Consider the following 57,671-nt stretch of genomic DNA (forward strand, 5'->3'; position numbering starts at 1 on the left):
CGGACGGATGTTGATGTTCCCGGTAGACTCTCTGCCGCAGCTGTCGAAAGGCAAAGGGAATAAGATCATTAATATCCCCTCTGCGGAAGCGGCGAAAGGCGATGATGGACTGGCGCACCTGTACGTGCTGCCGCCACAAAGCACTCTGACTATCCATGTCGGGAAGCGCAAAATCAAACTGCGCCCTGAAGAGTTACAAAAGGTGGTCGGCGAACGCGGACGCCGCGGCACATTAATGCGCGGCCTGCAGCGTATCGATCGCATTGAGATTGATTCGCCGCATCGTGTAAGTCATGGCGACAGCGAAGAGTAAGAGAGGGGCGCCCGTAGGCCGGACAAGGCATCTAAGCCGCCATCCGGCGCTCTGCCGTTGCCGGATGACGACGCAGTAGCGTCTTATCCGGCCTACGGTTTCAGATCGGATTAACATTAAAATTTCCCGTAAAACCGTTGTTTATTCGTGCATTGCGATTAACAATACGTTTTTCCAGAGAGCCACACTTACCAAAATCCTAACCTGAATTTCAGGTGACGTAGAATGCCGGGCTCTTAGGCCTTCAGAGGTTGTTATGCTATATATTTTTCGTCTTATTGTTACCGTTATTTACTCCATTCTGGTCTGTGTTTTCGGTTCTATTTACTGCCTTTTCAGCCCACGTAACCCAAAACACGTGGCGACGTTTGGACATATGTTCGGCCGTCTGGCCCCGCTGTTTGGCCTGAAAGTGGAGTGCCGCAAACCCGCCGACGCGGAAAATTATGGCAATGCTATCTATATTGCTAACCATCAGAATAATTATGATATGGTCACGGCGGCGAATATTGTGCAGCCGCCAACGGTGACGGTGGGGAAAAAAAGCCTGCTTTGGATCCCGTTTTTTGGGCAACTGTACTGGCTGACCGGTAATCTGCTGATTGACCGTAATAACCGCGCCAAAGCGCATAGCACCATTGCGGCAGTGGTTAACCATTTTAAAAAGCGCCGTATTTCTATCTGGATGTTCCCTGAAGGTACGCGTAGCCGGGGACGTGGTCTGCTGCCGTTTAAAACCGGCGCGTTTCATGCGGCTATCGCGGCTGGTGTGCCGATCATTCCTGTCTGCGTTTCCAACACCTCTAACAAAGTCAATCTAAACCGCCTGAACAACGGACTGGTTATTGTGGAAATGCTGCCGCCAGTCGACGTCAGCGAATATGGTAAAGATCAGGTTCGCGAGCTGGCGGCCCACTGCCGTGCGTTAATGGAGCAAAAAATCGCGGAACTTGATAAAGAGGTTGCGGAACGTGAAGCGACCGGTAAGGTTTAAGCAGCCTTACTCTGTTATTGTAGAAATCATTTTTTCAGGCACAACTCTTTAGCCTGTTTTACATGGAGCTTATATGTCATTCAGTCGGCGTCAGTTTCTTCAGGCATCGGGAATCGCACTATGTGCAGGCGCGATTCCCCTCAGGGCGAATGCTGCCGGTCAGCAACAGCCGTTGCCTGTTCCGCCGTTGCTGGAGTCCCGTCGCGGGCAGCCGTTGTTTATGACGCTACAGCGAGCGCACTGGTCCTTTACGCAAGGCACGCGCGCGCCGGTCTGGGGAGTGAACGGTCGTTATCTGGGGCCGACAATCCGCGTCTGGAAAGGCGATGACGTTAAACTCATCTATAGCAACCGCCTGGCGGAAAATGTCTCCATGACGGTTGCTGGTTTACTGGTGCCGGGGCCGCTGATGGGGGGCCCGGCGCGTATGATGTCGCCGAACGCGGACTGGGCTCCGGTGTTGCCGATTCGTCAGAGCGCCGCCACGCTGTGGTATCACGCTAACACGCCTAACCGCACCGCGCAGCAGGTGTATAACGGCCTGGCAGGAATGTGGCTGGTCGAAGACGACATCAGTAAAACGCTGCCCATTCCGAACCATTACGGCGTGGATGATTTTCCCGTCATTATCCAGGATAAACGGCTGGATAACTTTGGGACGCCGGAGTACAGCGAACCGGGAAGCGGTGGTTTTGTCGGCGATACGCTGCTGGTGAACGGCGCGCAAAGCCCCTATGTCGAAGTGTCCCGCGGCTGGGTGCGGTTACGGTTGTTGAACGCCTCGAACTCGCGGCGCTATCAGCTTCAGATGAGCGATGGCCGGGCGCTGCATGTGATTTCAGGCGATCAGGGCTTTTTACCTGCGCCGGTTTCCGTCAAACAGTTGTCACTGGCGCCCGGCGAGCGACGTGAAATCCTGGTTGATATGACCAACGGCGACGAAGTCTCGATCACCTGCGGGGAAGCGGCCAGCATAGTCGATCGGATTCGCGGTTTCTTTGAGCCTTCCAGTATTCTGGTTTCGACCCTGGTGCTGACGTTACGGCCAACCGGATTGCTGCCGCTGGTGACCGATAATCTGCCGATGCGTCTGTTGCCGACGGAGATCATGAGCGGCGCGCCTGTCCGCAGTCGGGACATCAGTCTTGGCGACGATCCGGGGATTAACGGCCAACTGTGGGATGTGAATCGCATTGATATTACCGCCCAACAAGGCACCTGGGAGCGCTGGACGGTACGCGCCGATATGCCGCAGTCGTTCCATATTGAGGGCGTCTCTTTCCTGATTCGTAACGTCAACGGCGCTATGCCGTTCCCGGAAGATAGAGGCTGGAAAGATACCGTCTGGGTGGATGGGCAAGTCGAACTGCTGGTCTATTACGGTCAGCCGTCCTGGCCGCACTTCCCGTTCTATTTCAACAGCCAGACGCTGGAAATGGCTGACCGCGGCTCGATTGGACAAATGCTGGTGAATCCGGCGTCGTAAAGGCATCCGAGTACGGGTCTGAATAGCGCAGACCCGTCAGGGTTTTCAGGAAGGAGCAAACAACGTGGGAAGCAGCAGACTCAACTGCGGGAAGTAGCAAATCATCGCCATGACCACAAAGAGTGCCAGAAACATCGGTAATAGCGGTTTGACGACTTTATCAATACTGATTTTGCCGATACTGCAACCGACGAACAAAATAGTGCCTACCGGGGGCGTACACAGTCCGATGGTTAAATTGAAAACCATAATAATGCCAAAATGGACAGGGTCGATTCCCAGATGTTGAGCAATGGGAAGGAAAATAGGCGTAAAGATCAGAATAGCCGGGGTAATATCCATAAACGTCCCGACGAGTAACAAAATGAGATTGATAATCAGCAAGATGACCCATTTATTTTCGGACACGCTGGTAATCATTTCATTAATCAGTTCAGGAACATCGGCATTGGTCATCGCCCATGACATTCCCATTGAGCAGCCGACCAGTAAGAGAACAATAGAGCTGGTTACTACCGAATCCAGCAGAATATCGCGCAACTTACTCACATTAATTTCTCGATAAATGGCCGCCAGCGCCAGGCTATAGATTACCGCGATCGCAGAGGCCTCTGTTGGCGTAAATACGCCGCCGATAATGCCGCCGATAATAATAAATATCAGCAACAGGCTGGGCAACGAATCGCGGAATACCGACAGAAACTGCCGCAGGTTGATGCGTTCGGCAACCGGGTAATGGTGGCGATGGGCATACAGCGCCGCTACCGTCATTAAAGCCAGCGCGGTTAAGATGCCGGGCAGGTAGCCCGCCAAAAACAGGGCGGCGACAGAGGTGCCGCCGCTAGCCAGCGAATAGACAATTAGCACATTGCTGGGCGGGATCATCAGGCCAATCGGCGCCGAAGCGACGTTGATCGCCGTAGAGAACGCCGGAGAGTAGCCTTCTTTTTCCTGTAATGGCGACATGATGCCGCCCACCGCGGCCGCAGAAGCGACAGCCGAGCCGGATATCGCGCCAAACAGGGTGTTCGCCAGAATATTGCAGTGCGCCAGCGAACCGGGAAGGCGGCCAACTAACGCCTGAGCCAGATTCACCAGGCGCCGGGCGATTCCCCCGGTATTCATGATATTGCCGGCTAACACAAAAAAGGGGATCGCCAGCAGCGTAAAGCCATCGAGACCGACGGTCATTTTTTGTGAAATAACCGAGATTGCGGCATCCGGGGGAAGGGCTATCAGGATTGAGAATAAGGATGACAGCCCGATAGCGAATGTAATAGGAACGCCGACCGCCAGCATAATGGCAAAGCTGCCAAATAAAACAATTATTGGGTAAATATATTCAAAGTCCATATATCCCTCGTTAGCGAAGATGGCGCTGATGATAATTATCAATAACGTTCACAATGGTGTAGTACACCAGGATGACGCCGCTAATCGGCATGACCCAATAGACTTTATCCATAGGCCATTTTAATACCGGGGACATTTGGCTGACGTGCGCCGCTTTTTCAACAATAATATCACCGCCGTACACCATAAAAATCAGCGCGAACACGGTAATAATCACCTGAATGATACTGTCGAGTACGAGGGCGGGCGTTCGGGAGAGTTTTTGCGCTAACAAATCGATAGCTAAATGTTTTTTTAATCCGGCGGTATAGACGCCGCCTAACAGAATCATCCACATAAAAAGAATCTGGGTGAATTCGTCTAGCGTGCTGCTTGGCGCGTTGAATATAAAGCGCGCCGCCACCTGCCAGGATACGCAGGCAACCATGACCGCCAGAATAATACAGCAGCACCCGGCCAGTATTTTGTTCAGTGCATTGGTGAGTATTCGCATATTACATCCTGTAAAGGGCAGGAGACCCCTGCCCGGCAGATTTACATATTCTCGATGTATTCCAGATCCTTCGCTGACTGAGCATCTTTCGCGCGGAACTCATCAAACAAGGGCTTAACACGCTGTTTGAACGCGGATTTATCAATATCAACAACGGTCGCGTTCATGGCCTTCATGCTCTCATAAGCCTCTTTTTCCGCGGCGGGCCAGATGACGTCTTTCATTTGCTGCATGGATTCATCTGCGGCTTTATATAACGCTTTCCGCTCTTTATCGCTCAATTTGTTAAGTACTTTGGTACTGATGACCAGGACATCCGGCACCATCGTGTGCTCGTCGCGGGAATAGAATTTCGCCACCTCCGCATGACGCATATCGGCATAAACCACGGGGTTGTTTTCGCCGCCATCGACCACGCCTTGCTGGAGCGCGGTATAGAGTTCGCCTTGCGCCATCGGCGTCGGCACACCGCCGAGCGCTTTCACCATCGCGATAGCGCTGGGGCTTTGCTGCACTCTGATTTTCATACCGGCTAAATCGTCGGGTTGAGTGATGGGCTTACTGGCGTAAAAACTGCGGGCACCGCCGTCGTACCAGGTTAAGCCGACGAAGCCTTTGCTTTCGGAGGACGCGAGAATGCGTTTCCCTAAGTCGCTTTTCAGTACGTTGTAGTAGTGATCGCGGTCGCGGAATAAAAACGGCAGGCTAAACACGCTATATTCCGGCGCAAAAGACTCCAGCGATGCCGCATTGACTTTCACCATTTGCAGAGCGCCGGAGTTCATCAATTCCAGCGATTCACGTTCGTTGCCCAGCGTGGCGTTGGGGTAAATACGAATATTTAATTCGCCGTCCGAATAGGCTTTCGCTTTATCGGCCAGATAGCTCATCGCTTTGTGAACGGCGTGGCTTTTATCCTGATTGTGGCTCAGTTTCAGCGTCGTTTTGGCGAGCGCTGGAAATGCCAGTAGCAAACAGCCGGCCAGTAATACCGCTGATGTTGTGAATGAACGTGTGTTTTTCATATCTGCTTCCTTATAGGTTGGGATTCCTGTGGTTATCGTTGATTAATTAATAACCTGCTGATACGTAAGGTATTGCGTTGGGGAAAGGCGTGGTGATGGTGTTCTTTATCCCCTGAATTCTGTCAGCCAATTTAATTTAATCAATAGACCAAAGAAAGAGATCTGGTTCACAGAAGAAAGTCGTGGTAAAAACAGTGTCGTGAGCAATTCAGCGAAGTTTTTTTATATATTGCTGATAATGTGATGTTTTTTTACTTTTTGTTGTTATGACGATACTGCGTTTTTAGACGTGGGTATAATTAATTGCATACCAATTTGAAGATATTCATAAGACCAATTTCAAACACCTCAGGCCAGGCCGTTGAAAGTTGTTTCTATTTCGCGCCAGCCCTGCATATAAGGCGATAATCTCCTTCATTTTCGCTATAGATACGGCTTATAATCCCCGACCTTTGATTATTTTTTTGCCAATCGTTTTGGAAGCAATATGAGCGCTATCTCCCTGATCCAACCGGATCGCGACCTTTTCTCCTGGCCGCAGTACTGGGCCGCCTGCTTTGGGCCGGCGCCGTTTTTGCCGATGTCACGTGACGAGATGGATCAACTTGGCTGGGATAGCTGCGACATTATTCTGGTAACCGGCGACGCTTACGTCGACCATCCGAGCTTCGGCATGGCGATTTGCGGTCGTATGCTGGAAGCGCAGGGCTTCCGCGTGGGGATCATCGCCCAGCCGGACTGGAACAGCAAAGACGACTTTATGCGTCTGGGAAAACCGAACCTGTTCTTCGGCGTCACCGCCGGCAACATGGACTCGATGATCAATCGCTACACCGCCGACCGTAAGCTGCGCCATGACGACGCCTACACCCCGGGCAACGTCGCGGGCAAACGCCCGGACCGCGCCACGCTGGTCTATACCCAGCGTTGCAAAGAAGCGTGGAAAGATGTCCCGGTGATCCTTGGCGGCATTGAGGCCAGTCTGCGCCGTACCGCGCATTACGACTACTGGTCTGATACTGTGCGTCGTTCAGTGTTAGTCGATTCCAAAGCCGACATGCTGATGTTTGGCAACGGCGAGCGTCCGCTGGTGGAAGTGGCGCATCGTCTGGCAATGGGCGAAACCATCGATCAGATTCGTGATGTGCGTAACACTGCGATTATGGTTAAAGAAGCGCTGCCAGGCTGGAGCGGCGTCGACTCCACTCGTCTGGACACGCCGGGTAAAATCGATCCAATTCCCCATCCCTATGGTGAGGATCTGCCGTGCGCGGATAACAAGCCGGTCGCGCCGAAAAAGCAGGAAGCTAAAGCGATTACCGTGCAGCCGCCGCGTCCGAAGCCGTGGGAAAAAACCTATATCCTGCTGCCATCCTTTGAAAAGGTGAAAGGCGACAAGGTGCTGTACGCCCATGCGTCGCGTATTCTGCATCACGAAACTAACCCTGGCTGCGCGCGGGCGCTGATGCAAAAACACGGCGACCGCTATGTCTGGATCAACCCGCCCGCCATACCGCTCTCCACTGAAGAGATGGATAGCGTGTTTGCGCTGCCGTATCAGCGTGTGCCGCACCCGGCTTACGGCAATGCCCGTATTCCGGCCTATGAGATGATCCGCTTTTCGATCAATATCATGCGCGGCTGCTTTGGCGGCTGCTCTTTCTGCTCGATCACTGAACATGAAGGGCGCATCATTCAGAGCCGCTCGGAAGACTCTATCATCAATGAGATCGAAGCGATCCGCGACACGGTGCCGGGGTTTACCGGCGTGATCTCCGATCTGGGCGGTCCTACCGCGAACATGTATATGCTGCGCTGTAAGTCGCCGCGTGCGGAGCAGACCTGTCGTCGCCTGTCATGCGTCTATCCGGATATCTGTCCGCATATGGATACTGACCATACGCCGACGATCAATCTTTATCGCCGCGCCCGTGAGCTGAAAGGCATTAAGAAAATCTTAATTGCCTCCGGCGTGCGCTACGACATCGCCGTAGAAGATCCTCGCTACATTAAAGAGCTGGCGAGCCATCATGTGGGCGGCTATCTGAAGATTGCGCCGGAGCATACTGAAGAAGGTCCGCTGTCGAAAATGATGAAGCCGGGTATGGGCAGCTACGATCGCTTTAAAGAGTTATTTGACCTTTACTCTAAACAGGCCGGAAAAGAGCAGTATCTGATCCCATATTTTATCTCCGCGCATCCGGGCACGCGGGACGAGGATATGGTGAATCTGGCGCTGTGGCTCAAGCGCCACCGCTTCCGTCTGGATCAGGTGCAGAACTTCTACCCGTCGCCGTTGGCAAATTCGACCACCATGTATTACACCGGCAAAAACCCGCTGGGTAAAATTGGTTATAAGAGTGAAGATGTGGTGGTGCCGAAGGGAGACAGGCAACGTCGCCTGCATAAGGCGCTGCTGCGTTATCACGATCCGGCGAACTGGCCGCTGATTCGCCAGGCGCTGGAAGCGATGGGGAAAAAGCATTTGATTGGCGGTCGCCGTGAGTGTCTGGTACCTGCGCCGACCATTGAAGAGATGCGCGAAGCGCGTCGCCAGAATCGCAACACGCGCCCGGCGTTGACCAAGCATACGCCGGTGGAACATCAGCGGCAGGGGCTTGCTGCGAATAAGAAGCGCGGGAAAGGCGCAGGGCGTTAATTACCTTTGAATCTGTTGCTTCTGGAAGCTAATGTTTCTGGAAGTAACAGACATCTAAATATATTGTGTCGGTCTTTAGTAATTGCTAAATTACGGGGAGCTTTATATTTTATTTAAATATTATTGATTGTATAAATTAATTATATATTACCTTAATGATTAAGGCATGATGCTTGTATACAGCCCCAGAGGAGGGGATATCATGGGTATGATTATTATTCCCTGTTTTATCGTAATTGCTATAATAGCTGTTGTTATATTCATAATGGCTATTAAAGCATGTAGTATGGAAAAACGTGAAGACAGGCAAATGACTCTTGCAGGGATAATTTTAATGGGTGTTATTGCCGCTATTCCTGGATGGTTTTTGTACGAAATATTTAGCCACGCGCCGTAATATTTAACCTACCAGGGTCGATATATTAAAATAGATAAGAAGTATATAATCTAAGGTATAATGCCTGATGGCGCTGCGCTTATCAGGTCTATGAATAGCACAGTTTTGTAGGCCGGATAAGGTGCTTACACCGCCATCCGGCAGAAGTGCTCCGTATTTATGCCTCACGAATTCTGGCCGCCAGCGCGGCCAGTTTTTCATCATCAGCCCGTTCATGATCGTGTGACGACAGATATCCTTCATACTGTTCGAAAAATTTATTCTGCCGCGATTCAATCGGTTTCCAGTGGGTTAAATCGCCAGTACCGTGCATGGGGCTTAATTTACTGTGCACATGGTCTACGCCGAAACCTTCGAAGAACATTCCCGTACGACTGACATCCGGGAAAGCCTTATCCAGTTTCTTAGCCACTTTTTGGGTCGCCAGCATCAGGTCCGCTAACGCCTGCGGCGGTAGATCGAACGCGTAGCTGGGGTAATGTTTTTTCGGGATCACTACGGTAAACCCATCGGTATTCGGAAAAATCGACAAAAAAGCCAGGTGATGCTCATCTTCCCAAACTTTATGACAAGGTGCTTTACCTTCAACTATTTGACAGAAAATGCAGGTCATTCCATTTCTCCGTTAACCGAGGGGCTTATCGATGAGTTAAGCGTTTAATACAACCCTAACACTTTCCACCATGCGAGGCCGACTGTCAAAAAGACCGCCTGATTAAAGAGACTGATAATAAATCCCGTTCGCCACCAGACGCCCGTCGGTACATAGCCGGCGCCAAAAAGAATGGGGCCGCGTGCGTGGGTATACTGCGTAAGAGAGCAGTACAGGCTGCTGGTAAACGCCAGCATAAGCGCCATCGGCGCTGCCGGTATATTCAGATGCAGACCGACACCCAGAAATACCGCATACAGCGCGGCGATTTGCGCGTTGCCGCTGGCGAAAAAATAGTGGGTATAAAAATAGGCTGCGTTAAGCAGCAGCAGGATGATTATCCAACTGGTTCCATGCATCGTACTGCCGATGCTGTCGCCAATCAGGTTGCCAAACCAACTGGTGAATCCTAGTTTCTTCAACTGGTTAGCCATCATCAGCAGCGCGGCAAACCAAATCAACGTATCCCAGGCGCCTTTTTCGCTTTTAACGTCTTCCCAGGTGAGCACGCCGCTCAGTAATAAAATCGAGAGACCGACAAAAGAGGCCGTCGTGGCATCCACGCCGAGCGAGCTGCCAAAAATCCATAGCACCAGCAACACGCCGACGGTCGCCAGCATGAGCCACTCGCCGCGCGTCATACTGCCCATTTGCGCCAGCTCTTTGCGCGCCAAATCCGGCGCATCCGGCGTATGTTTAATTTCCGGACGGGTCAGCCAGTAGACCAGCAGCGGGACGATAAGAAAAGAGACCAGGCAAGGCAGGAGCGCGGCGATAAACCAGCTTCCCCAGCTCAACGTAACGCCGGCGTTCGCCGCCAGTTTTACCGCCAGCAGGTTACCCGTATAACCGGTCATAAACAGTGCGGCGGTGACGTCGTTAACATTGCCAATACAGGTGATCAGAAAGGTGCCGATTTTGCTGCGAGACTCATCTTCCGGATGTGAATCAAAGCTGCGCGCCAGCGAGTCGGCGATCGGGTAAATCACGCCGCCGCAGCGCGCGGTGTTACTGGGCATCGCGGGGGAGAGGATCAGATCGGCAAACGCCAGACCATAAGCCAGACCCAACGTTCGTTTACCTAACAGACGGATCATTTGTAGGGCGATACGCCGACCCAGCCCGGTTTTGATAAACCCACGGGCAATCATAAAGGCGACGACGATAAGCCAGATCAGCGAACTGTTCAGCTCGCTCAAGGCCGTGGTAATCGCGCCGCTGGCCGTTTTGTCGCCGGCAGCATAGGCGAGCGCAAAGACGGTGATGCCAATAATACCGACCGCGCCAATAGGCAGCACTTTCGCCACGATAGAGGCGATCGTCGCGACAAAAATAATCGCGGAATGCCAGGCCGGCGCGCTTAACCCGGAAGGGGGCGTTAGCTGCCACAGTCCGGCGGCGATAACCAGAATAAGAATAAATGGGAGCCATTTGACGCCCTGAGATTTTTTTTCCGCCACAATCACACATCCATAAATATTTTATATACATTAAGTAAATTGATAATAATCATGAATAAATATTCACAAAATCAGAATAATTCTGCGCTTGTGTGTGGGGGAAATATACTGTTAAATGCGCGTAATTGTTTCTTAATATTTCGAAATGAAAAAAAGCCCGACGACATCGTCGGGCATGGCGTGCGATAAATCCGGCTTAACCGCCGAACTGATCCGGATCGGGGCCGAGGCGTTTTCCTTGATCCAGTTTTGCGATCTCGCCTAATTCATCTTTATCGAGACGGAAATCCCAGACAGCAAAGTTTTCCGCGATACGGGAAGGGGTGACGGATTTCGGAATGACGACCAGCCCGCAGTCCAGATGCCAGCGAATAACAATCTGGGCGGGCGTTTTGCCGTATTTATCCGCCAGTTCGCGAATCACTTTCTGATCGAATACGCCTTCGCCGCCCTGCGCCAGCGGGCTCCAGGACTCGGTCTGGATTTTATGCGTCGCATTCCACGCATGTAGCTGGCGCTGTTGCATCAAGGGGTGAAGCTCGATCTGGTTGATCACAGGGGTAACGCCGGTTTCATCGATCAGACGCTGGAGGTGATGGATCTGAAAGTTACAGACCCCGATACTCTTTACCAGCCCCTCTTTTTGCAGCGCGATCATGCCTTTCCAGGCGTCGACATAGTGATCGATAGCCGGTACGGGCCAGTGCATCAGATAGAGATCGAGATAATCAAGCTGCAGTTTTTTCAGACTCTCCTGCAGGGCTTCGCGGGGACGTTTTTGATCGTCATTCCACAACTTGGTGGTGATAAACAGCTCTTCCCGCGCCACACTCGCTGCTTTTAGCGCTTTGCCGACGCCTTCTTCATTCTGATATGCTGTGGCGGTATCAATCGATCGATAGCCCACCTCCAGCGCTTTATGAATCGCCGCGATCACCTCTTCATTGCTTGCTTTCCAGACTCCCAGCCCAAGTTGTGGCATTACGTTGCCATCCTGTAGCCTGATAATGGTTGGATTAGCCATGATGTGTTCCTCTTTTAATTGGCTCGCCGGAGTCGGGTCCGGCGAGACTAAGTGACTTAAGTCTGGACGAAATGGCCAAAAACGAAAGTCAGAGGCGAAAAAACCTTAGCGCGCCGCTTCATAAATCCGACGGCTGACATCCAGCGTAATATCCTGATTTTCACCTAAATTTGTGCATCCATGCGCCTCAAGTTTAGCCAGTAGCGCCGGAATAGTGCTGCCATCCAGACCGTAATCGGACAGACGGGTAGGCACGCCCATCTGTTCAAAGAAACGGCGGGTGGCGGCAATGGCGGCATCAATACGCTCGTCGTCGGAACCGTCGGTGATATTCCATACACGTTCAGCATATTGCAGGAGTTTTGCGCGTTTAACGTCTCGTTTTTCGTTCCATAGCGCAGGCAGAATGATAGCCAGCGTCTGGGCATGATCGAGACCGTGCATCGCGGTAAGCTCATGGCCCAGCATATGCGTCGCCCAGTCCTGCGGAACACCAGCGCCAATCAGGCCATTTAACGCCTGAGTAGCGGCCCACATCACGTTAGCGCGGACGTCATAGTTTTCAGGCTCTTGCAGCGCTTTGGGACCTTCTTCGATCAGTGTGAGTAAAATGCCTTCGGCGAAACGATCCTGAATTTTGCCGTTAACCGGGTAAGTGACGTACTGCTCAACGGTATGGACAAAAGCATCCACGACGCCGTTCGCAACCTGGCGTGGCGGCAATGTATAGGTGTAGACCGGATCCAGTACGGCAAACACCGGTTGCACGAACGAGGAGTGGAAGGCCTGTTTGTCGCCAGTGGTTTTACGGGAAATGACTGCGCCGGCGTTCGATTCTGAGCCGGTTGCCGGTAGGGTCAGCACAGATCCCATCGGGATTGCGCCACGAATCTCAGTACCGCCGGTTTCCAGAATGTGCCACGGATCGACGCCGTCCGTATACTGCGCCGCTGCGGCGATAAATTTGGTGCCGTCCAGTACGGAACCGCCGCCAACGGCCAGCAGGAAGGTAATATTTTCGTCGCGCACAAGCTGCACGGCCTTCATCAGCGTTTCATAGGACGGGTTCGGTTCAATACCGCCAAACTCCCGAACATCCAGTCCTTTTAACGCTTCCTGAACTTGCGCCAGTACGCCGGTCTTTTTCACGCTACCGCCGCCATAGGTAATCAGCACGCGGGCGTCCTGGGGGATTTGATCGCGAAGATCGACGATAGCGCCTTTACCAAACAGAATGCGGGTAGGGGTATGTAATTTGAAATTGTTCATTGCTCATTCCCTTATGTGGGTAAAAAGAGGGCAGGCGGCTGTCTGCCTGATGGTCATCATTGTGGTCTTGTGAGGGATGTCTCTCAATGCACATTTCTGCCAATGTTTTGCCTATTTCTCCAGAATGCTGGAGAAAATCGCTAAAAATGCGCACAATCCAGCGGAGTGGATTTGATGAAAAAATGGCGCGTTATGAATCGTGAAGCAATTTGCTTACAGTTGGCTGATAAAATTAATCATTTAAAAAATAATGATAAAATAATCAGCGAGCGGCTGGCGGGCATTCGTCTGTTGTATGGTGTTGAACCGGGGCCGCGCACGCCGGTCATGTATCAGCCTGGCATCATATTTCTCTTTTCCGGCCATAAAATTGGCTATATTAACAAGCGCAAGTTTCGTTATGACGCTAATGAATATCTCTTACTGACCGTGCCGCTCCCTTTTGAATGCGAGACCTGGGCGACGCCGGAGGTACCGCTGGCCGGTATTCGGCTCGATATTGATGTGCTGCAACTGCAAGAGTTGCTCATGGACATTGGCGAAGATGAGCGTTTCCAGTTGCCGATGGCGGCCAGTGGGATTAACTCCGCCACGCTGTCGGACGAGATTTTATGTGCGGTGGAAAGATTGCTGGATGTGATGGAGCGCCCGCTGGATGCGCGGATTCTGGGAAAACAGATTATTCGCGAAATTCTTTATCATGTGCTGATGGGGCCGCGCGGCGGGGCGCTGCTTGCACTGGTTAGTCGCCAGACGCACTTTAGCCTGATCAGTCGCGTACTTAAACAGATCGAAATGAAATACACCGAGAACCTGAATGTTGAGCAACTGGCGGCAGAAGCGAACATGAGCGTGTCGGCGTTTCACCATAATTTTAAGGCGGTCACCAGCACCTCGCCGTTGCAGTATTTAAAAAGCTACCGACTGCATAAAGCGCGGATGATGATGATTCACGACGGTATGAAGGCCAGCGCTGCGGCGATGCGGGTCGGCTATGAGAGCGCATCGCAGTTTAGCCGGGAGTTTAAACGTTATTTTGGCGTTACGCCGGGCGAAGATGCGGCAAGAATGCGGACAATGCAAGGGAGCTAAGTGGGGCATCCCGCCACGGGTCAACGAAGCGTAATCGGGCCATCCTGGCCGATTATGGATACGTCAGGCGTTACAGTATTTCTTTTTAATCACCACGACCAGCGTACCTAACAGCCCGGCGACCAGTAGCGCGACGGGAAGGATCATTAAAAATGTCATTACCTGGTCTTCATGGCGCTTAACAAACGGGATCATACTGAGCGCGTAGCCGAAGCTGGTCACGACAGTCACCCACAGCAGGCCGCTTAACCAGTTAAAAAACTGAAACCGGCGGTTGGACAGGCCGGAAATACCCGCCATTGTTGGCAGCAGAGTGCGGACAAACGCCAGAAAGCGCCCGGCAAGCAACGCTAACAAACCGTGGCGGTCAAACATGCAGGTGGCGCGCTGATGATATTTTGCCGGAAGCTGCGCCAGCCAGCCTTTGACGGTACGCGTATTACCAAGCCAGCGTCCCTGGATATAACTTAGCCAGCAGCCGAGACTGGCCGCGGTGGTGAGAATGCCAATCGTCGGCAAAAAATGCATCACATCCTGGGCGATCAACGCGCCTGCCAGTAGCAGCAGACTATCGCCAGGTAAGAATGACGCTGGCAGCAGACCGTTTTCTAAAAATAGCGTGGCGAACATGACAAAGTAGACGACGCTAACAACGTGTGGATTCGCCAGCGCGGCAAAATCATGTTGCCAGAGCGCAGCGATAATATCTTGAATGACAGCCATGAACTTTCCTGTGGAACAGCATTTATGCTTTTATTCGCCTATTGTACTCCTGAATCGTCCGGGATGCCTTGATCCCGGACGCAACAAACGCAGACTTTTCCACGGAAATTGTCTGCATATATGTCCATCCCCGGCAACTTTACACAATTCTGGCGAAGCCGGCGGCTAAATCAGCGATCAAATCATCAACACTCTCTAAACCAATATGCACCCGGACCAGCGTACCGGTAAAATCTACGCCGCCTGCAGGACGAATCGCGGCGATCTGTTCCGGCTGATTAGCAATAATCAGCGATTCGTAGCCTCCCCAGGAGTAGGCCATACTGAACAGCGAAAAGTTATCCAGATAGGCTGATAATTCTGCCTCGGTTAGCTTTTTATTGAGCACAAAGGAGAACAGACCGCTGCTGCCTGTAAAGTCTCGTTTCCAGAAGGCATGACCTTTGCTACCCGGCAGGGCCGGATGATTAACGCGCGCGACCTGAGGATGGTTCGCCAGCCACGCGGCGATTTTGAGGCTGCTTTCTTGATGCTGGCGCAGTCGGACGCCGAGCGTGCGCAGCCCGCGGCTGGTCATATAAGCCGTGTCGGCGTCGAGCATTTGCCCCATCAGATAGGCGTTTTCCCGCAATTGTTCCCAGCAGCGCGCATTTGCAACGGCAGTACCGACCATCGCATCAGAATGACCAATCAGATACTTAGTGCCCGCCTGGATAGAGATATCAATATCGAACTCCAGCGCTTTGAACAGAACGCCAGCCGCCCAGGTATTATCAATCATGATGACGGCTTCTGGCGCGACGCGTCTGACCGCACTGACAATGGTCGGAATATCATGTACTTCCATGGTAATAGAACCGGGGGATTCCAGAAAAACGACTTTCGTGTTCGGCTGAATATGTTGCGTGATATCAGCGCCGATGAGCGGGTCGAACCAGCTTGTCGTCACGCCCAGTTTGCCGAGAATTTTGCTGCAGAAATCCTGGCTGGGTTCATAGGCTGTGTTGGTCATCAGGATGTGGTCGCCCTGCTCAACGAATGCCAGAATGGTGTTGGCGACCGCCGCCGCGCCGCACGGGAAGAGCGCGCATCCGGCGCCGCCTTCCAGTTCACACATGGCTTCCTGGAGTGAAAAGTGGGTCAGCGTTCCCCGGCGTCCGTAAAATAATTCGCCGTTGGCGCGATTGCGGGTAGCGTGTTTTTTGGCCTCGACGGTGTCAAACACCAGTGAAGAAGCGCGTTGAATCACACTATTCACTGAGCCAAGCGTGTATTTTTTGCTGCGTCCTGCGTTTACCAGTTTGGTATCCAACTGTTTATCCGTCATGTTGCGTTTCCTGATTTTAACCGTCTGGATGTCTAAACTAGCATGAATATAACCATCTGCACCCTGGCGACGTGTGATACAGATGAAAATTTTGCCAAAATAAAAACAGGTGGCTTTTTTAATGCGTAAGCGCAAAGAAAAAGCAGTAAAGGTGCGGCAGTATGTAAATAGTAATGAGAACGACTATCAATTCGACGTTGTTTTGATATTATTATGCTCAGATTTTGTGATTTGCGTCCTGGAGATACAGAGTGGGTAATAATTTGATGCAGACGGATCTTTCCGTCTGGGGCATGTATCAGCACGCCGATATTGTCGTGAAGTGCGTGATGATTGGTTTGATTCTGGCGTCAGTCGTCACTTGGGCTATCTTCTTCAGTAAAAGCGTTGAATTTTTCACGCAAAAGCGCCGCTTAAAGCGCGAACAATTGCAATTAGCCGATGCGCGCTCCTTAGATCAGGCTTCCGATATTGCGGCAGGTTTCAGCGCAAAAAGCCTCAGCGCACAGCTCATCAATGAAGCGCAGAATGAACTGGAACTCTCTCAGGGCAGCGAAGATAACGAAGGGATTAAAGAACGTACCGGCTTCCGTCTGGAACGTCGCGTCGCGGCAGTTGGCCGCTACATGGGACGAGGCAACGGTTATCTGGCGACGATCGGCGCCATTTCCCCCTTCGTCGGGTTGTTTGGCACCGTATGGGGCATTATGAATAGCTTCATCGGTATTGCGCAAACGCAGACCACCAACCTGGCGGTGGTTGCTCCTGGTATTGCGGAAGCACTGCTGGCGACGGCGATTGGGCTGGTAGCCGCGATCCCGGCGGTCGTCATTTACAACATCTTCGCACGTCAGATAGGCAGTTACAAAGCGACGCTGGGCGACGTGGCGGCGCAGGTATTGCTGCTGCAAAGCCGCGATCTCGATCTGAATGCGAGCGCCAGTGCGCAGCCGGTACGCGCCGCGCAGAAATTACGGGTAGGGTAATGCGTCATGGCAATGCGTCTTAACGAGAACCTGGATGACAACGGCGAAATGCATGAAATCAACGTGACGCCGTTTATCGATGTCATGTTGGTTCTGCTGATTATCTTTATGGTGGCTGCGCCACTGGCGACGGTAGACGTCAAGGTGAATCTGCCCGCTTCTACCAGTACGCCACAGCCGCGTCCGGAAAAACCGGTTTATCTGTCGGTGAAAGCGGATAACACCATGTTTATCGGTAACGATCCGGTGACGGATGATACGATGATTGCCGAGCTAACGGCCCTGACGGAAGGGAAAAAGGATACTACGATTTTCTTCCGCGCGGATAAAACCGTAGAGTATGAAACTCTGATGAAAGTGATGGATATGCTGCATCAGGCGGGCTATCTCAAGATTGGTCTGGTCGGCGAAGAGACCGCGAAAGCGAAATAAGTATTCTGCTGATGCTTTAGGCCGGGTAAGGCGAAGTCGCCACCCGGCTTTTTTATTGCCTAAGATGGCGCCTTGCGTAACAGAAGTGCGCCATATTAATCGACTTCATGCGTTAGCCTAAATGCTCCCCGCCGCACACGCCGTGCACTTCTGCGGTAACGTAACTGGATTCCTGGCTTGCCAGATAGACATACACCGGCGCCAGCTCTGCCGGTTGGCCGGCCCGCTTCATTGGCGTCTGCTGGCCAAACTGCGGAATTTTATCCTGGGTTTGACCGCCGGAAATTTGCAGCGCTGTCCAGATAGGGCCAGGCGCAACAATATTCACGCGAATTCCTTTTTCCGCCACCTGTTTCGCCAGGCCACGGCTGTAATTGAGGATTGCCGCCTTGGTTGCCGCATAATCCAGCAGGTGCGGACTGGGCTGATACGCCTGGATAGACGACGTCGTGATAATACTGGCGCCTTTTGGCAGCAGCGGAATCGCTTCCTGGGTTATCCAGAACAGGGCAAAAACGTTAACGGCGAAGGTTTGCTGAAATTGCTCGCTGGTCAGATCTTTTATCTCCGGGATTGCCGTCTGTTTACCGGCCACCAGCGCCAGAATGTCCAGCCCGCCCAGCGCTTCACGCGCTTTATGGACCAGCGAACGGGCGAAAGATTCGTCGCTAAGATCGCCTGGCAATAACACCGCTTTACGGCCGCACTCCTCAATCAGCGCTTTAACCTGCTGGGCGTCCTCTTCTTCCGCTGGCAGATAGTTGATCGCGACATCTGCGCCTTCACGCGCGTAAGCGATAGCGGCAGCGCGCCCAATCCCGGAGTCGCCCCCTGTCACCAGCGCCTTACGATCTTTAAGGCGACCACTGCCGACATAACTTTTTTCACCACAGTCAGGAACAGGCGTCATTTTCGCCTGGACGCCGGGCGCCGGCTGTTTTTGCTTAGGATACTCGCCGGTGTAATACTGCGTGGTAGGGTCGTATAGATGAGACATTGAGCTTCTCCCTTCAGGTTGAACACCCTTTAAGCGTAGACACTTTTACTACCGTAAGAGAGAGAATCAGAACGATCCTTATGCTTCGCCCGTATTCACAACAGAGTTAACTAGCCATGAAGGTTATTTTTCTTGCCGTGCGACGGTGGTGACGTTGCGCGTCCGGTAGTCGCCATCGGAAAGCTTACGCATCAGACGTAAGGTTGCCGTCTCGCGAGCCAGCAGATGCTGCCAGTCACTTTCAAGACGAGACATAATTTTGTCTCGTAATTCAGGATGCTGCTCGATAATGGCATTGATGGTCGCGCCATAAATCTCCTCTTTGACCTGTAACGCATACATCTCCCGTCGGTTTTGCCACTTCAGGCGCACTAACGCCGCCGGTATGGATACCACCTCCTGCGTTACCTTTTCCAGGGTGGCATTTTTGCTGGCGATTAGCGCTGCAAGATTTTGCTTTAAGATAAATTCATCACTTTTATGGTTGTCTAAAGCCAAATAAACGTTATTGTCTTCAACTTCTTTCATCTTTATCTTCCAGTGAATAAAATAGCGGCATATTGGTTTCGCGAGTGATTAAATTAAGCCAAATGGCATTGCCTTTTTCATTTATCATTGCGGTTTTATCCGCCAGTATTTTACTTAGCGTTTGGGCATCAATATCGCCTTCTGCCTGTAGTGCGTTTATCAGGCGGGCAAACGTTTCAATTTTAGCCACGCAATACAGACGTTCTTTAATATGACGGTCGCGTTCTTCAAATAATACGTTTCTGTGTTGCCCGGCAGCGTTAGCGCTAATTAAAATATCGGGCTCGAAATCGCTGAGTTTTGTCTTTCCCTGAGGCAAATTTTTACTGTTTTCTGTGGCTTCAGGGGGCGGCGATGACAGGCGAAAATGAGAGGAAACCAGATGCTCAGGAAGCATGACTAAATATCCTTTACGATCAGTGGTATACTATTTTTAATAGTGTAGGTTTCGTTGACAATAACATGGTGTAATTTTAAAATCAAAAAAAATGGAGCCTGCTATGAACAGTATTTTTTATTCTGTTATTACATTGCTATTACTGACCGGCGCGATACTCTTCCTGATGTGGGAGGTTAATAAAAAACGTCCTGGTGGAAAAGTCGTAAATTTAAATCAAACTGAACCCATGACAAAGGAAGAGGGCGAAGATCATTTCTCAGTATTAATGAATTCGATAACGCCGGTATGGTACTGGCGCGTTAACCATGAATATATCGATTTCCTTCATGCAACGATAAAACGAATGACAATGACTGAGTTGAATGAAACGCCTGGATTATTTGACGCACAGCGTCGTTGCAGCGACCTTAACTCTGCCGTTTATAAGTATTACGACAATATTAAGAAGCGTTGTCTGAACGGAGAAAAGGTGCCGTATTCGGATTTGGACGTCCTTAATTTACGCCAGTGTTTTCGTGAGTTCAGTCTTGAAGCCTACCCGGCGTTGGTCGCGCTGGTATGGCCGGAATATCAGCGCCCACAGGTTAAACCGGATGAGATTTAACTGCATGTTGATCTGATGTTGCATGGTTGAGATATACTGTTGCTGGTTTTAGTTACCTGACAGGTCCCTATGGAACGCTTTCTTGAAAATGTAATGTATGCGTCTCGCTGGCTGCTCGCGCCGGTGTATTTTGGCCTCTCTTTGGCGCTGATCGCTTTAGCGCTAAAATTTTTCCAGGAAATTCTACACGTTCTACCGAACGTTTTTGCCCTGGCGGAGGCCGATCTGATTCTGGTGCTGTTATCGCTGGTTGATATGACGCTGGTCGGCGGATTGCTGGTAATGGTCATGTTCTCCGGGTATGAGAATTTTGTCTCTCAGCTGGATATCTCTGCGGGCAAGGAGAAGCTGAACTGGCTGGGGAAAATGGATGCGACTTCGCTAAAAAATAAGGTGGCGGCATCAATAGTCGCTATCTCTTCCATTCACCTGTTACGCGTGTTTATGGACGCGAAAAACGTCCCGGATAACAAATTAATGTGGTATGTCATCATCCATCTGACCTTTGTCCTGTCGGCATTCGTTATGGGCTATCTGGACAGATTGACGCGGCATAACCATTGAGCCGCCGTCAACGGCGGGGCAGTCGGGCAAAGGACGCTGAGCCCGGCTGTAAAACAGCGCTTCTTTAACGGTGGATAACCGTCTCCCTGCAGCCTTACGCAATATTTTTACTACATCTATTCATTTACTCAGTAATAAGACTAAAAGATTTTCTCTGCGTTCACAGATATATAACATCTGCGGGTACGTGAACGGCGATAACTGTAAAAAAATGGAGAATGCATTATATATTCTCCGCGCCTTGCCGATAACGAGAGTGCGTCATCGTCTGATGACTAATCTCTTATATTCAGCAAGGAAATTCATATGCGTTTGCTGCAAAACTTTACTATTCGTATGGTCATGCTGACGATACTGGGACTTTTTTGTCTACTCTGGTCGGGGGTGGGGTTATACAGCGTCCATGCTTTATCCGAAGTTTCGGAAGGAAATGATATTGACCGGCATCTTGTGCGGCAAATGACGGTGCTAAGCCAGGGTAACGATCAATATTTCCGCTTTGTTACCCGCCTTAGCCGCGCGATGGATGTAAAAATCGGCGGCGGCACGCCCGATTTTGCGCCCGCCCGACAGTCGCTCGAGAATATGCGTCAGAAGCTGGAGGAGATGAAAGCGCTATCGCCAGGGCCGATGAACCCTGATATCTCAAGGGAGGTCTTGTCCAACTGGCAGGCCTTGCTGGAGAAAGGCGTCGTTCCTCAAATGCAACTGGCGCAGCAAGGATCGCTGACCGCCTGGAGCGAACATGCCAGTACGGTCACGCCCGCACTCAGTCGCGCGTTCGGCGCCAGCGCGGAACGGTTTAGTCATGAAGCTGGCGCCATGCTGGATAACACACGTGTGATGGTCGATGGTAAAACCTATACCATCCGCATCCTGCTTATCACGGCGGTGATTCTGGGCATTGCTATCCTGATTTTTACCGATCGCTATCTGGTTGCAATGATGGTGAAACCGCTGGAGCGCATCCGTCAGCAATTTCAGCGCATCGCGCAAGGCGATCTTAGCCAGCCGATTGAAGCGTTGGGGCGTAACTGCGTAGGCCGGTTGGTGCCGCTACTGCGCGCGATGCAGGACAGTTTACGCGAAGCCGTGAGTACGATCCGCGCCGGAAGCGACAATATCTGGCGCGGCGCGACGGAAATTTCTACCGGTAATAACGATCTCTCTTCCCGAACGGAAGAACAGGCCGCTGCGCTGGAAGAGACGGCCGCCAGCATGGAACAGCTTACCGCAACGGTGAAAATGAACGCCGAACACGCTCGCCAGGCGAGTCAGCTTGCGGATGCCGCCTCGCTAACGGCAGGAAAAGGCGGTGAACTGGTTTCCGATGTGGTAGAAACAATGAACGGTATTTCCGCCAGTTCGCAGCAGATCGCCGAAATTACTACCGTGATTAATAGTATTGCTTTCCAGACCAATATTCTGGCCTTGAACGCAGCGGTAGAAGCGGCCAGAGCGGGCGAGCAGGGACGCGGCTTCGCAGTGGTCGCCGGTGAGGTACGTAACCTGGCCAGCCGCAGCGCGGGGGCGGCGAAAGAAATTGAAGCTTTAATTGGCGAATCGGTACGTCGCGTAGCGCAGGGCGCGCAGTTGGTCCAGGAGACCGGCGCGACGATGGACGCCATCCTGCGCGGCGTCACGGAAGTGACGACGATTATGAAACAGATCGCGTCCGCCTCCGAAGAACAGAGTAAAGGTATTTCTCAGGTTGGCGTGGCGATCACGCAAATGGATAGCGTTACGCAACAAAACGCCGCGCTGGTTGAGCAGGTTTCCGCGGCGGCGGCGGCGCTGGAACGGCAGACGGAGGATTTGCAACGCTCCGTACAGCAGTTCCGGCTTTCCGCTAGTGAGCCGCAACAATGCGTAACGGCGAAAGCGGCGCCTGGCGTTCAGAGAATGGCGTCGGCTCCCGCACAGTCTACTGATGAATGGGTTTCCTTCTGATGTGAAGCAAAAAAGCGCGTAATGCGCTGGCCTTCATTTAACCAGTCGCTATATAATTTATTATATAGCGACTAAGGAGGTCAGATGAATAATCATTTTGGGAAAGGGTTAATGGCCGGGTTGCACGCGCCTTATGCATATAGCGCGCATCATGCGGTGAATTTCTGTTCTGAGTATAAACGTGGCTTTGTATTGGGTTTTACACACCGTATGTTCGAAAAGACCGGCGATCGTCAACTTAGCGCGTGGGAGGCCGGAATTCTGACGCGTCGCTATGGTCTGGATAAAGAAATGGTGATGGATTTCTTTAAAGAGAATCATTCCGGGATGGCGGTTCGCTTCTTTATGGCCGGTTATCGACTCGAAGGTTGATCCAACAGGGGTATTATCTTGCTTTAATTAATTACACTATCGCCTCTTCCCTTCGTTTTACTGTTCCGTCGAAGTATTATGGCGCACATAACCATAAAAAAAGTGTGGTAAATGGCGTACCGATCGCAATAACTTCTTCGCGAACAGTGCAAAATAAAAGCCAGGTCTTCGTAACGGAATAACTATAAAATGACTGGAGATAATACTCTCATCACTTCTCACGGCATTAACCGTCGTGATTTCATGAAGCTTTGTGCAGCACTGGCCGCTACTATGGGGCTCAGTAGCAAAGCCGCCGCAGAAATGGCAGAATCGGTATCCAATCCACAGCGTCCGCCCGTTATCTGGATTGGCGCTCAGGAGTGTACCGGTTGTACCGAATCACTGCTTCGTGCTACACACCCAACCGTTGAAAACCTCGTTCTGGAGACTATCTCTCTGGAATACCACGAGGTGCTTTCCGCCGCATTCGGTCACCAGGTCGAAGAAAACAAACATAACGCTCTGGAGAAGTATAAAGGGCAATATGTTCTGGTGGTGGATGGTTCTATCCCACTAAAAGATAACGGTATCTACTGCATGGTTGCCGGCGAGCCGATCGTGGATCACATCCGCAAAGCCGCCGACGGCGCAGCCGCGATTATCGCTATCGGTTCCTGCTCGGCATGGGGCGGCGTTGCTGCGGCTGGCGTAAACCCAACCGGCGCTGTCAGTCTGCAGGAAGTCTTACCGGGCAAAACGGTTATCAATATTCCAGGTTGTCCGCCAAACCCGCATAACTTCCTGGCGACCGTCGCGCATATCATCACTTACGGCACGCCGCCGAAGCTAGATGCGAAAAATCGTCCAACCTTTGCCTATGGCCGTCTGATTCATGAGCATTGCGAACGTCGTCCACACTTCGACGCAGGCCGTTTTGCCAAAGAATTTGGCGACGAAGGCCACCGTCAGGGCTGGTGTCTCTACCATCTTGGCTGTAAAGGGCCGGAAACCTGGGGCAACTGTTCTACGTTACAGTTCTGTGACGTTGGCGGCGTCTGGCCAGTGGCGATCGGCCATCCTTGCTATGGCTGTAACGAAGAAGGTATCGGCTTCCATAAGGGCATTCACCAGCTTGCTCATGTCGAAAACCAAACTCCGCGTTCAGAGAAACCTGACGTCAATATGAAAGAAGGCGGCAATATCTCTGCGGGCGCTGTCGGTCTGCTTGGCGGCGTAGTCGGTCTGGTTGCCGGCGTCAGCGTGATGGCGGTACGTGAACTGGGGCGTCAGCAAAAGAAAGATAACGCTGACTCACGGGGAGAATAACCGTGAACAGACGTGACTTTATTAAAGCAGCCTCCGGTGGAGCATTGCTGTTGGGCGCCGCGCCGTCTGTCAGCCATGCGGCTGCAGAAAACCGTCCGCCGATTCCAGGTTCGCTGGGCATGCTGTATGACTCCACTCTGTGCGTGGGCTGTCAGGCCTGCGTCACAAAGTGTCAGGATATCAACTTCCCGGCGCGTAACCCGGAAGGGGAGCAGACCTGGTCGAACAACGACAAACTGTCGCCGTATACCAATAACATTATCCAGGTATGGCGTAGCGGCACGGGCGTGAACAAAGATCAGGAAGAGAACGGCTATGCCTACATCAAGAAACAGTGTATGCACTGCGTCGATCCTAACTGCGTTTCCGTTTGCCCGGTGTCGGCGCTGAAAAAAGATCCGAAAACCGGCATCGTCCACTATGACAAAGATGTCTGCACCGGCTGCCGTTACTGTATGGTTGCCTGCCCGTACAACGTACCTAAGTACGACTACAACAACCCGTTTGGCGCGCTTCACAAGTGTGAGTTGTGTAACCAGAAAGGCGTTGAGCGTCTGGATAAAGGCGGTTTGCCTGGGTGTGTGGAAGTTTGTCCGGCAGGGGCCGTCATTTTCGGTACTCGTGAAGAGCTGATGGCGGAAGCGAAAAAACGTCTGGCCCTCAAACCAGGCAGTGAATATCACTATCCGCGCCAGACGTTGAAAACGGACGACACCTATCTGCATACGGTGCCTAAATACTACCCACACCTCTACGGTGAAAAAGAGGGCGGTGGTACTCAGGTGCTGGTGCTGACAGGCGTTCCTTATGAAGATCTGGATCTGCCGAAGCTGGATGACCTTTCAACCGGAGCGCGCTCCGAGCATGTTCAACACACGCTTTATAAAGGCATGATACTACCCCTGGCTGCGCTGGCGGGCTTAACCGTGCTGGTTCGTCGTAATAGCAAAAACGACCATCACGATGGAGGAGACGATCATGAGTCATGATCCAAAACCGCTGGGCGGAAAAATCATCAGTAAACCGGTCATTATTTTTGGACCGTTAATCGTCCTGTGTATGCTCCTTATCGTGAAGCGTCTGGTCTTCGGGTTGGGCTCCGTTTCCGACCTGAACGGCGGTTTCCCGTGGGGCGTCTGGATTGCCTTTGACCTGTTGATCGGCACCGGCTTTGCCTGCGGCGGTTGGGCGTTGGCATGGGCGGTGTATGTCTTTAACCGTGGGCAATACCATCCGTTGGTGCGCCCGGCGTTGCTGGCAAGCTTGTTTGGTTACTCGCTGGGCGGCCTGTCGATCACTATCGACGTCGGTCGTTACTGGAACCTGCCGTACTTCTACATTCCAGGTCACTTCAACGTGAACTCGGTACTGTTTGAGACGGCGGTCTGTATGACCATCTACATCGGCGTGATGGCGCTGGAGTTTGCGCCTGCCCTGTTTGAACGTCTGGGCTGGAAAGTGTCGCTCAAGCGTCTGAATAAGGTGATGTTCTTTATTATCGCGCTGGGCGCGCTGCTGCCGACGATGCACCAGTCCTCAATGGGGTCATTGATGATCTCGGCGGGCTATAAAGTGCATCCGCTATGGCAAAGCTATGAAATGCTGCCGCTGTTCTCGGTTCTGACCGCGTTTATCATGGGCTTCTCCATTGTCATATTTGAGGGTTCGCTGGTTCAGGCAGGCCTGAAAGGAAACGGTCCGGATGAGAAAAATTTGTTTGTTAAGCTGACGAATACCATCAGCGTGCTGCTGGCGATTTTCGTCGTCCTGCGCTTTGGCGAACTGATTTATCGCGACAAGCTGTCCTATGCGTTTGCCGGCGATTTTTACTCCGCTATGTTCTGGATTGAAGTCGTCCTGATGGTCTTCCCGTTAGTGGTGCTGCGTGTGGCGAAACTGCGTAATGACTCTCGTATGCTGTACCTGTCGGCGCTAAGCGCGCTGTTGGGCTGCGCGACGTGGCGTCTGACCTATTCGCTGGTGGCATTCAACCCGGGTGGCGGCTACCACTACTTCCCAACCTGGGAAGAATTGTTGATTTCTATTGGTTTTGTGGCTATTGAGATTTGTGCATACATCGTACTCATTCGTCTACTGCCGATACTTCCTCCTTTAAAACAAAACGATCATAATCGTCATGAGGCGAGCAAAGCATGAGCCAGAGAATTACTATTGATCCGGTAACCCGTATTGAGGGTCATTTACGCATTGACTGCGAAATTGAGAACGGCGTCGTATCCAAAGCATGGGCGTCCGGCACCATGTGGCGCGGTATGGAAGAGATCGTGAAGAACCGCGATCCGCGCGATGCGTGGATGATTGTGCAGCGTATTTGCGGCGTTTGTACGACAACTCACGCGATCTCCTCCGTTCGTGCGGCAGAAAGCGCGCTGAATATTGATGTTCCCGTCAACGCGCAGTATATCCGTAATATTATTCTGGCGGCGCATACTACCCATGACCACATTGTCCATTTCTACCAGCTCTCTGCGCTGGACTGGGTGGACATTACCTCTGCGCTGAAAGCCGATCCGGAAAAAGCTTCTGCGATGCTGGATGGCGTGTCGAGCTGGCACCTGAACAGCGCGCAAGAGTTCACGAAAGTTCAGAACAAGATCAAGGATCTTGTCGCCAGCGGTCAGTTAGGTATTTTCGCCAATGGCTACTGGGGGCACCCGGCAATGCAGTTACCGCCGGAGGTCAACCTGATTGCGGTCGCCCACTATCTGCAGGCGCTGGAATGTCAGCGTGACGCTAACCGCGTGGTGGCGTTGCTGGGCGGTAAATCGCCGCATATCCAGAACCTGGCAGTCGGTGGGGTGGCGAACCCGATCAATCTCGACAGTATCGGTACGTTGAACCTTGAACGCCTGATGTACATCAAATCGTTTATCGATAAGCTGAGCGATTTTGTCGAGCAGGTGTATAAAGTGGATACCGCAGTCATCGCGGCCTACTATCCGGAATGGCTGGAGCGCGGCAAAGGCGCGGTGAACTACCTGAGCGCGCCGGAATTCCCGACCGACGGTAAAAACGGCAGTTTCCTGTTCCCGGGCGGTTACATTACCAATGCCGATCTGTCGACATACCGTCCGATCACCTCTCACTCCGACGAATTCCTGATTAAAGGTATTCAGGAGAGCGCGAAGCACGCCTGGTACAAAGATGAAGCGCCGCAGGCGCCGTGGGAAGGCACTACGATCCCGGCTTACGACGGTTGGTCGGATGACGGTAAATACTCATGGGTCAAGTCGCCGACATTCTACGGCAAAACCGTCGAAGTCGGGCCGCTGGCGAACATGCTGTGTAAACTGGCTGCAGGTCGTGAATCCACGCAGACCAAGCTCAATGAAATCATTGCGCTTTATCAGAAGCTGACCGGCAAAACGCTGGAAATGGCGCAACTTCACTCTACGCTGGGTCGTATCATCGGGCGTACCGTTCACTGTTGTGAACTGCAAAACATATTGCAGGATCAATACAATGCGCTGATTGTAAATATCGGCAAAGGCGATTACACCACGTTTGTGAAGCCGAACATTCCGGCGACGGGCGAGTTCAAAGGCGTGGGCTTCCTGGAGGCGCCGCGCGGTATGCTGTCTCACTGGATGGTGATTAAAGACGGTATTATCAGTAACTATCAGGCAGTGGTGCCATCGACCTGGAACTCAGGTCCGCGTAACTTCAACGATGACGTGGGGCCGTACGAACAGTCGCTGGTCGGTACGCCGATCGCCGATCCGGCGAAGCCGCTGGAAGTGGTACGTACCATCCACTCCTTCGACCCTTGCATGGCGTGCGCGGTGCACGTGGTGGACGCCGATGGCAATGAAGTGGTCTCGGTGAAGGTTTTGTAATGCGGATATTAGTCTTAGGGGTCGGCAATATTTTGCTGACCGATGAAGCCATCGGGGTGCGTATTGTTGAAGCGTTAGAGCAACGATACACCCTGCCGGATTTCGTTGAGATTCTGGATGGCGGTACGGCGGGAATGGAACTTCTTGGCGATATGGCGAGTCGGGATCATTTGATCATTGCCGACGCCATCGTGTCGAAAAAGAACGCGCCGGGAACCATTATGGTACTGCGCGACGATGAAGTTCCAGCGCTGTTCACCAACAAAATCTCCCCCCATCAGCTTGGACTGGCCGACGTATTGTCGGCCCTCCGCTTTACCGGCGAGTTTCCGAAGAAACTGACCCTGGTCGGCGTTATTCCACAGTCGCTGGAACCGCACATCGGCTTAACACCAACCGTCGAGGCAATGATTGAACCTGCGCTTGAGCAGGTTCTTGCTGCGCTGCGTGAATCCGGCGTCGAAGCAATTCCTAAGGAGACGGCGCATGTCTGAAACGTTTTCCGGATTCGACACGGCGCCCGTCGCCCGGGTTCAGGCGGCATTTGAAGAGATAGCCCATCGTTCGATGCACGATCTTTCGTTTCTGCATCCGACTATGCCTGTGCATGTCTCTGATTTTACGTTGTTTGAAGGACAATGGACGGGCACGGTAATTACGCCGTGGATGTTAAGCGCATTAATCTTCCCTGGCCCGGACCAGATCTGGCCCGGGCGTACCGTCGGTGAAAAACTCGGTCTGCAACTGCCTTATGGCACGATGACCTTTACCGTTGGCGAACTGGAAGGCGTTTCGCAATATCTTGCCTGCTCGTTGATGTCGCCGCTTTCCCGTAGCCTGTCGCCGGAAGAGGGCGTCCGGCTGGCGGATGACTGCGCGCGGATGCTGTTATCCCTGCCGGTAAGCAATCCTGATGCGCCGCAGACAAGCCGGCGTGCGTTGCTGTTTGGCCGTCGGAGCTGTGAGAATGCATGAGCTGTCTCTTTGCCAAAGCGCCGTTGAAATTATTCAGCAGCAGGCAGAACAGCACGGCGTGGCGCGCGTCACCGGCGTATGGCTGGAGATTGGCGCGCTTTCGTGCGTTGAAGAGCGCGCGGTTCGTTTCAGCTTTGACATCGCCTGCCAGGGGACTTTAGCGCAAGGGTGCGAATTGCACATCGACTACAGACCGGCCCAGGCCTGGTGCTGGGATTGCAGTCAGGTGGTGGAAATTCTCAGGCATGACGCGCAATGTCCGCATTGTCATGGCGATCGCCTGCGGGTGGATACCGGCGATTCGTTGAAAGTAAAAAGTATTGAGGTCGAATAACCCGCATTTTATTTCAGGTGGTTAATTATGTGTATTGGCGTCCCCGGTCAGGTGCTGGCCGTCGGAGATGATATTCACCAGCTTGCGCAGGTGGAAGTGTGTGGCATCAAACGTGATGTCAATATTGCTCTGATTTGTGAAGGTAAGCCAGCCGATCTGATAGGGCAATGGGTATTGGTACACGTTGGTTTTGCGATGAGCATCATTGACGAAGACGAAGCGAAAGCCACGTTAGATGCGCTGCGCCGCATGGAGTACGACATCACCAGCGCGTGATCCCTTAATCACCTCTATTATATCGCTCTATAATCGTTGTATAATTATTTATATATCGATTGTGGGGCGAAACCTATGAATAAATTTTTGCGCCAGCTCTCTCTGCTGGCGTTGCTTTTTTGCTGGCCGTTAATGTCACAAGCGGCGCGTACTTTTACCGATCAAATTGGCCGCCAGGTCACGGTTCCCGACACCGTCGACAGAGTGGTGGTGCTCCAGCATCAAACGCTCAATCTCCTTGTACAGATGAATGCCACTGACAAAATCGTTGGGGTCATGGCGAACTGGAAACAGCAATTAGGCGACGGCTATGCGCGTCTGGCGCCGGAACTGGCGCAAAAAGCCTCGCTGGGCGATCTAACGCACGTTGATCTTGAAAAACTGGTGGCGCTGCACCCGCAGGTGGTGTTTGTCACGAATTACGCTCCGCAGGAGATGATCGACAAGATCAGCCGTCTTGGCATTCCGGTGGTGGCGATTTCGCTGCGCCATGATATTGCTGGCGAGCAGGCTAAAATGAACCCGACCCTGGCCGATGAAGAGCAGGCTTATAATCGCGGGCTGCGTGAAGGAATAACGCTGATTGGCGATATCGTCAATAAACCGCAGGAGGCGAAAGCGCTGATTGAGGCGATGGATAAAGGTCGCAAGATGGTCAGCGACCGTTTGCAGTCGGTTCCTGAAAATGAGCGAGTTCGCGCCTATATGGCGAATCCGGAGTTGACCACCTACGGTTCCGGTAAATATACCGGTCTGATGATGGCCCATGCGGGGGCGCTGAATGTAGCGGCATCCTCGGTGAAAGGCTTTAAGCAGGTGACAATGGAGCAGGTGATCGCCTGGGATCCACAGGTAATCTTTGTCCAGAATCGCTATCCGAAGGTCGTCAATGAGATCCTGCACAATCCCCAGTGGCAGGTCATTGACGCGGTGAAGCATCATCGGGTTTACCTGATGCCGGATTATGCCAAAGCCTGGGGATATCCGATGCCGGAGGCGGTGGGAATCGGCGAACTGTGGATGGCGAAAAAACTCTATCCGGAAAAATTCCACGATATTGACATGCAAAAGGCCGCTAACGACTGGTATCAACGTTTTTACCGTACTGACTATCAGGGCGTACAGTGATGCGAATACTGGCTGCGGGGAGCTTGCGTGTCGTCTGGCCGCAGCTAATGGCGGCATTTCAGGCGGATGCGGTATGTGATTTCGGTCCGGCGGGGCTGTTACGTGAACGCATCGAAGCGGGCGAAGCGTGCGACTTTTTTGCTTCGGCGAACCTGGCGCATCCGCAGGCGCTGCTGGAAAGCGGGCGGGCGCTGTGGGTCGCGCCTTTTACGACGAACCGTTTGTGTCTGAGCGTGCGGGCACAGGCGATGCGTGAAGGCGAGGACTGGCTATCGCTATTAATCCGGCGGGATCTGCGGATCGGCACCTCAACAGCAGGTTGCGATCCTTCCGGCGATTATACGCAGCAGCTTTTTTCGCGGATGGGCAAGGAGGGCGAAGCGGTCCGAAAACGCGCGGTAGCGCTGGTTGGCGGCAGACAGACTTTGCCGTTACCGGCGGGCCGGCTGGCGGCGGAATGGCTCATCAATCATGATTACACCGATATCTTTATCGGCTATGCCAGCTATGCTCCCAGGCTACGGCAGGTTAATTCGCTGCGAGTGGTTGATATCCCGGAACCTTATAATCCCGTGGCTGAATATGGCTTTGCCTGCCTGAGCGAGCAGGGAAAAACGCTTGCCGACTTTTTACTGTCAGCACGGGCGAGGTTGATTCTCATGCAACATGGGTTTAGTGAAGCGCCGCATATGACGCACTCGCAGAACTGATAAGCGAAGCGTCAGCAGGGAATACCATGCCGGATGACGACATTACTACCTCATCCGGCATTATGGTTTAACTTTGACGTTTATCTTCGGTATGGTTTTCGAAGTCGCTGGCGTCATGGCGTTCGTGAAGCTGTTCGTTCAATGGGCCGTTGGTCCGGTTGACAATGCGCCCCCGCTTTACCGCCGGACGTTCGGCTACCTGTTTCGCCCAGCGTTGTACGTTTTGATAACTTCCGGCATCCAGAAACTCCGCTGCATCATAGACATTCCCCAGCACCACGTTGCCGAACCACGGCCAGATGGCCATATCGGCAATAGTGTACTCTTCTCCCGCGACATACGGGTGGTGAGCTAACTGCTTCTCCAGCACGTCCAGCAGACGCTTGGCTTCCATGGTGAAGCGATTAATGGCGTACTCAATTTTTACCGGCGCATAATGATAGAAATGACCGAAACCGCCACCGAGGAACGGCGCCGCGCCCTGTAGCCAGAACAACCAGTTAAGGGTTTCTGTGCGCTTAGCCAGATCCTGCGGCAGGAAATGGCCAAACTTATCCGCCAGATAAACAAGAATTGCGCCCGACTCAAAAACCCGAATCGGCGGGTTGTGTGAGTGATCGCGCAGCGCCGGGATTTTTGAGTTCGGATTGATGTCAACAAAGCCGCTGGAGAACTGATCGCCCTCGCCGATGCGAATCAACCAGGCGTCATATTCGGCGCCGGTCACGCCCAGCGCCAGGAGTTCTTCCAGCATAATGGTCACTTTCTGGCCGTTAGGCGTCCCCAGCGAATAAAGCTGTAACGGATGTTTGCCGACGGGCAGCGTTTTGTCGTGCGTCGGGCCGGAAACCGGGCGATTAATGTTAGCGAACGCGCCGCCGCCGGATTTATCCCACGTCCAGACTTTTGCGGGTTGATAAGTATTATCTGCCATATTGACCTGCCTTCACAGTGGTGGTGTTGAAGCAGTGTAGCAGCTTGCTAACCGGACATTTAACCGATTGGGACATTCCGGCGAGTGAAATTTTAACCTTCTGGCCTCAGTGTGCCTTATTGAGGTGTATGATTATGTCGACCTCTGTCCGGTTAGTGTCACAGAGCAGACAATCAGAGCGAAATCACGCCAGGCTGCTCAGGCGGTCTTGTTTTGAGGTAAGTGCATGAGCAAAGGAACCACCAGTCAGGATGCCCCCTTCGGGACATTATTGGGTTACGCCCCCGGCGGCGTAGCGATCTACTCTTCAGATTACAATTCCCTCGATCCGTGGGACGACGACGACGCAGCTTTTCGTAGCTACATCGACGATGAATACATGGGGCATAAGTGGCAGTGCGTGGAATTTGCCCGCCGTTTTCTCTTTCTGAATTATGGCGTTGTTTTTACTGACGTCGGCATGGCCTGGGAAATCTTCTCGCTGCGTTTTCTGCGCGAGGTGGTGAATGACAATATTTTGCCTTTGCAGGCCTTCCCGAACGGTTCGCCGCGCGCGCCGGAGGCCGGGGCGCTGCTCATCTGGCAAAAGGGCGGCGAGTTTAACGAAACCGGGCACGTCGCGATTATCACCCAACTCCTGGATAACAAAATTCGTATTGCTGAGCAAAACGTTATCCACACGCCATTGCCGCCAGGGCAGCAGTGGACTCGCGAACTGGAAATGGTCGTAGAAAACGGGTGTTACACCCTGCGCGACACCTTTGATGACACGACGATTTTAGGCTGGATGATCCAGACCGACGACACGCAATACAGTTTGTCACAGCCTGACATCGCGAATCAGTCGCTGGCGATTCGCGGCGCAAGACTGCCAGAGAAAGGTCAGTTTGACGGTCAGTGGCTGGATGAGCGCGATCCGTTACAAAAAGCCTATGTACAGGCGAACGGACACGTTATCAATCAGGACCCGTACCAGTATTTTACCATCACCGAGAGCGCTGAACAGGAGCTTATCAAAGCGACCAATGAGTTGCATTTGATGTACCTGCACGCCACGGACAAAGTTTTAAAAGACGATAATCTGCTGGCGCTATTCGATATCCCCAAAATTCTTTGGCCGCGCCTGCGTCTCTCCTGGCAGCGCCGTCGTCACCATATGATCACCGGTCGTATGGATTTCTGCATGGATGAACGCGGGCTGAAAGTCTATGAATACAATGCCGATTCCGCATCATGCCATACCGAAGCGGGATTAATTCTCGAAAAATGGGCTGAGCAGGGCTATACCGGTAAAGGGCATAACCCGGCGGAGGGCTTAATTAACGAGCTGGCAGGCGCCTGGAAACACAGTAAAGCGCGTCCTTTCGTCCATATCATGCAGGATGATGATATCGAGGAGGACTATCACGCGCAGTTTATGCAGCAGGCGCTGCATCAGGCCGGTTTCGCGAGCAAAATTCTCCGCGGGCTGGGCGAGTTGCGCTGGGATGACGCCGGGCAGTTGATCGATGGCGATGGACGGCTGGTGAATTGTGTCTGGAAAACCTGGGCGTGGGAAACGGCGATGGAGCAGATACGCGAAGTCAGCGAGACGGAGTATGCCGCAGTGCCTATTCGTACCGGGCACCCGGAAAATGAAGTCCGGCTGATTGATGTATTACTGCGCCCGGAAGTGTTGGTGTTTGAACCGCTGTGGACGGTGATCCCGGGTAACAAAGCGATCCTGCCCATCCTGTGGTCGCTCTTCCCGCATCATCGCTATTTGCTCGACACGGATTTTACCGTTAACGATGAGCTGGTGCAGACCGGCTATGCGGTAAAACCGATTGCCGGACGTTGCGGTAGTAATATTGATTTGGTGAGCCATCAGGAAGAGCTCCTGGATAAAACCAGCGGCAAGTTCGCCACGCAGAAAAATATCTATCAGCAGTTGTGGTGCCTGCCGAAGGTCGCCGGGAAGTATATTCAGGTCTGTACGTTTACCGTGGGCGGTAACTACGGCGGTACGTGCCTGCGCGGCGATGATTCATTAGTCATTAAAAAAGAGAGCGATATTGAACCGTTAATCGTCATCAAAGCGTAACGGGGTCATTCTCGTCGGGATATCGGCGTGGGTGCCGATATCCCGCCTGTTGTGTTTACCAGCGAACGGCTGTCAGCCTGCCATTTACTGGTAACATATGAGAAATAATATCACAAATTATTCTTAACTTTTCTGACGCAGGCGGTGACGCTCGCCGCGTTGGCGCATCCGTTTCCTGATTTTCGACTAATCGATACTTTTTGCGGCTGGTTACGCTGCCCCCATTCCTTTGGATTTAGGTCATGCCTGTTTGGCTGGTAAACGGACAGCATAATATATTGATGAGTCCAAATGATATTATTGGTCATATAAAAAGTTTACGTTAGGTTATTTTTCTATTGCAAAAGTTTGCGTTTAAACCCTGTCTGCAATCTTCGTGGCGAGATATAGCTACACCTAAGTAAATGCAGTTAATTATTATTATCAGCCTTGTAAATGATATTTGCGTATAAATCGGAGCGACTTCCATTATGACTATTAATAGTATTGTTGAATAGTTTACTTTGTAATTATTTAAGTTTGGTGGACGTTTTGTCTTATTCTGGTGAGCGTATGGTTATGGCAGATGACAGCCGATTTTTCATTATGTTAGCATGAGTTGATAATACTTTATCCAGGCATAGATCAGGATGTCCACATATAATAAGGAGAATGGTATATGTTTAAAAAAGTATTAGGCTTGCGCCACTGGAATAATAATGTTGTAAAAATACCGCCGCCAGCAGCAGAATCTGGCGCCAATGCGTCTGACGTGGTGGTGGATACTCCTGAGCCTTATGAGCGGATACTGTGTCAAAAAATTCTGATGGGGATCTCGACGATCGATATCATTCGTAATGCCATCATTAAGTCCTGTGAGCAGCTCAACATTGAAAAAGAACGCATTAATGAACTTAACGAACAGAATGATAAAGCCAGAAGTTCATTAAAATCGCTCGTGGAATTTATCACCGAAATTGGCACGACTTCATCGGATATTGGCTGTCGTATGGGCGACTTAAATACCTCCTTAACGCAAATTAATGCGTGTATTAAAGAGATACAGAAGATCGCTAACCAGACCAATTTGATAGCGATTAACTCCGCGATCGAGGCCGCGCGCGTAGGGGATGCCGGGCGTGGTTTTAGCGTTATTTCGAAAGAGGTGAAAAACCTGTCCGAAGATGTTAAACACAGTTCGAAAAGCGTCAGTACGTTAACCTCTGTAATCAAAGATAATACGGCCAGAGTGAGTGAGGTGCTGGATAACCAACAGCCGGTTATTGATAATATTACGACTAACATAAATCAAATTGTGGAGTCTATTGGCATCGTCATCGATAAATCGCTGAGCATGAAATCGGTCATGCAGTACATCTCTACGGTGCAGTTTTTGAATATTGTCAAAGTTGACCATGTTATCTGGAAAATGGAAGTCTACAAATTACTCTTAAATAAAGACATAAACAGTAAAATAACGATGCACGATCAGTGTCGGCTGGGGAAATGGTACTACGGTTTTGAAGGGCAGCAGTTTAGCAATTACTACAGTTTCCGTAGTCTGGAAGCGCCGCATAAAGAGGTGCATACCGCTGGTCACTCTGCGCTGAACTATTTTGCCGCAGGCGATATGAATGCGATGTCGCAAGAACTTGACAGAATGGAGCGATCCAGTAATGAGGTGGTTAACCAGCTGGAAATGCTGGCTGTCGATTTATTAAAAGAAACCACACTGTGAAGTCATAAGTTATTACCGTATAACCAACTGGAGCCATCATCAACAGGACTGATGTATCACACTTTCTGCACTGGAGTTATTCCGGACAGAGAAAAAAAGCATGACGCAGAAGATGGCTGTGTTTGTTTACCCGAATCACTTACCTTAGTAAGTGATTCGGGATTAATCAGCAACATCTTTGCTTTTTATCGGCGGCCAGACTTTGGCTGGAAAAGTGCGTTACTGCTAAATTTCTCACTCTCTTACCGCCTTCCTGCCCCTCGAAATACCTGAGACCTGTGCTCACAGATTAATAGCGATTATTTAATCGTGAAATAACGCTGGGCATTATTGAAGCAGATATCCTGAACCATACGGCTTAGCATCGCTTCATCATCAGGAATCTCTCCGTCCTGCGCCCACTGTCCCAGCAGGTTACAGAGAATACGACGGAAATATTCATGTCGCGTATAAGAAAGGAAACTGCGGGAGTCGGTCAGCATCCCGACAAACTGACTTAACAGTCCCATTTGCGACAGTTGCTCCAGTTGGCGCAGCATACCGTCTTTCTGATCGTTAAACCACCAGCCGGAACCAAACTGCACTTTTCCGGCAATTCCCGGCCCCTGGAAGTTACCGATCATGGTCGCCAGGACTTCGTTATCACGTGGGTTCAGGCAATAGAGGATAGTCTTGGGCAGTTCATTAGTCACATCCATACTGTCGAGCAAACGGGAGAGCGCCCAGCTAATGTTATTATCGCCAATGGAGTCAAAGCCGGTATCCGGCCCCAGCAGGCGGAACATCCGGGTATTATTATTACGGATCGCGCCAATATGTAGCTGCATCACCCAGCCGCGCGCGGCGTACTGGCGGCCCAGCCAGACCAGCACCGCCGTGGTAAACTGGGCGATCTCAAGTTCGCTCAGCGTTTCGCCAGCCAGACGTTTGCCCAGAATGGCGTCAAGCTGCGCGTCGTCGGGCACCGGCGCAAATCGCAGCGTTTCAATGCCATGATCGGACGCGCGGCAGCCGCAGGCGGCGAAATGGTCGAGACGGCGAGTGAGCGCCTGACGTAAATCGTCGAAACGGGTAATGCTGACATCTGCCGCCGCTTCCAGTTTCCTCAGGTAATCGACAAAGCCGTCCAGTTCGATTTTGAAAACTTTGTCGGGGCGCCAGCTTGGCGCGACTTCAATATCAATGCTGTCGTCGGCGGCTATCTGGCGGTGATATTCCAGAGAATCTATCGGGTCGTCGGTGGTTCCGACCATCCGCACATTCATCTGCTGCATAATACCGCGCGCGGAAAAGGCCGGCGTCGCCAGTTTCTCATTACACTGCGTCCAGATACTTTCCGCGGTATCCGGTCCGAACAGCGTACCTGTAATACCAAATGGACGGCGTAGTTCAAGGTGCGTCCAGTGATACAGCGGATTGCCCAGCGTTTTTGGTACGGTATTGGCCCAGGCCATATATTTTTCATAATCGCTGGTCTCTTTGCCGGTGATCAGCGACTCATCCACGCCTGCGCTTCGTAGCGCTCGCCATTTATAGTGGTCGCCTTCCAGCCAGATCTGACCGAGGTTATCGAAACGGCGATCGTCGGCGATTTCCTGCGGACTTAAATGGCAGTGGAAGTCATAAATCGGCATGGGCGCGGCGTATTTATGGTACAGCGTGCGGGCAATGTCGTTTTTAAGTAGAAAATCTTCAGTCATAAACGTAGCCATGATTTATCTCCTTACTTAGCCAGCGCTTCTACCGTGGCTTTCGCGCCATTCTGCAATAGCTGTTGGTAAGCGTCGGTAACGGCTTGCACAAATTCGTGGTTCTTCGGCAGGTCGTTGCCAAAGATAGACTCGATGGCCAGTAGCCCGCGAACGCGTTCTTCCGGCGTCTGATATTGCTGATGAATCGCCTGATACTGCGCGAGCAGCGGATCGACGACATCAATGGTTTTACCTTGCTCATCGACACCGCCGACGTAACGCATCCATCCGGCGACGCCCAGTGTCAGGCGGCGATAGTCATCGCCCTGTTGCAAGTGCAGACGTACCGGGTCCAACAAACGCTGCGGCAGTTTCTGACTGCCATCCATCGCGATCTGCCAGGTGCGGTGTTTCAACGAGGGGTTAGTGAAACGCGCGATCAACAAATTCGCATACCCTTCCAGATCGGTGCCTTCCGGCATTGACAACGTCGGCGCTTGTTCATCAAGCATCAGCGCCAGCGCCGCGCGACGGTAAGCCGGGTTGGTCATGGTATCGGCGATAGTGTCATACCCGCCGAGATAACCCAGATAGGCGAGGAAAGAGTGACTGCCGTTAAGCATACGCAGCTTCATCATTTCAAACGGTACGACATCTGCAACGAATTGCGCGCCGACGGTGTCCCAGTCCGGGCGACCATTCACAAAGTTATCTTCGATGACCCACTGGCGGAAGGGTTCGCAGGCGATAGCGCAGGGATCATAAACGCCTAACTGGTCGGCAACCAGTTGTAGCGTCTCTTCGGTCGCCGCCGGAACAATGCGGTCAACCATGGTGCAGGGGAAGGTCACATTGTCGGCAATCCATGTGGCGAGGGCGGCATCGCGAGCTTTTGCCAGGCCGAGGACGGCAGCCTTCGCGACGTGACCATTCTCGCGCACGTTATCGCATGACAGCACGGTAAAAGCTTTCAGTCCTTGCTCCCGGCGCATGTTTAGCGCTTCGACAATATAGCCAATGGCGGATTTAGGCTGCTGTGGATGGGCAAGATCGTTTTGGATCAGCGGGTTATTGACATCAAGCTCGCCGCTGGCGGGGTCGGTGCAGTAGCCTTTTTCGGTCACGGTTAAGGAGACGATGGCGGTTTCCGGGCGCGCCATTGCCGCCAGAATCCCTGCATGGCCGTCGAATTCAGGGTGCAGCGCTTCTTTCATTGAACCGATAATTTTCAGTTCGGTGCTTTCTGCGCCGCGTTCTGCAACGGTGTACAGCAGATTTTGCGCTTTCAGGTTCGCGATCAGCCGCGCGTCGTTACCCGGCATCAGGTTCACTTCACAAATGCCCCAGTCGCTGTCGCTCTTTTCCAGTAGATGATGGGTAAAGAGCGCCTGGTGCGCGCGGTGAAACGCCCCGCAGCCCAGATGCACAATACGGGATACCAGACGTGATTTGTCCCAGTTTGGGCGGGCGACGGAAACCTGGGCGGTGGCGATATTCTGTTCCATTGCAAACTCCTGTCATTCGACGTCTTCGCCCGCGATCTCCGGGGCGAGGCATGTTGCTATTGCATTGAGTAGGGGAAATCGCATGACGCGTCGCGCCATGCGAAAGAAGGTTATTTGCTAAAGAAAGCGCGCTGGATAGCCAGTTCGACGCCGCGGACTTCCGCAAGCCCTTTCAGACGGCCAATGGCGGAATAACCCGGATTCGTTTTCTTCTTCAGATCGTCCAGCATCTGATGACCGTGGTCCGGGCGCATTGGGATCAGATCGTCGCTACCTTCGGCTTTACGACGGTGCTCTTCTTCCACAATCGCTTTAACGACTTCATACATATCCACATCGCCGTGCAAATGGGCGGCCTCGTGGAAGGTCTTCGGATTCTCTTCGCGCAGCGTAGAACGCAGATGCGTAAAGTAGATGCGCGGACCAAATTGCTTGATCATATCAACCAGATCGTTGTCGGCGCGCACGCCGTAAGATCCGGTACACATGGTGAAGCCGTTCGCCATGCTATTAACGGTTTCCACCATCCATTGCATGTCTTCAATGGTAGAGACAATGCGCGGCAGGCCGAGAATAGGGCGCGGCGGATCGTCAGGGTGAACGGCCATACGCACGCCAACCTCGTCGGCAACCGGAATAATGGCTTTCAGGAAATAGGCAAAATGTTCACGCAGTTTTGCTTTATCGATATCTTTATACGTCGCCAGGTGTTGACGGAACTGATCCAGCGTATAGCCTTCTTCCGCGCCAGGTAAACCGGCAATAATGTTGCGGGTCAGACGTGCTTTGTCTTCCTCGCTCATGGTGGCGAAACGCCGCTCTGCCTGAGCAATCTCTTCTGCCGTATAGTCGGCTTCTGCTCCCGGACGCTTCAGGATGTGCAGTTCGAACGCGGCGAATTCAATCTGGTCAAAACGCAACGCTTTTGAACCATCCGGTAATACGTATTCCAGATCCGTACGTGTCCAGTCCAGCACCGGCATAAAGTTATAGCAAACCGTATAGATACCGCATTGCGCCAGGTTACGCAGCGTTTGCTGGTAGTTTTTGATCCATAAATCGTACTGACCGGTGTGGGTTTTGATGTCTTCGTGGATAGGTACGCTCTCTACCACAGACCACTCCAGACCCGCCTCTTCAACGATTGCTTTACGTTTCTGGATCTCGTCTACCGACCAAATTTCTCCATTCGGGATATGGTGTAACGCCGTTACCACGCCGGTTGCGCCAGCCTGGCGTACATCTGACAGCGTTACCGGGTCGTTAGGTCCGTACCAGCGCCAGGTTTGTTTCATATCTCGTTTCCTCTTCTTGCGATAACGTCTTCGTGGTTGACCCATTGCCAGCCAACTTCGAAACGTGCTTTGTAAACCCGTTCTGCCCCCTAAATTCAACCAAAATTTTTCTCATGTCAACCTTATTGTCTAAATTGGCTAACCAAATCACAAATATCATCATTCACGGTCTGCCAATTTTATTTATTTGATCTGTGTCAATTTTTGCTGGGTGAAAAGCATTCACCATTCAACTTGAAATGAGTTGATGTATTTATTTCAAGAATATTAATGGCGGGAGTTGCCGCCAGATTTTGACCGGTCCGGATGAGAAAATATTGATTGGTCAACCAATTTTGTGATTTCAGTTTTCCCGCTACAGGTCAGACGGCGCGGAGCTAATGTTTTTTAACGAGGCTTTATCATGAAGATGACAAAATTAAGATGGTGGATTATCGGCCTGGTCTGCGTGGGGACCATCGTAAACTACCTGTCCCGTAGCTCGCTTAGCGTTGCGGCGCCAGCGATGATGAAAGAACTCCATTTTGATGAGCAACAATATTCCTGGGTGGTGAGCGCCTTCCAGCTTTGTTACACCATTGCGCAGCCGATCACCGGCTATTTGATGGATGTCATCGGACTGAAAATCGGCTTCTTTATCTTTGCCTTGTTGTGGTCGCTGATCAACATGGCGCACGCGCTGGCCGGCGGCTGGATAAGCCTGGCATTTCTGCGTGGTCTGATGGGGCTAACCGAAGCGTCAGCGATTCCGGCCGGGATTAAAGCCAGCGCCGAATGGTTCCCGACGAAAGAACGCGGTATTGCGGGGGGCCTGTTTAATATCGGTACTTCGATTGGCGCGATGCTGGCGCCGCCGCTGGTGGTCTGGGCGATGCTGACCTTTGCTGATAGCGGCATCGGTACTGAAATGGCGTTTGTGATTACCGGTGGGATCGGCGTGCTGTTCGCCATCACCTGGTTCCTGATTTATAACTCGCCAAATAAACACCCGTGGATCACCCACAAAGAGCTGCGTTATATCGAAGACGGCCAGGAAAGCTATCTCCAGGACGATAATAAAAAACCGGCCGTTAAAGAGATCGTTAAAAAGCGTAACTTCTGGGCGTTGGCGATTACCCGTTTTCTGGCTGACCCGGCATGGGGAACGCTGAGTTTCTGGATGCCGCTGTATCTGATTAACGTGATGCATCTGCCGTTAAAAGAGATCGCCATGTTTGCCTGGCTGCCGTTCCTGGCGGCGGACTTTGGCTGCGTTGCAGGCGGTTTCCTGGCGAAGTTCTTCATGGAAAAGATGCACATGACCACGATCAATGCGCGTCGTTGTAGCTTTACCATCGGCGCTGTTTTGATGATTTCGATCGGTTTTGTCAGCATTACGACTAACCCGTATGTCGCCATTGCATTGATGAGTATTGGCGGTTTTGCGCACCAGACGCTGTCTACCGTCGTGATTACCATGAGCGCTGACCTGTTCAAGAAAAATGAGGTCGCGACGGTTGCCGGTCTGGCAGGATCTGCGGCATGGATGGGACAGTTAAGCTTCAACCTGTTTATGGGGGCATTGGTCGCTATTATCGGTTACGGCCCGTTCTTCATTGCACTCAGTCTGTTCGATATTATCGGCGCCATCATCCTGTGGGTACTGATTAAAGATCCGGAAAAGCACCACCCGCCAATGACGGAACAGCCGCTGGCGTCTCACCGCTAAAGCTGTCTCGGTTTCACTGGCCTGATAAGCGAAGCGCTACCGGGTTCTAACGGCCACCTTCGGGTGGCCGTCTTCATTACCCTTATCGGTAAAAATACGCGTTGGTTTTATACCAGCGCGTTATCATTTAGTTTGCCTGATTATTTTCAGATGCTGAAAATAATATTGTGGTAAGGGTTATTGTTTTTCGCCTGGATTTTTATCGACTCTCTGTCTCGCTGCGAACATCGATAAAGTCCCCTTTATGTAAATAAAGGTTCAATGCTTCTACTCTTTTCTCCATATATTTTGCGCAGCTTCACAAAAAATAACCTGATGTCGTAATGTCCGCTCCCTAATATTCTCCATGCGCTATACGTTAATTTAAGTTTAAATTTCATGCCGGGGATATCACGATGTCACGTAATTTTACTGTTTCAGCCTGTCAGTATATTGTTACTAAAATAAACACTTTTGAAGATTTCATAACAAAGGTAAGGATACTTCTTAATAAAAGTCAGGGTGCTGATGTCGTTATCTTCCCGGAGCTATTTACCATTGAGTTATTTACATTATTGAAAAAATGGCAAGAAAGACCCATTTCACACCTTACTTTAATTGATCAGTTCACGGATGCCTATAAGCAGCTTTTTCAACAGGAAGCGAAAGAAAGAGGACAGTTCATTATTGCTGGCTCTCATCTGGAGCAGACCGGAGCAGATCGCTATGAGAATGTTGCGCATATATGGGGACCCGATGGCGAACATTATGCTCACAGTAAGACGCATATCTTCCCGGCTGAACGGGGTTGGTATACTCAGGAAGGCGATAAAATGGCTGTTTTTCAACTGCCATTTGCAAAGGTGGGTTTTAATATTTGTTATGAAGCAGAAATACCGGAGTGTGCTGCGACGCTGGCGGAACAGGGTGCTGAGTTAATTTTAACGCCTTCCGCTACGTTTACTGAACAGGGATTTTGGCGAGTCAGGCATTGTTGCCACGCACGTTGTATTGAAAATCAAATTTATCTTGTTCACTGTTGCCTGGGAGGAAACCCGGGCGGGCCACTGCCAGGCTGCTGGGCCCGAAGTTCAATTTTAAGCCCCTGTGATGTCGTGTGGAAAAATCCACAAGGTATTATCGCAGAGGCGCACGTCAATCAAGAGGATGTCATTTCAGGAGAAATTAACCTCGATGTTCTATATGAAAATAGACTTGGGGGGGCAGCAACAACGTTCAAGGACAGACGCAGAAAAGCAGGCATATATAATATCTGGCCATCACACATTAAATAACAGAATGTGTCCCTTCTATGTATTAGCTGGAGGTCGTTATGGGATATTTAAAATTACCTGAGGGTAAAAGGATTGCGGTCAATCTTGGTGTCGATGTAGATGCTCAGTCTTTATGGCTGGGCGGATTTAATCGACCGTCGCCATCCTTTATGTCACGAGGAGAGTTTGGTGCTCAAGTTGGCGTACCAAGGCTTCTGAAATTGTTTAAAGAAAATAATATCAAAACCACCTTTTTTATTCCCGGACACACTGTAGACACCTTCCCGGAAATCAGTAAAGCGATTTTTGATGCCGGGCATGAAATCGCTCACCATGGCTACTATCATGAAAATCCGACTCTGGTGAATCGTGATACAGAACGCCGACTAATGGATCTGGCGTTCGCCTGTTATAAAAGACATTTTGGCATACGCCCTGTGGGATACCGTTCTCCCTATTGGGATTATAGCGAGAATACGCTGGATCTTCTGGAGGAAGCCGGTTTTCTCTATGACAGTAGCCTGATGGCGAGAGATCTTGTGCCTTACCATCCTCAACGTTGGCAGGTGAATTGGGAAACGGGAAATATCGCAGGCCCGGCCAGCGCGATTCTGGAAATTCCTGTTAGCTGGTATCTGGATGATTTTCCCGCACTGGCGTATACCGGCAACCAGGAGGGGATGAGCGATACTGACGGTGTTCTGCGACGCTGGAAGGATATTTTTACCTATGCTTATAACCATCAGGAAAACGGTTTATATGCGATGGCCCTTCATCCGCAGATAATCGGTCATGGGCATCATATGATGATGTTGTCACGTTTGATTGAACATATTAAAGGGCATGATGGCGTATGGTTTGCAACCTGTGAAGAGATAGCCAGTGTCTGGGTGGATGACGAAGAGGATCGACAAAAAATGCTCCGTCCTGATGTTCGTGGCGTAGCGCCGGTTCCGGATGATTATGGCTGGCCGGGCAAATGATATCACCTCATGACAATGTTAATATCAGTCGGGTAACGGATTACCCGGGCAGAAGTTACCTGTTTGCCCGCTTGTTAATGCATATTGTCCATCAGAAAGGGAGACTATCCCGGGACGTATAAAATCTTTTTTATTTCGGTCAAAACGTTAATCAACGAGAATAGTTTGTTTTTTGATTTAAATCATTTTTTAGTGTTCACAGGAAAATAAGCAAATAAAATTTATAATGTGAGTATTAAGAAAAATAAAATTTTCCATAGTGATTATTTTTATTTAATGCTTTGATTTTTAATTCTTTTGTATGTGTTAATTGATGTAAATCAATTTGGATTTTTTTATTAAATAAGTAAAAATTAAGTTGATATTTGCTTTTTGATGTGTTTTTTATATATAGCTGATTATTATTCTGAAATGTCAATTTTTGAATAACGACGCTGTGATACCGGCACCAGGGATACTTTGCGATAAAAGGGATTGAATATGGCAGAGAGCGTTCAGTATAACCTCAATTGTATTTGGCCACAGCGGGCCAAAAACCTCTATTGCATTGCAACCAGCGGAATAACGTTTATCAGACGTGGGTAAACGTTGGCAAAATCCCTGCAAACCTGGCGCTTTTCACGCTGTGTTTTTTGGTAGTTGCGCTTTTAATAAGAGTCACAAGCGTTGGCCGCTGGTATTCGTCTGGCTGCTTAACTGCCACTTGATCAACAAGGAGATAAATCATGGATGCGATTTTTTTAAAGCTCGACAATATCAAAGGCGAAAGCCAGGTTGAAGGCTTTGAAGATCAGATAGAGATCATGTCTTATAGCCACAATGTGGCAATGCAGGTAAATAACGATGTTAGCCTCACGGAGCGGACCTCCGGGCGCGCGCATGTTGGTGAAATGTCGCTCACCAAATTTGTCGACCTCGCCACGCCTGTGCTCAATGAGTACTGCTGTAGCGGGAGGCTAATTAGAACCGCGGTGCTGACGTTGTGCCACAATGACGGCGGCAAAATGCGGTCGCTTATCGTTTATACCCTGACAAACGTGCTGATATCACAACTCAGTGTTAGCGGCGGCGCCGGCGGTAAGCCGGTGGAAACGATGTCGCTGAACTTCACGAAAATCAAATGGCAAATCACTGCCGAGAAATCAGACAGCGCTCAACAGGAGTCCAGAACGTCAGTATGGGATCTGGCGATGGACCAGATAGGGAAATGATGATGACGCCAACCATTCCGGTCGCGCTATTCGACAGGCTCTTGGTTGAGGGGATAAGCCCACATGAATTGGTACGCCGCAAATTAATGTGTTTATTCAACTCTTGCGCCGTGCCTGGTGGCGAGACATTACCGCCGCTGCTCACTCGGGGTATGCCGGAATGGCACGAGGTGAATGTGGGTGACAAACGGGTTCTCAACTGGTTTTGCCGTGAGCTTCGCGCTGCTATTTTACGTTATGAACCGAGCATCAACATGCTGAAAGTCAGTGTAAAAGATGCCTATCATCAGACGCTGGCGTTGTCTTTGGAAGCGATGTTACAGGATGAGTCTGAACCGTTAAGACTGGAGATAGCCTACTCTAACGGTAGATGGCGCTAGTAATGCAGGAAGGAACGCCGGGCCGGGCGTTTAACATTACCCACAAGCAATAAAACGCAGCGAACGAACCTGATAATCAGGCAGACAGTCCACCTTTCGGTATGGTTGATCTGCCTGCATCATTTTCAGGATGGTTAATAACGGACCATGACCGATTTAAGTTCGGTATAGTCATCAATAAACGCGCTGCCAAATTCACGACCAATGCCCGATCCTTTCATCCCTCCAAAGGGTACCGCGGGATCGAGGAAGGTATGCATATTGACCCACACCATGCCAGCATCAATATCTTCAGCGTAGCGTAATGCCTTAGACATATTTTCCGACCACACACTTGCAGCAAGGCCGAATGGCGAAGCGTTGATATGCGAAAGCGCCTCTTTTTCATTCTGATAACCGATAAAGCTACAGACAGGGCCAAAGGTCTCCTCGTGCATCAGCGTACTGTTTTTACTACGCACTTTTACCGCCGTCGGCTGTAAAAAGTACCCTTCGCCGGGTAAAGTTTCACCGCCGTAAACAATGGTATCCCCTTCTTCCCGTGCGCGTTGAATCAGACGCAGCACTTTTTCAAGCTGAACCTGATTCGCCAGCGGGCCCATCACAGTTTTTTCATCTAAAGGCGACCCGGGCACGATCTCCGATAACCGTTGCCTGAGGAGCGTCATGACTGTATCCAGTTTTTCCTGGGGCAGATAAAAACGCTCTGCGGCAGCACAAATCTGTCCTTGATTCAGATAACCGGCTTCAAGAATACCGTTGACCATGGCTTGTGCCGAGAGATCATTGAGAAACAGCGCCGCATTTTTCCCTCCCAGTTCGAGGGTAACGCGTTTTCCTGACGATGTTGCCGAACGCCGGACTTTCTCACCTGTCGCGACTGACCCGGTGAAACTCACTTTGGCGCAATCTGGATGCGCGATCAGCTGTTGCGCTATCTCACCGCCAGCACCGTTTACCACGTTAATTACGCCATCAGGGAAACCTGCCTCTTTAGCCAGTTCAGCGACTCGCAGCAGTGTCAGCGGGGTATATTCACTTGGTTTAATGACGATGGTGCAGCCACATACCAGCGCTGCGGCCAGCTTCCAGATAGCAATCATAATTGAGAAATTCCACGGCACAATACCGACGACCACACCAATGGGTTGGCGTTGGGTAAACGCTGTGTATCTCTCTTCTCCCATTGATGGCAGGGAGACATTCAGCGTTTCACCGGTTATTTTTCCTGCCCAACCGGCAAAGTAACGCAGGAAGGCCACTGACTGATCGAGTTCAAGACCGCGCGACAGCATAATCGTTTTACCTGAACAGACGCTTTCCAGTTGAGCCAACTCTTCACGATGAGCGGCAAGAGTATCAGCCAGTTTCAGCAGTAATGCGCCGCGTTGTAACGTTGGCATTTTACGCCAGACATCAAACGCCCGTCTGGCGCTCTGCATGGCCTGTTCTGCCTGCGCAGGGGTTGCCGACACAACGTCGGCGATGATTTTGCCGGTGGCTGGATTAGTGACCGAGAAGTTCGTGCCGTTTCCGGCCTGACGTTCACCTGCAATAAATTGTCCGTGTCGTTGGCGTAAAAAAGTCGTTACTTCGGCAAGTAATGTCACATCGCTCATCAGAAGTGCCTGTAGGTCAGGAATGTACGTTTTTCCATCCCAACATACTTTTTCGGAACTGAATATCGTTCCAAAGAACGTCATTCTTCCGGACGATATTTTGTAAAACGTTACCGTGCTGTGATAGCGGTCTTAGTCAAGCGTGATGACAAGGTAACGCGATGAATACAAAAATCGATGCGTTGAATTACTACGGCGCGACGAAAAAATACCCGTTGCATTTTCCTGCTCTGCAAGAGGATATTGATGCCGATGTGGTGATCATTGGCGGTGGCTTTTCAGGCATCAATACCGCGCTGGAACTGGCGGAGCAGGGGATCACTAATGTTGTCGTTCTGGAAGCCCGTCATCTTGGGTATGGCGGCACCGGACGAAACGGCGGTCAGGTGATGGCCGGTATAGGTCACGACATCGAAGCCGTTAAAAAATATGTAGGCGCAGCGGGAATGGAGACGCTGTTTAAAATCTCGAACCTCGGCGCAGGTATTATTCGGGAGCGAATTCGTAAATACCATATTGATGCTGATTTTGTCCCCGGATATGGTTATCTGGCCTACAACCAGCGGCAGTTAAAAACGCTGCAACAATGGGAAAAAGAATTCAAAGCCGCCACGCCGGAAGACGATATTGAACTCTATACCGGTAAAGACGTGCAGCAGGTTATTGGTTCCGACGTCTACTGCGGTGTTCTCAAGCATATGGGGGGAGGGCATGTCCACTCGCTGAATTTATTGCTGGGCTCCGCTCAGGCTGCGAATTCGCTGGGGGTGAAGATATTCGAATATTCACCTGTGGTTGAGGTCAGTTACGGTAAAACTGTGCGGGTACGTACTGCGATGGGCAGCGTAAAAGCGGCCAAATTGCTGTGGGCCTGTGATAGTTTTCTCAATAATCTGGAACCAGAAATTTATAAGAAAACGCTGGTTACTTATTCTTATCAGGTCTCTACAGAACCTCTCTCCAGCGAGCTTGTTGAGCGGATCAGTCCCTTGCGCGGGGCTTTTAGTGATATCCGCCCGGTGATAAATTACTACCGTCTCACAAAAGAAAACCGTCTGCTGTTTGGCAGCGCCACAAGGTTTCTTGAATATACCCCGCACGATTTTGCTGCCTGGAACCGCACTCTGTTGACGGAGGTCTTCCCTTATTTGAAAGACGTTAAAATCGATTTTGCCTGGGGCGGACCGATGGCCTGTAGCGCGAATCTGTTTCCGCAGATTGGCACGCTTCGTGAACACAATAATGTTTTTTATGTTCAGGGTTATTCCGGATTTGGCGTCACGCCTTCCCATATTGTATGCAAAATCCTGGCCGAAGGAATAAATGGCGGTTCCGAGCGGTATCGTCTGATGAGTAGCATTCCCCACGCGACAATTTATGGTCGCGACAGTCTACGTCTATTGCTGGTCAGTGCGGGAAAACTGATACATCAAACAGCCGGTTTCTGGAAAGGCCGGAATTAACCAGGAGAACATTAATGCACGCTTTTAAACTCAATCAACCTGTTCCTGAATTACAGCCAGTCGGGAGTGTCAGCCTGTTAGGGGCGTTGCCAACAGAAGGCGATCCCCAGGTCGCCGTTGCGATGATTTACGGTAAACCTGAGGACGTATTTACCTGTGGACTGTTTTCATCGACCCGCGGCGGTTTCACGATGATTTATCCCTTTACCGAGCACGCAACCGTGCTGGAAGGGGAAGTGGAACTCACTGTCGCGGGTCAGGAACCGATACGTTTTTCACCAGGCGATAGTTGGTTTGTTGAACAGGGAACCGAAGTGGCATGGAAAGTTTTAACGCCCCGTTTTGTAAAACATTATCTGGCAAAAGTTGAAAGCCATAAGCAGGGTTGAATCCTTTAATTGTTCGTCAGTAGCGTTGGCATCACTGGGGAGAATAACGCGCTCCCCACTTGCTATTAGCGCATGCGGGGACGGCGTCACAACGTTATTTACCGTTATCCCTCTTCAGGACGATACCTGTTAGATACGGTGCCTGCCATAAATAAGCGTTATTCCGGAGCGGTAATTTATTGTTGTAATAATAGTGAAGAGGTTGACCATGTTTAAAAACAGACTTGCCAGCCATCTTGAACGTGGCGTTATTGGTTTCCCCACGACGCTTGCCAGCTCCGTCGGGCTGATTATGGCAAGCCCGGTGATCCTGACCGTGACCAGTGGTTTTGGCTCAGGGGGAGATACCTTTGCTCTTGCGGTATTACTGGCATTTATTATGATGCAAGCGCAGATTACCACCTTTGCCGAAGCGGCAACGCTTATTCCCACGACTGGCTCCGTCTACGACTATATCTCCTGCGGAATGGGGCGTTTTTTCGCTATCACCGGTGCGCTTTGCGCTTACCTGATCGTACACATTTTTGCCGGCACGGCAGAAACGATTCTCGCTGGCGTCATGGCGCTGGTGAACTTTGAGTCCGTTAGCGAACACGTGGCCATGCAGCACAATACCTGGATGGTTGGCGTCGGCATGGTAGTGGTTTTCGGGTTACTGAATGCCATTGGTGTTGAAGTATTTGGCAAGGTGGAAGTATTTCTTACTTTCGGTATGTGGACTACCCTGACCATCTTCGGTTTATGCGGGATCCTGTTATCCCCGGTCACTCATCATTCCGGGTGGTTTGGCGCACCGCTTGATGTCAGTAATCTTTCTGGTCTGTTTGGTTATATTGGCATGGCGATGTTTATGTTCGTCGGTTGTGAACTGGTCACGCCAATGGCGCCGGAAATTAAAAAAGCGCATCGTACGATTCCCAGAGCGATGGCGCTTGGCCTTTTAGCGGTGGCAGGTTGTATGTTCCTCTATGGCGCTGCGATTAACCGGCAGGTAAATAAGGTGGTGGTCGATGCGGCAAACCATATCTTTTTACTGGATACGCCGATGGCTATTCCCGCCTTTGCCAATCGTGTCATGGGACATGCCGGGCAATACTGGCTGGGCGTGGGGTTGTTGTTAGCGGGATGTGCGACGATTAATACGCTAATGGCGGCAGTACCGCGTATTATATACGGCATGGCGCTGGACGGCGCTTTGCCGCGGTTTCTGACCTGGTTGCACCCCCGCTTTAAAACACCGGTCATCGCCATCGCATTCGGTGTTGCGATTCCCTGTTTACATGCCTGGTATCTGAACGGTGATATCGACCACATTGTTCCGCTGATCCTCGCTGCGGTCTGCGCCTGGGGAGTAGCTTATCTGCTGGTAACGTTATCGGTCGTTATCTTACGTATTCGGCGCCCCGATTTACCACGCGCTTACCGGGCCCCCTGGTTTCCCTTACCTCAGATTATTTCGAGCGTGGGTATTATTATCGCCATTATTAATATCGCGCCTCCAGGAATGAACAGTCGGGATGTACTTATACCATTCGGTATTATGCTTGGATTGACTGCCGCCTATGCCTTATTCTGGACATTATGTGTGCAACGGGTTAATCCTTTCCTCCCGCTTCCGGTAGAAGAGGTCGTGGAACGGGCGATGGGCAATTATGAAAAGCGAAACAATGAAGAGATGACGCCAGATGTCCTCCGTCCCCTGGTTTAAGAGCACATTAATGAACATGGTGTTACGTGATTTGAGCGGCTGGCGTTGTGAAAAATTGACCGAACATAGCGCCGTGCTGCATCTGAATGCATTTACCCAGGTTATCTGCCATGTTCAGCAAAAACGGTTATTCATGGCCAGTATTCACAGTTGTGAATTCAGGGTGAAAGGCACAATCAATTATCCTTTGCAGGGCAAAATTCGCGCTCATCAGCCCGGATGGCTGAAACGTTATCCCGTCATTTTTACTGGCAGTAAAAGTATCGCCGGGCTGATTAGCTATCTTAATCGTTTCCCCAATTTACAACAGGCTCTGAGTGAACTGGATTATCGTCGGTTTACTCTGGTTTTACATCATAAGGAATGGTATTGCGGCATTGAGCTATGGGCTGCTAGCGAAGTGGTTTGTAAAATGCCGCCGCTGCGCCGTTATCTGCGGCTTGAGCGGCACCAGCGTGTTCTTCTGCTTAGTGTGATAAATATGATCAATCAGGCCATGAATCAATGGCTGCAACAGGATACCGACGCCAGATAATATGACATTTTATTGAGGCATCAGCTCAGAGAGTGGTATTAATTCAGGCATATATGACAATGGGGAAAAGACCCGCAATTGACGCGGGTTAAAAAGAACGCTTTCACATATGCTGTAAATATTGTACCGAGGACATTCTGGTTCGGGAAACCAGTTCCGTGCGATTTATCACTTCTGTTTTAGCAAAAATATTACGTAAATGCGTTTTCACTGTTGAGAGAGAAATATTCAACTGACGGGCAATCAATTTGTTGCTGGCCCCTTCGCAGACCATTCCCACAATTTCACGCTCTTTGGCGGTCAATATTGACGTCAGATTGTTGTCTTCCTGAAGAGAATCATGAATTGCCAGTCCCAGTAATGGTTGTACTGCCTGGGCTCGCAAACGCTCTTCGCTGGAAAAAGGTATATCGCGCATTAATGAAATGCCCGCGATAATACGATGGCCCCGACGAATAAAGATCTCAATCATGTCGCACACATGATTAGGTAGCATAAATTCATGATAATAATGGCGATGACGGGCACAGATACCGGGCGTCATCGTCGCTACGGTAACAACCTGTTGGCCGAACCGGGAAGGCGATAGCGGGTCTAATGGTTGAAAATGCTCCAGATATTGTTGGTGTGTGCTATTAGAAATATTATGTAAAACATAGGCTTCCGGCTTTAAATAAGCATTAACACGATAAAAAACCGCCGACGACAGAGGAATGAGTTGCGCAATGCTCTGTAAGCAATGGAGAGTGATCCCGTCATTATGGCCAGTAGTTGATAAGGCTGACATGTTATCTCCTTCCATCCGGATGAGCGCGCCGGGACGCAGTAAAATAGTGGTATGTTGAAACATACAATTTACATTCGGTTAACACAATCATTCACATGTTAATAATGTGACGCGTGTTGCGGTATTTTTTATAACCATTTGAAATAAAACAGTTTTAATTTAAATCCTGTCTGGTTTTCTAAAAAATAATTAAAAATTATTAATATAATTTTTTTCTGTCGCGGTTGACTCATCTCCTGAAAATGCCTTGGGTTCTCGTCCTTCAGGACGATATTCTTTTGAGATGACTGTTCTATGATTTTCTGTAATAGTGCAGGTTAACAGAGACTTAATTTCTGGTTCAGACAGGATTTGCTAAATAACGTTTCAATAGCGTCATGCGCTATGCAGAAAACCGGCGTTTTTACCCACAAAAAGCGGTGGCTGCCAGTATATTTTAATGAACAGTAGTGAACATGGAGAGCGGAGTAACCTGTTGATTTTATAAATAAAAACGGACGCCATAGGGCGTCCGCATCTGAATGGTTGGTGCCCGGACTCGGAGAAGTCCTTTGGGCTAATGGACTGTTAAAGCTATTTTTGACCGTTTATCAAGACCACCACAAAACTAACCCTTACAGAATTATCTACATGATTTTCCCGGTGTGGGTTTGATTCCTGCCACTGTCTGATAATTGTTGAACCAGTTCTTCTGTATAGGGTATCAGCAGGGCAGGCTTTCGAAATTTGACATCCAGTAAGAATCGGTGTGAGACACTCACGGTTTTTTCCTGCCGTCTATTCGTCATTGAAGAATGATAGTATTTTTATGAGAATAAGAGACAAAAATATAGAGGCGCCTATATAAATCCCTCGTTCTGTCCAGGTATCCAGACGAAATAACCAATAGACACATAAAAAAACAAGTAGCCCACCAATAATTGACGCGAGAGCGCTAATGATTTTTTTGAGCATATATTTAAACGTGCCTTCATTATATTTCATGGTTTTTCTTTTTTTGTCGCCATTTAAAAAATCTGATAATACGTTTCACCATTTGATAGAATACATATATAAATAGTAAAGGGCATAAAAATACAGAAAAACGCGCAATTATATTTCTAATGGGTTTTTCTGCTACCTGATAGCAAACCGACTCTCTTAGGATAGTATCATTTTGTGGGGGCCGTTTTCTGTGACCAATGTTGAAAATGTAATCTCATTAGTGTTTAAACTATTGTGTATATTTTTTACTTCCCCGGATATAGGCAAGCACTGGAAACCATCATTATCATATCGTGGTTCACCATTAATAGCATCAATTCTATCATATACTATTAATCTTTTCCCGCATTAAGTGCGGGGGGATGGTAATCTGTGAACTGATCCTTCAACTCATCAAAAGTTCGATTTATTCAACAAAGCCGAAGATAACCCGTCTCTATCGATCATTACGTAGTAATGGAAACGGTGTGGAGGGACGCGACCTCTTTTTCATATCTAAGGGACGCCGTAGTGGCGTCCCTTAATTATTTACATAATCCCTTTTCTGACCAGAGGAGTATTAACCCACTCATGAGCTTCTTTACTTATCTCAGCATCCGGATCGCATTGTGCCAGTAGTCCGAAAAGTGAATTACAGAGCTATTTCTGAGATTCGGTTTCTTCGATTTGTTGTAAAGCCAATGCCGAGGTAGCCTGAGAAAAATATGTATATGAATTTTTTCATCAATAATTAACGCATATTAAAACGATCATAATGGAAGGCTTTCTCTGATATCCCGTACTTTTGTAGTCCGGATAGTAGACTTTTCGCAAAACCTGCTGGCCCGCAAAACCAGACGTGAACGTTTTGGCTATTATCGCTTTCCATCATAATATGTTTGGCTTCCAGTTTCATCCCGGCATCGATACGGTGTAAAGTCACACCTGCCGCTGTACATAATAAATCGAGATTTACAGGGTACTGCAAATCATCATGCTGACCAACGCAATACCATAAATCAATAGGGCAGAGTTGGTGGTCTGAGTTTTTTAAATATTCCAGCTGAGATATAAAAGGAGTGATACCGATCCCTCCCGCAACCCAGACCTGACGCTCAGATTGAATATTAAAGTCTAAATAACCCCAGGGGCCCTCAACAATCACGTCCTGTCCAATTTTTAATTCTTTCTTTAGTGAATGTGTATGATCCCCTAATGCTTTAATGGCAAAACGCAAGTGTTTTTTATCCTGGTAATAAGAGGCTATAGTGAATGGGTGTGCCTCTGCATCATGTTGAAATGTTAAAAATGAAAACTGCCCTGGTGTATGCAATAGAGGGGTGTCAGTATGTAGAGTTATTTCTATAATATCATTTGGGTAATAGTCGATGTTTGTGATGATCGCAACGAGTTTGTTTTTATAAGCAACCATATTAAATAGCGAAAGGCCGGCAGCATAAATACCAGGGATACTCACTATTACCAGCAGAATGCCCGCAGGTGAATTCCACCAATATGTTTTAAATAGAACGGTAAAAATATGGAAAGCAGTAGCCAGGTAAAAAACAGGAAACAGACGATGTATAAAATGGAAAATGTTATAAGGGATTTTTTTTACAAGAGAAACCAGCACCAACCCTATCATCAGGTATGTAGACCATTCAGCAGCTAACAATCCTGCATAGATCAGTTGAGATTGCCATGAGCTTATCTGAACACTTCCCAGCGATCCTGGATGAGCAAGCCAGCCATTTTGCACCAGCCAGTGAGGTATTTTTTCGTCCAGCCAGTGCGCCAGCGTAAAGACTGTTGCGATAATACCAGCTTGTTTGTGTAAACCCCACGATTTATCCAGACCTTTCAGAATTCGATTCAACCAGGGTGAACGCAAAATCAGACACATAGCTAATGTCATAAAACACCATGCGACGCACCCACTAAAAAAGAGAAAGTTTTGCCGAAACAGCCAAAATATTTTAGATGTTTCGGCGTGGAATATTTCACCTGATAAGACAAAAATAAGACTTGCTGTGAGTAATGTTAAGCTACTCACAAAATACGTTATTTTCATAATGGCCTGTTTTTTTAGCAGGCACGGGCAATTACCCGTGTCCTGGATAATAATTACGATTGATTGTAATTGTGATTATTTATAAAGAATAGCGGTGGCGTGTGATTGATTATCGATATGAAATGAAGTGATTCGATAATAATGAGCACCTGACGCTTCAGTTTTATTCTGAAGGAGTTGTATGATGCTTTCAGGATTTGTATTTATGGATGATACACTAACATGAGCAACTTCTTTCATGTCTGTTTCTGGATGACTAATTTCTGTTGCAGCAATGGATGTCTGCCCAAATAAAGAGAGTAAGAAAAAAGAGATGACAATTTTTTTACTGATATTCATAAGAATTCCTTTCATATTAATAAACTTATCGATTAAAAGCATGAGCCAGCATACAGGGAATTTGCGCCAGCGAGTTTTTTTCTGCCAGAGATCTGCCAGGCACAGTTTTATCCACTCCTTCGGTGGGCAATATATGGACGTTAGTGATCCCCATCAAATTTAACGTTGACCGCAGATAGCTTTCCTGATGATCCAATTCCCGATGCCTGGTATCTGAATAAATTCCACCACGCGTGGAGACTATAAATGCTGGCCTGTCGGCCAGTAACCCCGTTGCACCCGTAGAGGTAAAACGAAATGTCAGACCAGCCTGGCAAACCTGATCTATCCAGGTTTTCAGACCCGAAGAGACAGAGTGGTTAATCATCGGTGCACCTATTACTAATATATCGCAGAGGCTCAACTCCGCGATCGCGTTTCTGATACCCTCCACTTCACTTTGCGTTTGTGCGTCTGTAGACATTAACTTTCCCCCAAGCACCAGAAATGTCTCTTCGCGTAAGTGGGGTGGCGGTGTCCGTCCGAGATCGCGGTATGTCACGCTGGCATTCGGAAAGCGCTGGCAGATAGCTTTTGTCAGCGCCAGGCTCAGCTTTCGTGAGCTGGAGTTGCAGAGCATAGGGCTGCTGTCAATGTGGAGGATCTTCATGGTGTTCGTCTCATTTAAAACGTGTGGCTAGTTTAACCGTTCTTAAAATGATGTTTAAATAGACGAAATTGAACTTCATTGTTGCGATAAAAGAACAATCATGATTGACTGGAATGATTACTGGTATTTTGCCCTGATTGCAGAAGAAGGAAGCTACAGCCGGGCGGCAATACGTGCGCAAGTGTCCAAATCGGTGCTAAGCCGACGGATGTCGGCATTAGAGGAACAGCTTGGTGTACATCTGATTCAGCGGACAACCCGACGCCTTGCGCTGACCAAAGTCGGCGAGCAATTTGCGCAGGAGTGTCAGAAGCTGGTAAATCAAAGTGAGCGAGCCCGCGCTGTTGTTCAGGCGGTGCAGGAGTATCCACAGGGGACATTACGGATCAGTGCGCCGGTATTCATGGCAGAAACGTGGCTGGGAGCACTCATCAACGAATTTATTGCTCGTTGGCCGCTGGCAAATGTGCAGCTCCTTGCTGTCAATCGCCCGGTGGATATGATTGCAGAAGGCATTGATATTGCGCTATCAGTAAGTTCAGGGGCATTGCCTGATTCTTCGTTGCACTATAAAAAAATCAATACGCTATACGATATTTTGGTTGCCAGCCCCCAGTGGGTCGAGCAACATCCTGATTTAAAGACCATTGGAGATCTTCACAGGGCTCCGGCAATGGTGAGACTGGCCGACGGTCGTATG

Annotated in this window: 54 protein-coding genes and 1 pseudogene (2 of these 55 only partly in view); 34 read left to right on the top strand and 21 right to left on the bottom strand. The window is 50.4% G+C overall.

All coding sequences use genetic code 11. From position 1 onward, the window contains the following. From parC to ftsP, 3 genes are all read left to right on the top strand, one after another. Positions 1–313, top strand: the end of a protein-coding gene (parC, locus tag ACLJQD_RS01130; protein ID WP_001281861.1) for a DNA topoisomerase IV subunit A. It extends 1,946 nt beyond the left edge of the window; 313 of the gene's 2,259 nt are visible here — the last part of the coding sequence; its start codon lies off the left edge, out of view; the stop codon is at positions 311–313. Positions 314–569: 256 nt separating this feature from the next. After that, positions 570–1,307 carry a 1-acylglycerol-3-phosphate O-acyltransferase gene (gene plsC, locus ACLJQD_RS01135; protein ID WP_000965730.1) on the top strand — a complete coding sequence of 246 codons (738 nt, stop codon included), beginning with the start codon at positions 570–572 and terminating at the stop codon, positions 1,305–1,307. Between the two features lie 73 nt (positions 1,308–1,380). Beyond that, entirely contained in the window at positions 1,381–2,793 is a 1,413-nt protein-coding gene (gene ftsP, locus ACLJQD_RS01140) for a cell division protein FtsP (protein ID WP_000010658.1), read from the top strand. 45 nt (positions 2,794–2,838) lie between these two features. On the opposite strand, the gene ACLJQD_RS01145 is transcribed toward ftsP, so the two are convergent. From ACLJQD_RS01145 to ACLJQD_RS01155, 3 genes are read right to left on the bottom strand one after another with little or no spacing between them, the layout of a single operon-like run. Beyond that, positions 2,839–4,146, bottom strand: a complete 1,308-nt coding sequence (locus ACLJQD_RS01145; RefSeq protein ID WP_000345261.1) for a TRAP transporter large permease — start codon at positions 4,144–4,146, stop codon at positions 2,839–2,841. A 10-nt stretch (positions 4,147–4,156) separates the two neighbouring features. Continuing rightward, positions 4,157–4,639 (bottom strand): TRAP transporter small permease, encoded by a 483-nt coding sequence (locus ACLJQD_RS01150; protein WP_001221828.1) that lies wholly within the window; start codon positions 4,637–4,639, stop codon positions 4,157–4,159. 41 nt (positions 4,640–4,680) lie between these two features. Continuing rightward, a complete protein-coding gene (locus tag ACLJQD_RS01155) occupies positions 4,681–5,664 on the bottom strand; it encodes a TRAP transporter substrate-binding protein (protein WP_000799370.1) in 984 nt (327 codons plus the stop codon). 487 nt (positions 5,665–6,151) lie between these two features. Here ACLJQD_RS01155 and ACLJQD_RS01160 point away from each other — a divergent pair, with 487 nt between their 5' ends. Both ACLJQD_RS01160 and ACLJQD_RS01165 read left to right on the top strand, forming a co-directional pair. Continuing rightward, positions 6,152–8,323, top strand: a complete 2,172-nt coding sequence (locus tag ACLJQD_RS01160) for a YgiQ family radical SAM protein (protein WP_017441057.1) — start codon at positions 6,152–6,154, stop codon at positions 8,321–8,323. A 202-nt stretch (positions 8,324–8,525) separates the two neighbouring features. Further along, positions 8,526–8,720, top strand: a complete 195-nt coding sequence (locus tag ACLJQD_RS01165; protein ID WP_000525384.1) for a hypothetical protein — start codon at positions 8,526–8,528, stop codon at positions 8,718–8,720. Positions 8,721–8,877: 157 nt separating this feature from the next. Here ACLJQD_RS01165 and ACLJQD_RS01170 read toward each other — a convergent pair whose 3' ends face one another. From ACLJQD_RS01170 to yqhD, 4 genes and pseudogenes are all read right to left on the bottom strand, one after another. Next, positions 8,878–9,333, bottom strand: coding sequence for an HIT family protein (locus ACLJQD_RS01170; RefSeq protein ID WP_000128242.1), 456 nt, complete (start codon positions 9,331–9,333; stop codon positions 8,878–8,880). 44 nt (positions 9,334–9,377) lie between these two features. After that, positions 9,378–10,863, bottom strand: a pseudogene (locus tag ACLJQD_RS01175) (DASS family sodium-coupled anion symporter). 165 nt (positions 10,864–11,028) lie between these two features. Next, a complete protein-coding gene (dkgA, locus tag ACLJQD_RS01180; RefSeq protein ID WP_000013100.1) occupies positions 11,029–11,856 on the bottom strand; it encodes a 2,5-didehydrogluconate reductase DkgA in 828 nt (275 codons plus the stop codon). 105 nt (positions 11,857–11,961) lie between these two features. Next, positions 11,962–13,125 (bottom strand): alcohol dehydrogenase, encoded by a 1,164-nt coding sequence (gene yqhD / locus ACLJQD_RS01185; protein WP_017441058.1) that lies wholly within the window; start codon positions 13,123–13,125, stop codon positions 11,962–11,964. A gap of 192 nt (positions 13,126–13,317) precedes the next feature. Here yqhD and ACLJQD_RS01190 point away from each other — a divergent pair, with 192 nt between their 5' ends. Beyond that, positions 13,318–14,217 carry an AraC family transcriptional regulator gene (locus tag ACLJQD_RS01190; protein ID WP_001078198.1) on the top strand — a complete coding sequence of 300 codons (900 nt, stop codon included), beginning with the start codon at positions 13,318–13,320 and terminating at the stop codon, positions 14,215–14,217. Between the two features lie 63 nt (positions 14,218–14,280). Here the strand turns inward: ACLJQD_RS01190 and yghB are convergent, their stop codons facing one another. Both yghB and metC read right to left on the bottom strand, forming a co-directional pair. Next, positions 14,281–14,940 carry a DedA family general envelope maintenance protein YghB gene (gene yghB, locus ACLJQD_RS01195; protein ID WP_000268444.1) on the bottom strand — a complete coding sequence of 220 codons (660 nt, stop codon included), beginning with the start codon at positions 14,938–14,940 and terminating at the stop codon, positions 14,281–14,283. Positions 14,941–15,079: 139 nt separating this feature from the next. Then, the gene (gene metC, locus ACLJQD_RS01200; RefSeq protein WP_000130270.1) at positions 15,080–16,267 is read right to left on the bottom strand and encodes a cystathionine beta-lyase; all 1,188 of its coding nucleotides are present in this window, start codon (positions 16,265–16,267) and stop codon (positions 15,080–15,082) included. A 251-nt stretch (positions 16,268–16,518) separates the two neighbouring features. Between metC and exbB the strand changes: the two genes are divergently transcribed. Both exbB and exbD read left to right on the top strand, forming a co-directional pair. Next, the gene (gene exbB / locus ACLJQD_RS01205; protein WP_000527859.1) at positions 16,519–17,253 is read left to right on the top strand and encodes a tol-pal system-associated acyl-CoA thioesterase; all 735 of its coding nucleotides are present in this window, start codon (positions 16,519–16,521) and stop codon (positions 17,251–17,253) included. A gap of 6 nt (positions 17,254–17,259) precedes the next feature. Next, the gene (gene exbD / locus ACLJQD_RS01210) at positions 17,260–17,685 is read left to right on the top strand and encodes a TonB system transport protein ExbD (RefSeq protein WP_001251476.1); all 426 of its coding nucleotides are present in this window, start codon (positions 17,260–17,262) and stop codon (positions 17,683–17,685) included. A gap of 112 nt (positions 17,686–17,797) precedes the next feature. Here the strand turns inward: exbD and ACLJQD_RS01215 are convergent, their stop codons facing one another. The 3 genes from ACLJQD_RS01215 to ACLJQD_RS01225 all read right to left on the bottom strand — a co-directional run bounded on the left by ACLJQD_RS01215 (position 17,798) and on the right by ACLJQD_RS01225 (position 19,607). Beyond that, positions 17,798–18,682 carry an SDR family oxidoreductase gene (locus tag ACLJQD_RS01215; RefSeq protein ID WP_000019032.1) on the bottom strand — a complete coding sequence of 295 codons (885 nt, stop codon included), beginning with the start codon at positions 18,680–18,682 and terminating at the stop codon, positions 17,798–17,800. Between the two features lie 123 nt (positions 18,683–18,805). Beyond that, a complete protein-coding gene (locus tag ACLJQD_RS01220) occupies positions 18,806–19,210 on the bottom strand; it encodes a hypothetical protein (protein ID WP_000665656.1) in 405 nt (134 codons plus the stop codon). Further along, the gene (locus tag ACLJQD_RS01225) at positions 19,197–19,607 is read right to left on the bottom strand and encodes a hypothetical protein (RefSeq protein ID WP_000936447.1); all 411 of its coding nucleotides are present in this window, start codon (positions 19,605–19,607) and stop codon (positions 19,197–19,199) included. The genes ACLJQD_RS01220 and ACLJQD_RS01225 overlap by 14 nt, the downstream gene beginning before the upstream one ends. 103 nt (positions 19,608–19,710) lie before the next feature. Between ACLJQD_RS01225 and ACLJQD_RS01230 the strand changes: the two genes are divergently transcribed. The 14 genes from ACLJQD_RS01230 (at position 19,711) to ACLJQD_RS01295 (ending at position 31,688) form a co-directional block, all read left to right on the top strand. Beyond that, positions 19,711–20,214 (top strand): ESA_00282 family adhesion-associated protein, encoded by a 504-nt coding sequence (locus ACLJQD_RS01230; RefSeq protein WP_017441059.1) that lies wholly within the window; start codon positions 19,711–19,713, stop codon positions 20,212–20,214. Between the two features lie 69 nt (positions 20,215–20,283). Further along, complete coding sequence (locus ACLJQD_RS01235) at positions 20,284–20,778, top strand: TIGR00645 family protein (RefSeq protein WP_000439335.1); 495 nt, start codon at positions 20,284–20,286, stop codon at positions 20,776–20,778. 306 nt (positions 20,779–21,084) lie between these two features. Further along, positions 21,085–22,728 (top strand): methyl-accepting chemotaxis protein, encoded by a 1,644-nt coding sequence (locus ACLJQD_RS01240; protein ID WP_001238430.1) that lies wholly within the window; start codon positions 21,085–21,087, stop codon positions 22,726–22,728. A gap of 84 nt (positions 22,729–22,812) precedes the next feature. Then, positions 22,813–23,100: a DUF2623 family protein gene (locus tag ACLJQD_RS01245; RefSeq protein ID WP_001059119.1), complete on the top strand. Its 288-nt coding sequence runs from the start codon at positions 22,813–22,815 to the stop codon at positions 23,098–23,100. Between the two features lie 189 nt (positions 23,101–23,289). Then, on the top strand, positions 23,290–24,408 hold the full coding sequence (gene hybO, locus ACLJQD_RS01250; RefSeq protein WP_000145429.1) for a hydrogenase 2 small subunit: 1,119 nt from the start codon (positions 23,290–23,292) through the stop codon (positions 24,406–24,408). A 2-nt stretch (positions 24,409–24,410) separates the two neighbouring features. Beyond that, entirely contained in the window at positions 24,411–25,397 is a 987-nt protein-coding gene (gene hybA / locus ACLJQD_RS01255; RefSeq protein ID WP_001081721.1) for a hydrogenase 2 operon protein HybA, read from the top strand. Continuing rightward, entirely contained in the window at positions 25,387–26,565 is a 1,179-nt protein-coding gene (gene hybB, locus ACLJQD_RS01260) for a Ni/Fe-hydrogenase cytochrome b subunit (protein WP_000017678.1), read from the top strand. Before hybA ends, hybB begins: the two co-directional genes overlap by 11 nt. Then, positions 26,562–28,265 carry a hydrogenase 2 large subunit gene (hybC, locus tag ACLJQD_RS01265; protein ID WP_000083044.1) on the top strand — a complete coding sequence of 568 codons (1,704 nt, stop codon included), beginning with the start codon at positions 26,562–26,564 and terminating at the stop codon, positions 28,263–28,265. Before hybB ends, hybC begins: the two co-directional genes overlap by 4 nt. Then, on the top strand, positions 28,265–28,759 hold the full coding sequence (locus ACLJQD_RS01270; RefSeq protein WP_001221962.1) for a HyaD/HybD family hydrogenase maturation endopeptidase: 495 nt from the start codon (positions 28,265–28,267) through the stop codon (positions 28,757–28,759). Before hybC ends, ACLJQD_RS01270 begins: the two co-directional genes overlap by 1 nt. Then, positions 28,752–29,240, top strand: coding sequence for a hydrogenase-2 assembly chaperone (gene hybE / locus ACLJQD_RS01275; protein WP_000004951.1), 489 nt, complete (start codon positions 28,752–28,754; stop codon positions 29,238–29,240). Before ACLJQD_RS01270 ends, hybE begins: the two co-directional genes overlap by 8 nt. Next, positions 29,233–29,574 carry a hydrogenase maturation nickel metallochaperone HypA gene (hypA, locus tag ACLJQD_RS01280; RefSeq protein WP_000544945.1) on the top strand — a complete coding sequence of 114 codons (342 nt, stop codon included), beginning with the start codon at positions 29,233–29,235 and terminating at the stop codon, positions 29,572–29,574. The genes hybE and hypA overlap by 8 nt, the downstream gene beginning before the upstream one ends. 27 nt (positions 29,575–29,601) lie before the next feature. Continuing rightward, a complete protein-coding gene (gene hybG / locus ACLJQD_RS01285; protein WP_000334887.1) occupies positions 29,602–29,850 on the top strand; it encodes a hydrogenase maturation factor HybG in 249 nt (82 codons plus the stop codon). 75 nt (positions 29,851–29,925) lie between these two features. Continuing rightward, a complete protein-coding gene (locus ACLJQD_RS01290; protein WP_017441060.1) occupies positions 29,926–30,978 on the top strand; it encodes an ABC transporter substrate-binding protein in 1,053 nt (350 codons plus the stop codon). Then, complete coding sequence (locus ACLJQD_RS01295; protein ID WP_017441061.1) at positions 30,978–31,688, top strand: molybdate ABC transporter substrate-binding protein; 711 nt, start codon at positions 30,978–30,980, stop codon at positions 31,686–31,688. Before ACLJQD_RS01290 ends, ACLJQD_RS01295 begins: the two co-directional genes overlap by 1 nt. 67 nt (positions 31,689–31,755) lie before the next feature. Here the strand turns inward: ACLJQD_RS01295 and yghU are convergent, their stop codons facing one another. Next, entirely contained in the window at positions 31,756–32,622 is an 867-nt protein-coding gene (gene yghU, locus ACLJQD_RS01300; RefSeq protein WP_017441062.1) for a glutathione-dependent disulfide-bond oxidoreductase, read from the bottom strand. 226 nt (positions 32,623–32,848) lie between these two features. Between yghU and gss the strand changes: the two genes are divergently transcribed. Both gss and ACLJQD_RS01310 read left to right on the top strand, forming a co-directional pair. Continuing rightward, positions 32,849–34,705 carry a bifunctional glutathionylspermidine amidase/synthase gene (gene gss, locus ACLJQD_RS01305; protein WP_000033690.1) on the top strand — a complete coding sequence of 619 codons (1,857 nt, stop codon included), beginning with the start codon at positions 32,849–32,851 and terminating at the stop codon, positions 34,703–34,705. A 658-nt stretch (positions 34,706–35,363) separates the two neighbouring features. After that, a complete protein-coding gene (locus ACLJQD_RS01310) occupies positions 35,364–36,422 on the top strand; it encodes a methyl-accepting chemotaxis protein (RefSeq protein ID WP_000475246.1) in 1,059 nt (352 codons plus the stop codon). Between the two features lie 299 nt (positions 36,423–36,721). Here the strand turns inward: ACLJQD_RS01310 and uxaC are convergent, their stop codons facing one another. The 3 genes from uxaC to uxuA all read right to left on the bottom strand — a co-directional run bounded on the left by uxaC (position 36,722) and on the right by uxuA (position 40,913). Beyond that, complete coding sequence (gene uxaC / locus ACLJQD_RS01315; protein WP_000190182.1) at positions 36,722–38,134, bottom strand: glucuronate isomerase; 1,413 nt, start codon at positions 38,132–38,134, stop codon at positions 36,722–36,724. A gap of 11 nt (positions 38,135–38,145) precedes the next feature. Beyond that, positions 38,146–39,618: a fructuronate reductase gene (locus ACLJQD_RS01320; protein ID WP_017441063.1), complete on the bottom strand. Its 1,473-nt coding sequence runs from the start codon at positions 39,616–39,618 to the stop codon at positions 38,146–38,148. 110 nt (positions 39,619–39,728) lie between these two features. Further along, positions 39,729–40,913 (bottom strand): mannonate dehydratase, encoded by a 1,185-nt coding sequence (gene uxuA / locus ACLJQD_RS01325; protein WP_000815487.1) that lies wholly within the window; start codon positions 40,911–40,913, stop codon positions 39,729–39,731. Between the two features lie 403 nt (positions 40,914–41,316). Here uxuA and ACLJQD_RS01330 point away from each other — a divergent pair, with 403 nt between their 5' ends. The 5 genes from ACLJQD_RS01330 to iraD all read left to right on the top strand — a co-directional run bounded on the left by ACLJQD_RS01330 (position 41,317) and on the right by iraD (position 46,448). Next, complete coding sequence (locus tag ACLJQD_RS01330; RefSeq protein WP_000784371.1) at positions 41,317–42,621, top strand: MFS transporter; 1,305 nt, start codon at positions 41,317–41,319, stop codon at positions 42,619–42,621. A gap of 395 nt (positions 42,622–43,016) precedes the next feature. Beyond that, positions 43,017–43,895, top strand: a complete 879-nt coding sequence (locus ACLJQD_RS01335) for a carbon-nitrogen hydrolase family protein (RefSeq protein WP_000089259.1) — start codon at positions 43,017–43,019, stop codon at positions 43,893–43,895. Between the two features lie 38 nt (positions 43,896–43,933). Next, on the top strand, positions 43,934–44,857 hold the full coding sequence (locus ACLJQD_RS01340; RefSeq protein ID WP_000540892.1) for a polysaccharide deacetylase family protein: 924 nt from the start codon (positions 43,934–43,936) through the stop codon (positions 44,855–44,857). A 725-nt stretch (positions 44,858–45,582) separates the two neighbouring features. Further along, complete coding sequence (locus ACLJQD_RS01345) at positions 45,583–46,068, top strand: Hcp family type VI secretion system effector (protein ID WP_017441064.1); 486 nt, start codon at positions 45,583–45,585, stop codon at positions 46,066–46,068. Then, entirely contained in the window at positions 46,068–46,448 is a 381-nt protein-coding gene (iraD, locus tag ACLJQD_RS01350; RefSeq protein WP_023205443.1) for an anti-adapter protein IraD, read from the top strand. The genes ACLJQD_RS01345 and iraD overlap by 1 nt, the downstream gene beginning before the upstream one ends. A 134-nt stretch (positions 46,449–46,582) precedes the next feature. Here iraD and ACLJQD_RS01355 read toward each other — a convergent pair whose 3' ends face one another. Further along, positions 46,583–48,067: an NAD-dependent phenylacetaldehyde dehydrogenase gene (locus tag ACLJQD_RS01355; protein ID WP_017441066.1), complete on the bottom strand. Its 1,485-nt coding sequence runs from the start codon at positions 48,065–48,067 to the stop codon at positions 46,583–46,585. A gap of 161 nt (positions 48,068–48,228) precedes the next feature. Here ACLJQD_RS01355 and ACLJQD_RS01360 point away from each other — a divergent pair, with 161 nt between their 5' ends. The 4 genes from ACLJQD_RS01360 (at position 48,229) to ACLJQD_RS01375 (ending at position 52,162) form a co-directional block, all read left to right on the top strand. After that, positions 48,229–49,530, top strand: a complete 1,302-nt coding sequence (locus tag ACLJQD_RS01360) for an NAD(P)/FAD-dependent oxidoreductase (RefSeq protein ID WP_001092825.1) — start codon at positions 48,229–48,231, stop codon at positions 49,528–49,530. 14 nt (positions 49,531–49,544) lie between these two features. After that, positions 49,545–49,919 (top strand): cupin domain-containing protein, encoded by a 375-nt coding sequence (locus ACLJQD_RS01365; RefSeq protein WP_000542982.1) that lies wholly within the window; start codon positions 49,545–49,547, stop codon positions 49,917–49,919. A 208-nt stretch (positions 49,920–50,127) separates the two neighbouring features. Continuing rightward, complete coding sequence (locus ACLJQD_RS01370) at positions 50,128–51,627, top strand: APC family permease (RefSeq protein WP_410967608.1); 1,500 nt, start codon at positions 50,128–50,130, stop codon at positions 51,625–51,627. Then, positions 51,605–52,162 carry a DUF3156 family protein gene (locus tag ACLJQD_RS01375; RefSeq protein ID WP_017441067.1) on the top strand — a complete coding sequence of 186 codons (558 nt, stop codon included), beginning with the start codon at positions 51,605–51,607 and terminating at the stop codon, positions 52,160–52,162. Before ACLJQD_RS01370 ends, ACLJQD_RS01375 begins: the two co-directional genes overlap by 23 nt. Positions 52,163–52,265: 103 nt before the next feature. Here the strand turns inward: ACLJQD_RS01375 and ACLJQD_RS01380 are convergent, their stop codons facing one another. The 4 genes from ACLJQD_RS01380 to ACLJQD_RS01395 form a co-directional block, all read right to left on the bottom strand. Then, entirely contained in the window at positions 52,266–52,949 is a 684-nt protein-coding gene (locus ACLJQD_RS01380; RefSeq protein ID WP_017441068.1) for a helix-turn-helix transcriptional regulator, read from the bottom strand. 1,714 nt (positions 52,950–54,663) lie between these two features. Then, a complete protein-coding gene (locus tag ACLJQD_RS01385) occupies positions 54,664–55,983 on the bottom strand; it encodes a ferric reductase-like transmembrane domain-containing protein (RefSeq protein ID WP_024137298.1) in 1,320 nt (439 codons plus the stop codon). Between the two features lie 75 nt (positions 55,984–56,058). Next, positions 56,059–56,322 carry a YdgH/BhsA/McbA-like domain containing protein gene (locus ACLJQD_RS01390; protein ID WP_017441072.1) on the bottom strand — a complete coding sequence of 88 codons (264 nt, stop codon included), beginning with the start codon at positions 56,320–56,322 and terminating at the stop codon, positions 56,059–56,061. A 25-nt stretch (positions 56,323–56,347) separates the two neighbouring features. Then, entirely contained in the window at positions 56,348–56,971 is a 624-nt protein-coding gene (locus ACLJQD_RS01395) for an FMN-dependent NADH-azoreductase (protein ID WP_000697438.1), read from the bottom strand. A gap of 100 nt (positions 56,972–57,071) precedes the next feature. On the opposite strand from ACLJQD_RS01395, the gene ACLJQD_RS01400 reads away from it, so the two are divergent. Continuing rightward, positions 57,072–57,671, top strand: partial view of a LysR family transcriptional regulator gene (locus tag ACLJQD_RS01400; RefSeq protein ID WP_017441073.1) — the 5' portion only. It continues 306 nt past the right edge of the window; 600 of the gene's 906 nt are visible here — the first part of the coding sequence; its start codon is at positions 57,072–57,074; its stop codon lies beyond the right edge, outside the window.

Origin of the sequence: Salmonella sp. SAL04214 (assembly GCF_046550615.1) — a bacterium.
GTDB lineage: Bacteria > Pseudomonadota > Gammaproteobacteria > Enterobacterales > Enterobacteriaceae > Salmonella > Salmonella enterica.

Coding starts and splice junctions, on each gene's coding strand:
- ACLJQD_RS01220 (WP_000665656.1), bottom strand. CDS start 19,210: ATGAAAGAAGTTGAAGACAATAACGTTTATTTGGCTTTAGACAACCAT.
- ACLJQD_RS01390 (WP_017441072.1), bottom strand. CDS start 56,322: ATGAATATCAGTAAAAAAATTGTCATCTCTTTTTTCTTACTCTCTTTA.
- ACLJQD_RS01170 (WP_000128242.1), bottom strand. CDS start 9,333: ATGACCTGCATTTTCTGTCAAATAGTTGAAGGTAAAGCACCTTGTCAT.
- hypA (WP_000544945.1), top strand. CDS start 29,233: ATGCATGAGCTGTCTCTTTGCCAAAGCGCCGTTGAAATTATTCAGCAG.
- plsC (WP_000965730.1), top strand. CDS start 570: ATGCTATATATTTTTCGTCTTATTGTTACCGTTATTTACTCCATTCTG.
- gss (WP_000033690.1), top strand. CDS start 32,849: ATGAGCAAAGGAACCACCAGTCAGGATGCCCCCTTCGGGACATTATTG.
- ACLJQD_RS01330 (WP_000784371.1), top strand. CDS start 41,317: ATGAAGATGACAAAATTAAGATGGTGGATTATCGGCCTGGTCTGCGTG.
- yghB (WP_000268444.1), bottom strand. CDS start 14,940: ATGGCTGTCATTCAAGATATTATCGCTGCGCTCTGGCAACATGATTTT.
- hybG (WP_000334887.1), top strand. CDS start 29,602: ATGTGTATTGGCGTCCCCGGTCAGGTGCTGGCCGTCGGAGATGATATT.
- hybO (WP_000145429.1), top strand. CDS start 23,290: ATGACTGGAGATAATACTCTCATCACTTCTCACGGCATTAACCGTCGT.
- uxaC (WP_000190182.1), bottom strand. CDS start 38,134: ATGGCTACGTTTATGACTGAAGATTTTCTACTTAAAAACGACATTGCC.
- hybC (WP_000083044.1), top strand. CDS start 26,562: ATGAGCCAGAGAATTACTATTGATCCGGTAACCCGTATTGAGGGTCAT.
- ACLJQD_RS01365 (WP_000542982.1), top strand. CDS start 49,545: ATGCACGCTTTTAAACTCAATCAACCTGTTCCTGAATTACAGCCAGTC.
- ACLJQD_RS01345 (WP_017441064.1), top strand. CDS start 45,583: ATGGATGCGATTTTTTTAAAGCTCGACAATATCAAAGGCGAAAGCCAG.
- yghU (WP_017441062.1), bottom strand. CDS start 32,622: ATGGCAGATAATACTTATCAACCCGCAAAAGTCTGGACGTGGGATAAA.
- ACLJQD_RS01310 (WP_000475246.1), top strand. CDS start 35,364: ATGTTTAAAAAAGTATTAGGCTTGCGCCACTGGAATAATAATGTTGTA.
- ACLJQD_RS01395 (WP_000697438.1), bottom strand. CDS start 56,971: ATGAAGATCCTCCACATTGACAGCAGCCCTATGCTCTGCAACTCCAGC.
- ftsP (WP_000010658.1), top strand. CDS start 1,381: ATGTCATTCAGTCGGCGTCAGTTTCTTCAGGCATCGGGAATCGCACTA.
- ACLJQD_RS01385 (WP_024137298.1), bottom strand. CDS start 55,983: ATGAAAATAACGTATTTTGTGAGTAGCTTAACATTACTCACAGCAAGT.
- ACLJQD_RS01230 (WP_017441059.1), top strand. CDS start 19,711: ATGAACAGTATTTTTTATTCTGTTATTACATTGCTATTACTGACCGGC.
- ACLJQD_RS01145 (WP_000345261.1), bottom strand. CDS start 4,146: ATGGACTTTGAATATATTTACCCAATAATTGTTTTATTTGGCAGCTTT.
- metC (WP_000130270.1), bottom strand. CDS start 16,267: ATGACGGATAAACAGTTGGATACCAAACTGGTAAACGCAGGACGCAGC.
- ACLJQD_RS01150 (WP_001221828.1), bottom strand. CDS start 4,639: ATGCGAATACTCACCAATGCACTGAACAAAATACTGGCCGGGTGCTGC.
- ACLJQD_RS01375 (WP_017441067.1), top strand. CDS start 51,605: ATGTCCTCCGTCCCCTGGTTTAAGAGCACATTAATGAACATGGTGTTA.
- ACLJQD_RS01190 (WP_001078198.1), top strand. CDS start 13,318: ATGAATCGTGAAGCAATTTGCTTACAGTTGGCTGATAAAATTAATCAT.
- dkgA (WP_000013100.1), bottom strand. CDS start 11,856: ATGGCTAATCCAACCATTATCAGGCTACAGGATGGCAACGTAATGCCA.
- uxuA (WP_000815487.1), bottom strand. CDS start 40,913: ATGAAACAAACCTGGCGCTGGTACGGACCTAACGACCCGGTAACGCTG.
- ACLJQD_RS01155 (WP_000799370.1), bottom strand. CDS start 5,664: ATGAAAAACACACGTTCATTCACAACATCAGCGGTATTACTGGCCGGC.
- ACLJQD_RS01335 (WP_000089259.1), top strand. CDS start 43,017: ATGTCACGTAATTTTACTGTTTCAGCCTGTCAGTATATTGTTACTAAA.
- ACLJQD_RS01165 (WP_000525384.1), top strand. CDS start 8,526: ATGGGTATGATTATTATTCCCTGTTTTATCGTAATTGCTATAATAGCT.
- ACLJQD_RS01245 (WP_001059119.1), top strand. CDS start 22,813: ATGAATAATCATTTTGGGAAAGGGTTAATGGCCGGGTTGCACGCGCCT.
- ACLJQD_RS01340 (WP_000540892.1), top strand. CDS start 43,934: ATGGGATATTTAAAATTACCTGAGGGTAAAAGGATTGCGGTCAATCTT.
- ACLJQD_RS01240 (WP_001238430.1), top strand. CDS start 21,085: ATGCGTTTGCTGCAAAACTTTACTATTCGTATGGTCATGCTGACGATA.
- ACLJQD_RS01290 (WP_017441060.1), top strand. CDS start 29,926: ATGAATAAATTTTTGCGCCAGCTCTCTCTGCTGGCGTTGCTTTTTTGC.
- yqhD (WP_017441058.1), bottom strand. CDS start 13,125: ATGAACAATTTCAAATTACATACCCCTACCCGCATTCTGTTTGGTAAA.
- hybB (WP_000017678.1), top strand. CDS start 25,387: ATGAGTCATGATCCAAAACCGCTGGGCGGAAAAATCATCAGTAAACCG.
- iraD (WP_023205443.1), top strand. CDS start 46,068: ATGATGACGCCAACCATTCCGGTCGCGCTATTCGACAGGCTCTTGGTT.
- ACLJQD_RS01370 (WP_410967608.1), top strand. CDS start 50,128: ATGTTTAAAAACAGACTTGCCAGCCATCTTGAACGTGGCGTTATTGGT.
- ACLJQD_RS01320 (WP_017441063.1), bottom strand. CDS start 39,618: ATGGAACAGAATATCGCCACCGCCCAGGTTTCCGTCGCCCGCCCAAAC.
- ACLJQD_RS01270 (WP_001221962.1), top strand. CDS start 28,265: ATGCGGATATTAGTCTTAGGGGTCGGCAATATTTTGCTGACCGATGAA.
- ACLJQD_RS01360 (WP_001092825.1), top strand. CDS start 48,229: ATGAATACAAAAATCGATGCGTTGAATTACTACGGCGCGACGAAAAAA.
- exbD (WP_001251476.1), top strand. CDS start 17,260: ATGGCAATGCGTCTTAACGAGAACCTGGATGACAACGGCGAAATGCAT.
- ACLJQD_RS01235 (WP_000439335.1), top strand. CDS start 20,284: ATGGAACGCTTTCTTGAAAATGTAATGTATGCGTCTCGCTGGCTGCTC.
- hybE (WP_000004951.1), top strand. CDS start 28,752: ATGTCTGAAACGTTTTCCGGATTCGACACGGCGCCCGTCGCCCGGGTT.
- ACLJQD_RS01215 (WP_000019032.1), bottom strand. CDS start 18,682: ATGTCTCATCTATACGACCCTACCACGCAGTATTACACCGGCGAGTAT.
- ACLJQD_RS01355 (WP_017441066.1), bottom strand. CDS start 48,067: ATGAGCGATGTGACATTACTTGCCGAAGTAACGACTTTTTTACGCCAA.
- ACLJQD_RS01295 (WP_017441061.1), top strand. CDS start 30,978: ATGCGAATACTGGCTGCGGGGAGCTTGCGTGTCGTCTGGCCGCAGCTA.
- ACLJQD_RS01160 (WP_017441057.1), top strand. CDS start 6,152: ATGAGCGCTATCTCCCTGATCCAACCGGATCGCGACCTTTTCTCCTGG.
- ACLJQD_RS01380 (WP_017441068.1), bottom strand. CDS start 52,949: ATGTCAGCCTTATCAACTACTGGCCATAATGACGGGATCACTCTCCAT.
- ACLJQD_RS01225 (WP_000936447.1), bottom strand. CDS start 19,607: ATGCTTCCTGAGCATCTGGTTTCCTCTCATTTTCGCCTGTCATCGCCG.